51 protein-coding genes (1 of these 51 only partly in view) are annotated in these 57,477 nt (G+C 68.2%); 24 read left to right on the forward strand and 27 right to left on the reverse strand.

Annotated features, from left to right (window positions below; translation table 11 throughout):
- Positions 1–185: 185 nt before the first annotated feature.
- From GGR12_RS16180 to GGR12_RS16210, 7 genes are all read right to left on the reverse strand, one after another.
- The gene (locus tag GGR12_RS16180) at positions 186–1,001 is read right to left on the reverse strand and encodes a carbohydrate ABC transporter permease (protein WP_183205860.1); all 816 of its coding nucleotides are present in this window, start codon (positions 999–1,001) and stop codon (positions 186–188) included.
- Positions 998–1,939 (reverse strand): carbohydrate ABC transporter permease, encoded by a 942-nt coding sequence (locus GGR12_RS16185; protein WP_183205863.1) that lies wholly within the window; start codon positions 1,937–1,939, stop codon positions 998–1,000. The genes GGR12_RS16180 and GGR12_RS16185 overlap by 4 nt, the downstream gene beginning before the upstream one ends.
- Positions 1,936–3,207, reverse strand: coding sequence for an extracellular solute-binding protein (locus tag GGR12_RS16190; RefSeq protein WP_343053312.1), 1,272 nt, complete (start codon positions 3,205–3,207; stop codon positions 1,936–1,938). The genes GGR12_RS16185 and GGR12_RS16190 overlap by 4 nt, the downstream gene beginning before the upstream one ends.
- Positions 3,204–4,643 carry a glucoamylase family protein gene (locus GGR12_RS16195; RefSeq protein ID WP_183205866.1) on the reverse strand — a complete coding sequence of 480 codons (1,440 nt, stop codon included), beginning with the start codon at positions 4,641–4,643 and terminating at the stop codon, positions 3,204–3,206. Before GGR12_RS16195 ends, GGR12_RS16190 begins: the two co-directional genes overlap by 4 nt.
- 90 nt (positions 4,644–4,733) lie before the next feature.
- Positions 4,734–7,823, reverse strand: coding sequence for a TonB-dependent receptor domain-containing protein (locus GGR12_RS16200; RefSeq protein WP_183205868.1), 3,090 nt, complete (start codon positions 7,821–7,823; stop codon positions 4,734–4,736).
- A gap of 70 nt (positions 7,824–7,893) precedes the next feature.
- Entirely contained in the window at positions 7,894–10,902 is a 3,009-nt protein-coding gene (locus tag GGR12_RS16205) for a TonB-dependent receptor (RefSeq protein WP_183205870.1), read from the reverse strand.
- On the reverse strand, positions 10,902–11,987 hold the full coding sequence (locus tag GGR12_RS16210; protein ID WP_343053313.1) for a LacI family DNA-binding transcriptional regulator: 1,086 nt from the start codon (positions 11,985–11,987) through the stop codon (positions 10,902–10,904). The genes GGR12_RS16205 and GGR12_RS16210 overlap by 1 nt, the downstream gene beginning before the upstream one ends.
- Positions 11,988–12,566: 579 nt before the next feature.
- Between GGR12_RS16210 and GGR12_RS16215 the strand changes: the two genes are divergently transcribed.
- A complete protein-coding gene (locus GGR12_RS16215; protein ID WP_183205874.1) occupies positions 12,567–12,968 on the forward strand; it encodes a GFA family protein in 402 nt (133 codons plus the stop codon).
- On the opposite strand, the gene GGR12_RS16220 is transcribed toward GGR12_RS16215, so the two are convergent.
- Positions 12,965–14,482, reverse strand: a complete 1,518-nt coding sequence (locus tag GGR12_RS16220; protein WP_246328983.1) for a carboxylesterase/lipase family protein — start codon at positions 14,480–14,482, stop codon at positions 12,965–12,967. The genes GGR12_RS16215 and GGR12_RS16220 overlap by 4 nt on opposite strands.
- A gap of 152 nt (positions 14,483–14,634) precedes the next feature.
- Between GGR12_RS16220 and GGR12_RS16225 the strand changes: the two genes are divergently transcribed.
- The gene (locus GGR12_RS16225) at positions 14,635–16,152 is read left to right on the forward strand and encodes a sensor histidine kinase (protein WP_246328984.1); all 1,518 of its coding nucleotides are present in this window, start codon (positions 14,635–14,637) and stop codon (positions 16,150–16,152) included.
- A complete protein-coding gene (locus GGR12_RS16230) occupies positions 16,149–16,523 on the forward strand; it encodes a response regulator (protein ID WP_183205878.1) in 375 nt (124 codons plus the stop codon). The genes GGR12_RS16225 and GGR12_RS16230 overlap by 4 nt, the downstream gene beginning before the upstream one ends.
- Positions 16,524–16,613: 90 nt before the next feature.
- On the opposite strand, the gene GGR12_RS16235 is transcribed toward GGR12_RS16230, so the two are convergent.
- Together GGR12_RS16235 and GGR12_RS16240 are read right to left on the reverse strand one after the other, a co-directional pair.
- Positions 16,614–18,197, reverse strand: a complete 1,584-nt coding sequence (locus tag GGR12_RS16235) for a phytoene desaturase family protein (RefSeq protein ID WP_183205880.1) — start codon at positions 18,195–18,197, stop codon at positions 16,614–16,616.
- A gap of 18 nt (positions 18,198–18,215) precedes the next feature.
- Positions 18,216–19,142 carry a DUF817 domain-containing protein gene (locus GGR12_RS16240; RefSeq protein ID WP_183205882.1) on the reverse strand — a complete coding sequence of 309 codons (927 nt, stop codon included), beginning with the start codon at positions 19,140–19,142 and terminating at the stop codon, positions 18,216–18,218.
- 211 nt (positions 19,143–19,353) lie between these two features.
- On the opposite strand from GGR12_RS16240, the gene GGR12_RS16245 reads away from it, so the two are divergent.
- Positions 19,354–20,988 (forward strand): TldD/PmbA family protein, encoded by a 1,635-nt coding sequence (locus GGR12_RS16245; protein WP_183205884.1) that lies wholly within the window; start codon positions 19,354–19,356, stop codon positions 20,986–20,988.
- Here GGR12_RS16245 and GGR12_RS16250 read toward each other — a convergent pair whose 3' ends face one another.
- The 10 genes from GGR12_RS16250 to queF form a co-directional block, all read right to left on the reverse strand.
- A complete protein-coding gene (locus GGR12_RS16250; RefSeq protein ID WP_183205885.1) occupies positions 20,989–22,812 on the reverse strand; it encodes a carboxypeptidase regulatory-like domain-containing protein in 1,824 nt (607 codons plus the stop codon). It lies immediately after the preceding gene.
- Positions 22,812–24,929 (reverse strand): DUF4175 family protein, encoded by a 2,118-nt coding sequence (locus GGR12_RS16255; protein WP_183205887.1) that lies wholly within the window; start codon positions 24,927–24,929, stop codon positions 22,812–22,814. Before GGR12_RS16255 ends, GGR12_RS16250 begins: the two co-directional genes overlap by 1 nt.
- On the reverse strand, positions 24,926–26,092 hold the full coding sequence (locus GGR12_RS16260; protein WP_183205889.1) for a BatA domain-containing protein: 1,167 nt from the start codon (positions 26,090–26,092) through the stop codon (positions 24,926–24,928). Before GGR12_RS16260 ends, GGR12_RS16255 begins: the two co-directional genes overlap by 4 nt.
- Positions 26,089–26,982 (reverse strand): DUF58 domain-containing protein, encoded by an 894-nt coding sequence (locus tag GGR12_RS16780; RefSeq protein ID WP_183205891.1) that lies wholly within the window; start codon positions 26,980–26,982, stop codon positions 26,089–26,091. Before GGR12_RS16780 ends, GGR12_RS16260 begins: the two co-directional genes overlap by 4 nt.
- Positions 26,983–26,996: 14 nt before the next feature.
- A complete protein-coding gene (locus GGR12_RS16270; RefSeq protein WP_183205893.1) occupies positions 26,997–27,995 on the reverse strand; it encodes an AAA family ATPase in 999 nt (332 codons plus the stop codon).
- Positions 27,996–28,054: 59 nt separating this feature from the next.
- The gene (locus tag GGR12_RS16275; protein ID WP_183205895.1) at positions 28,055–28,756 is read right to left on the reverse strand and encodes a DUF4159 domain-containing protein; all 702 of its coding nucleotides are present in this window, start codon (positions 28,754–28,756) and stop codon (positions 28,055–28,057) included.
- Positions 28,757–28,778: 22 nt separating this feature from the next.
- On the reverse strand, positions 28,779–30,113 hold the full coding sequence (locus tag GGR12_RS16280) for a TldD/PmbA family protein (RefSeq protein WP_183205897.1): 1,335 nt from the start codon (positions 30,111–30,113) through the stop codon (positions 28,779–28,781).
- Positions 30,114–30,133: 20 nt separating this feature from the next.
- Complete coding sequence (locus GGR12_RS16285; RefSeq protein WP_183205899.1) at positions 30,134–31,771, reverse strand: metallopeptidase TldD-related protein; 1,638 nt, start codon at positions 31,769–31,771, stop codon at positions 30,134–30,136.
- Between the two features lie 193 nt (positions 31,772–31,964).
- Positions 31,965–32,534, reverse strand: a complete 570-nt coding sequence (locus GGR12_RS16290) for a hypothetical protein (protein ID WP_183205901.1) — start codon at positions 32,532–32,534, stop codon at positions 31,965–31,967.
- 11 nt (positions 32,535–32,545) lie between these two features.
- Entirely contained in the window at positions 32,546–33,007 is a 462-nt protein-coding gene (queF, locus tag GGR12_RS16295; RefSeq protein ID WP_183205903.1) for a preQ(1) synthase, read from the reverse strand.
- A gap of 196 nt (positions 33,008–33,203) precedes the next feature.
- On the opposite strand from queF, the gene GGR12_RS16300 reads away from it, so the two are divergent.
- On the forward strand, positions 33,204–34,709 hold the full coding sequence (locus tag GGR12_RS16300; protein ID WP_183205906.1) for an arylsulfatase: 1,506 nt from the start codon (positions 33,204–33,206) through the stop codon (positions 34,707–34,709).
- Between the two features lie 88 nt (positions 34,710–34,797).
- Here the strand turns inward: GGR12_RS16300 and GGR12_RS16305 are convergent, their stop codons facing one another.
- Entirely contained in the window at positions 34,798–35,946 is a 1,149-nt protein-coding gene (locus GGR12_RS16305) for a M24 family metallopeptidase (protein WP_183205907.1), read from the reverse strand.
- A 127-nt stretch (positions 35,947–36,073) separates the two neighbouring features.
- Between GGR12_RS16305 and GGR12_RS16310 the strand changes: the two genes are divergently transcribed.
- From GGR12_RS16310 to GGR12_RS16345, 8 genes are all read left to right on the forward strand, one after another.
- Positions 36,074–37,000, forward strand: a complete 927-nt coding sequence (locus tag GGR12_RS16310) for an NAD(P)H-dependent flavin oxidoreductase (RefSeq protein ID WP_183205909.1) — start codon at positions 36,074–36,076, stop codon at positions 36,998–37,000.
- 32 nt (positions 37,001–37,032) lie between these two features.
- A complete protein-coding gene (locus GGR12_RS16315; protein WP_183205910.1) occupies positions 37,033–37,734 on the forward strand; it encodes a TorF family putative porin in 702 nt (233 codons plus the stop codon).
- A gap of 48 nt (positions 37,735–37,782) precedes the next feature.
- Positions 37,783–37,995 (forward strand): hypothetical protein, encoded by a 213-nt coding sequence (locus GGR12_RS16320; protein WP_183205912.1) that lies wholly within the window; start codon positions 37,783–37,785, stop codon positions 37,993–37,995.
- Between the two features lie 164 nt (positions 37,996–38,159).
- Positions 38,160–38,372, forward strand: a complete 213-nt coding sequence (locus GGR12_RS16325) for a cold-shock protein (RefSeq protein ID WP_183205915.1) — start codon at positions 38,160–38,162, stop codon at positions 38,370–38,372.
- 254 nt (positions 38,373–38,626) lie between these two features.
- A complete protein-coding gene (locus GGR12_RS16330; RefSeq protein WP_183205917.1) occupies positions 38,627–38,839 on the forward strand; it encodes a cold-shock protein in 213 nt (70 codons plus the stop codon).
- A gap of 77 nt (positions 38,840–38,916) precedes the next feature.
- Entirely contained in the window at positions 38,917–39,177 is a 261-nt protein-coding gene (locus GGR12_RS16335; protein WP_183205919.1) for a hypothetical protein, read from the forward strand.
- A gap of 109 nt (positions 39,178–39,286) precedes the next feature.
- Complete coding sequence (locus GGR12_RS16340) at positions 39,287–41,227, forward strand: S9 family peptidase (RefSeq protein WP_183205920.1); 1,941 nt, start codon at positions 39,287–39,289, stop codon at positions 41,225–41,227.
- Positions 41,228–41,296: 69 nt separating this feature from the next.
- A complete protein-coding gene (locus GGR12_RS16345; RefSeq protein ID WP_183205922.1) occupies positions 41,297–41,812 on the forward strand; it encodes a hypothetical protein in 516 nt (171 codons plus the stop codon).
- On the opposite strand, the gene GGR12_RS16350 is transcribed toward GGR12_RS16345, so the two are convergent.
- From GGR12_RS16350 to GGR12_RS16360, 3 genes are read right to left on the reverse strand one after another with little or no spacing between them, the layout of a single operon-like run.
- Positions 41,813–42,973: a cystathionine gamma-synthase gene (locus tag GGR12_RS16350; RefSeq protein ID WP_183205924.1), complete on the reverse strand. Its 1,161-nt coding sequence runs from the start codon at positions 42,971–42,973 to the stop codon at positions 41,813–41,815.
- A 21-nt stretch (positions 42,974–42,994) separates the two neighbouring features.
- Positions 42,995–43,741, reverse strand: coding sequence for an alpha/beta fold hydrolase (locus tag GGR12_RS16355; RefSeq protein ID WP_183205926.1), 747 nt, complete (start codon positions 43,739–43,741; stop codon positions 42,995–42,997).
- A gap of 4 nt (positions 43,742–43,745) precedes the next feature.
- Positions 43,746–45,149 carry a pyridoxal-phosphate dependent enzyme gene (locus GGR12_RS16360; RefSeq protein WP_183205928.1) on the reverse strand — a complete coding sequence of 468 codons (1,404 nt, stop codon included), beginning with the start codon at positions 45,147–45,149 and terminating at the stop codon, positions 43,746–43,748.
- A gap of 117 nt (positions 45,150–45,266) precedes the next feature.
- On the opposite strand from GGR12_RS16360, the gene GGR12_RS16365 reads away from it, so the two are divergent.
- The 7 genes from GGR12_RS16365 (at position 45,267) to GGR12_RS16395 (ending at position 51,572) form a co-directional block, all read left to right on the forward strand.
- Positions 45,267–45,530 carry a type II toxin-antitoxin system Phd/YefM family antitoxin gene (locus GGR12_RS16365; protein WP_183205930.1) on the forward strand — a complete coding sequence of 88 codons (264 nt, stop codon included), beginning with the start codon at positions 45,267–45,269 and terminating at the stop codon, positions 45,528–45,530.
- Positions 45,527–45,976, forward strand: coding sequence for a PIN domain-containing protein (locus GGR12_RS16370; RefSeq protein ID WP_183205932.1), 450 nt, complete (start codon positions 45,527–45,529; stop codon positions 45,974–45,976). Before GGR12_RS16365 ends, GGR12_RS16370 begins: the two co-directional genes overlap by 4 nt.
- Entirely contained in the window at positions 45,973–48,285 is a 2,313-nt protein-coding gene (gene rnr, locus GGR12_RS16375) for a ribonuclease R (protein WP_183205934.1), read from the forward strand. Before GGR12_RS16370 ends, rnr begins: the two co-directional genes overlap by 4 nt.
- A gap of 240 nt (positions 48,286–48,525) precedes the next feature.
- The gene (locus GGR12_RS16380; RefSeq protein ID WP_183205937.1) at positions 48,526–49,539 is read left to right on the forward strand and encodes a DUF4424 family protein; all 1,014 of its coding nucleotides are present in this window, start codon (positions 48,526–48,528) and stop codon (positions 49,537–49,539) included.
- Positions 49,520–50,272, forward strand: coding sequence for an NUDIX hydrolase (locus GGR12_RS16385; RefSeq protein ID WP_183205939.1), 753 nt, complete (start codon positions 49,520–49,522; stop codon positions 50,270–50,272). Before GGR12_RS16380 ends, GGR12_RS16385 begins: the two co-directional genes overlap by 20 nt.
- Positions 50,273–50,275: 3 nt before the next feature.
- Positions 50,276–50,686: a DUF5990 family protein gene (locus GGR12_RS16390; protein WP_183205941.1), complete on the forward strand. Its 411-nt coding sequence runs from the start codon at positions 50,276–50,278 to the stop codon at positions 50,684–50,686.
- Between the two features lie 82 nt (positions 50,687–50,768).
- A complete protein-coding gene (locus tag GGR12_RS16395) occupies positions 50,769–51,572 on the forward strand; it encodes a hypothetical protein (RefSeq protein ID WP_183205943.1) in 804 nt (267 codons plus the stop codon).
- A gap of 4 nt (positions 51,573–51,576) precedes the next feature.
- Here the strand turns inward: GGR12_RS16395 and GGR12_RS16400 are convergent, their stop codons facing one another.
- Positions 51,577–52,149, reverse strand: a complete 573-nt coding sequence (locus GGR12_RS16400; RefSeq protein WP_183205945.1) for a hypothetical protein — start codon at positions 52,147–52,149, stop codon at positions 51,577–51,579.
- A 128-nt stretch (positions 52,150–52,277) separates the two neighbouring features.
- On the opposite strand from GGR12_RS16400, the gene rpmG reads away from it, so the two are divergent.
- The 3 genes from rpmG (at position 52,278) to GGR12_RS16415 (ending at position 54,402) form a co-directional block, all read left to right on the forward strand.
- Positions 52,278–52,445: a 50S ribosomal protein L33 gene (rpmG, locus tag GGR12_RS16405; protein WP_029417689.1), complete on the forward strand. Its 168-nt coding sequence runs from the start codon at positions 52,278–52,280 to the stop codon at positions 52,443–52,445.
- A 137-nt stretch (positions 52,446–52,582) separates the two neighbouring features.
- Positions 52,583–52,777, forward strand: a complete 195-nt coding sequence (locus tag GGR12_RS16410; RefSeq protein WP_183205946.1) for a hypothetical protein — start codon at positions 52,583–52,585, stop codon at positions 52,775–52,777.
- A 125-nt stretch (positions 52,778–52,902) separates the two neighbouring features.
- Positions 52,903–54,402, forward strand: a complete 1,500-nt coding sequence (locus tag GGR12_RS16415; protein ID WP_183205949.1) for an arylsulfatase — start codon at positions 52,903–52,905, stop codon at positions 54,400–54,402.
- A gap of 19 nt (positions 54,403–54,421) precedes the next feature.
- Here GGR12_RS16415 and GGR12_RS16420 read toward each other — a convergent pair whose 3' ends face one another.
- Together GGR12_RS16420 and GGR12_RS16425 are read right to left on the reverse strand one after the other, a co-directional pair.
- Entirely contained in the window at positions 54,422–55,786 is a 1,365-nt protein-coding gene (locus GGR12_RS16420) for a PleD family two-component system response regulator (RefSeq protein ID WP_183205951.1), read from the reverse strand.
- Between the two features lie 6 nt (positions 55,787–55,792).
- A complete protein-coding gene (locus GGR12_RS16425) occupies positions 55,793–56,158 on the reverse strand; it encodes a response regulator (protein ID WP_183205953.1) in 366 nt (121 codons plus the stop codon).
- Between the two features lie 432 nt (positions 56,159–56,590).
- On the opposite strand from GGR12_RS16425, the gene GGR12_RS16430 reads away from it, so the two are divergent.
- Positions 56,591–57,477, forward strand: the 5' portion of a protein-coding gene (locus GGR12_RS16430) for a DNA polymerase IV (RefSeq protein ID WP_183205954.1). 367 nt of this gene lie beyond the right edge of the window; only the first 887 of its 1,254 coding nucleotides appear in the window; its start codon is at positions 56,591–56,593; the stop codon falls past the right edge of the window.

Consider the following 57,477-nt stretch of genomic DNA (forward strand, 5'->3'; position numbering starts at 1 on the left):
CCCCCCCCCCCCCCCCCCCCCCCCCCCCCCCCCCCCCCCCCCCCCCCCCCCCCCCCCCCCCCCCCCCCCCCCCCCCCCCCCCCCCCCCCCCCCCGGCGCACCGCGCCGGCGCGAGGGTCGCCCCCTCCACCGTCTTTCAGACGGTCCCCCTCCCCCAGCGGGGGAGGATCACAGGACCGGGAGCCCTACCCCTTCACGCTCCCCGCGAGCATGCCGCGGATGTAGTAGCGTTGCAGGGCGAGGAAGAGGATCAGCACAGGGGCCACGGTGATGACGGCGCCCGCCATCATCATCTCGACGTCCTGCACGTGCTCGCGCGACAGCGCCGCCAGCGCCACCGGCAGGGTGTAGTTGGACTGGTCCGTCAGGATGATCAGGGGCCAGAGGAAGTCGTTCCAGCTGCCCAGGAAGACGAATAGCGCCAGGGTCACGATGATCGGCTGCAGCGTCGGCAACACCACCTTGCGGAAGATCTGGCCCTCCGTCGCGCCATCGATGCGGGCGGCCTCCAGCATCTCGTCCGGGATCGACAGCGAGTACTGCCGCACCAGGAACAGGCCGAAGATCGAGGCCAGCCACGGCACCAGGGCGCCGGCGTAGGTGTTCACCAGCCCCATGCCCTTCAGCATCAGGAACAGCGGCAGGGTGCCGATCTGCGCCGGCACCACCAGGGCGCCGACCAGCAGCTGGAAGATCCGCTCCCGCCCCCGGAAGCGCAGCTTGGCGAAGGCGTAGCCGGCCGGCACGGTGAACAGCAGCGCCAGCCCGGTCGCCAGCGTCGCCAGGGCGAAGCTGTTCCACAGATAGCGCCCCATGCCCTGGGTCACGAACAGGTCGCGGTAGTGCTCCAGCGTCCAGGTCTTCGGCAGCAGCGGCGGCGGGAAGCTGGCCGCCTCGCCCGTCGACATGAAGCTGACCGACAGCATCCACATCAGCGGAAACAGCACGACCAGGGCGATGAACGCCACGCCGAGGTTCAGCAGGAGGGTCTTCGCCTTCATTCGTAGGCCCCCACCCGCTTCGCCACCGCCAGCTGGACCAGGGTCACCGCCAGGATGCAGACGAACAGCACGAAGGCCACGGCGCTGGCGGAGCCGAGGTTCCACCATTTGAAGCCCTCTTCGTACATGAAGTAGAGCACCGTCACGGTCGACTGCGCGGGGCCGCCCTGGGTCATCACGTAGGGCTCGGCGAACAGCTGGAAGAAGCCCGCCACCGAGATGATCGACACCAGCAGCAGCGTCGGCGCGATGGCCGGCAGGGTCACGTGCACGAACCGCTTCCACGCCCCGGCCCCGTCGATCCGTGCGGCCTCGTACAGCTCGTCCGGCACGGTCTGAAGAACCGCGAGGAAGATCAGCATGTTGTAGCCGAAGATCTTCCACACCACGAACATCAGGATGGCCGGGATCGAGGTCTTCGGATCGCCCAGCCAGTCGACGGGCTGCAGGCCGATGCTCGAGATGGCCCAGTTGATAACGCCGTAGCGGGTGTGCAGCAGGTAGTTCCACAGCACTGCCGTGGCGACCAGGGTGGTGACGTAGGGGGCGAAGAACATCACCCGCCAGATCGGCCGCCATTTGATCACCCGCGCATTCAGGATCACCGCCGCGCCCAGCGACGCGGCGATCGACAGCGGCACGCCCAGCACGGCGAACAGGCCGGTGTTGCGCATCGCGCCCCAGAACAGCGGATTGGCGAACAGCCGCTCATAGTTCTGCAGGCCCACGAACCGGACGTTGCGGATATCGGCCAGGGCGTAGATGTCGAAATCGGTCAGGCTCAGCAGCAGGGCCGCGAAGACCGGAATGGCGAAGAAGACGCCGATGGCCAGCAGCGCCGGGGCGACGAAGCCCCAGGCCGCGCGCTCGCGCTTGCGCGTCGTCGGCGCGCCGCCGGCGTGCGGCACGACGGCCGGGGCGACAGGCTGAACGGTCATTCCGCCCTCCCCTGTTCGATCATCCAGCGGCGCTTCTCCAGCAGCCGGTCGGCGCGGCGGTCGATCTCGGGGCCCGCGGTTTCCGGCGTGAACTCACCCCGCACCATGCGCTCGGCGACGATCTGCATCTCGGTGACGATCCGCTCCCACTCCGGCACCTTGGGCACGGCCCGGGCGCGCGACAGCTGCCCCTTGAACGCAGCGACGTAGGGGTCGTTCGCCACGGCGGGCGCGTTCCAGGCGCTCTGCCGCGCCGGCAGGTTTCCGGTGATGACGTTGAAGCGCGCCTGTACGGCGGGATCCGACAGGAAGCGCACCAGTTTCCACGCCGCCTCCTGATGCGGCGACGACCGGTACACGACCAGCGACGAGCCGCCCGGCGCCGACGCGCCCGGCCCCTTCGGCCCCGGCACGCCCGAGGTCATCCACCGCGTCTCCGGCTTCAGCCGGTTGCGGAAGTCGCCGATGGTCCACGGGCCGGAGAAGTAGAAGCTGAACCAGCCGCGTTCGAACTCGGTCCAGACGTTGGATATCTGCGCCGCCGACGCCACCGGCGCCAGGCCCTCGTCGAACAGGCTCTTGTAGAAGGCCAGCGCCGCCACGAACGACGGGCTGGAGAAATTGCCCCGCGTATCCCGGTCGCGCAGCAGCGGCTCGTCGCCCTGAAGGCCGAACGTCAACAGTTGCTCGAACTCGTTCAGCGGCAGCAGCACGGCGTATTTGTCCGCCCCGGCGACGCGCTTCACCGCGTGCATGGCCTGCTTCCAGCCCGCCCAGGTCTGGGGCACGGCGTCGTAGCCCGCGTGCTCCAGCAGGTCCGAGCGATAGAAGATCAGCCGCGTATCGACATACCAGGGCGTGGCCACCGGCTGCCCGTTGATGCGGTTGGTCTCCAGCACCGCCGGGAACTGGTCGGTCAGCAGGTCCGAGGCGAACGCCGGCAGGGGCGAGATCGCCCCGATGGCCGCCATCTCGGACACCCAGGTGTTGCCCACCTGGCTGAGGTCCGGCAGCGACGACCCGGCATAGGCCGTCAGCAGCTTCTGGTGCGCCGCCGTCCACGGCAGGGCCTGAACCTCGACGCGGATGCCGGGGTTCAGCCGTTCGAACTCGGGCAGGATCTGCGGGACGTTGGTCGCCTCATTGCCCATCGCCCAGAAGCGCAGATGGACCGACCCGTCGTCACGCCGCCCGCAGCCGGCGAGCCCGGCCGCGGCCCCGGCCAGAAGGCCCAGCGTCGCCCGTCTGTCCGGCCGAAGTTCCGTCACGCGCGATCCAGCCAGCCGCCGCTGAAGCCGGACCGCTTCAGGCCCCGGACGATGTTCGGTTCATTGCGCATCAGACGCCACACGGCGTCCGAGCGATGGTTCTCGATCTGGATGACGATCGGCCCCTGGTCGATGCCCAGGTAGTCGCCGTCGACCCAGCCCACGCCGGGCACGATCTTGCCGTGCTGCAGCGTGCGCTGCGTCGCCTCCAGCGTCGGGTTGAACGAGTCCAGGAAGCCGAACTCGGTGTAGATCCCGGTCCCGTAGCGCGCCTTCATCGACTTCAGGCAATGCGTCACCTCGGCCGGCGCGAAGGGCATGGAGCCCATGGCCGCGGTCGGGGCGATGGTGCCGTCGTCCCGGTCGCCCGGGCCACGCGCCGAGTAGCTGAAGAACTCGCGCTCGCGCCCGCCGATGACTTCCTTGAAGTCGCCGGGCCCGTCGCAGGCCGTCAGACCCCAGACGTCCGCCGAATAGCCGGCCCAGCCCATCGGATTGTTGGTCGCGTACAGGCGCTGCGCCTCGACCGCGCGCACACTGTTCTGGAAATAGTCGAAGGCGCCGATCTCGGCCGATTTGTTGCGCATCCATGCGTCCTGGATGCCGCGGAAATCGACGTACATATGGCTGTACTGGTGCCCGAACATGGGCGGGAAATGCAGGTGCCAGGGACCCCATTTGTCGGTCCAGCTGCGGTCGTAGACCGAGCACCATTCGTCCCACACCGCGGCCGGAACCGGATGGGTCGGGCTGCCGATGGCCAGCAGCAGGACCAGCATGCCCTCGTTGTAGACGTGCCAGTCGGACGGGATGAAGCCGGTCTCCGGGTGCCAGCCCATCGAGATGCGGTTGGGTCGGACCATGACCCAGTCCCATTCCACCCGCTCATAGACGGCCTGGACCAGGCGGCGGATCTCGACCTCATCGGCGTGTTCGCCGTCGAACCACTGCGCCGCGTACAGCATGCCGCCCAGCAGCAGGGTCGTATCGACCGTCGACAGCTCGGTCCGCCCGAAGCGGTGACCGGTCTGCATGTCGAGGAAATGGTAGAAGAAGCCCTTGTAGCCGGCGTTGCCCGTCGGCTCGGGGCCCTGCGGCGCGTCGTGGAAGAAGCGCACGGTGGTCAGGGTGCGCTCGCGCGCCTCCTCGCGGCTCATCCAGCCGCGTTCGACGCCGATCGGCCAGCACGTCAGGGCGAAGCCCACGGCGGCGACCGACGAGAATGACGGGGTCGGCCATCGGTCCGGCGTCAGGCCGTTGGCGCGATTGGTCGTGTGGACGAACCAGCGGAACGTCCGCTCCTGAAGTTCATCGACCTCGGGATCGAGCGATGCGGGAACGCTGAACGGCGCGCCCGAAGGCATGGCGCTACAGGCGGACAGACCCAACGCGGCGAAGCCGGCGGTGGAGCCCATCAGAAAATGGCGACGGTCCATGGGGCGCATCCTCTTACTCTAACGCGTACAGGTCAAAAAAGTCGGCCGCCCCCGCCTTTGATCGGGGGCGGCCGTAGGCTCAGGAGACTCTTACCAGGCGTAGCGCAGGCCGACCTGGAAGCTCCGGGTCGGAAGGAACTGCGCAGTCGGCTCGCCGAACGTCGGGTTCAGCGGCGCGACGCCGGCGTTCGACGTGCGGTAGGTCTGGTTGAAGCTGCTGTAGTTTTCGTAGCCGAAGATGTTGATGGCATCGAAGGTAAGCTCGACTTCCTGGCCGCCCGGCAGATCGAACGCCTTCGTCAGTCGCAGATCGACCTGGCGGTAGGCCCAGGCGTTCGGGATGATGAAGTCGTACTTGCGCGGATAGGCCGAGAACCAGTCCGGCTTGGCGCCGTTGCCCACGTTATTGCGGGTGAACGGCAGGCCCGAGCCCAGCGTGATCAGCGACGACAGGCGGAAGTCGTACGGCAGCAGCACCGTGCCCGACATCACCAGGCGGTGACGATCCACGCCCGGCGTGTTGAACCACGGGCTGTAGCTCGCCGCCGGATAGTCGAAGTCGAAATTGCCGAGGCCCTGATCGCGGCTGCCGTTCTGGCTGGCGTCCGTATAGGTGTAGGCGAGGTTGAAGCCCCATCCGCTGTCCGTCGTGAACGGCTTGTCGGCGGTCAGGAAGACCGCGCGATAATCGCGTTCGCGATCATGCGTCGAGATGAAGACGCCGTCATTGAACTGGAACGGCAGGCCCGTCGACGGGTCGATCAGGTTGAGCGGCTTCACCGCGTTCGGGACAGTGTTGGTCGCCGGGTCGATATTGACGCGGTACCAGCCGAACTCGTTCTTCGTCTTGGCGAACGAGAAGGTCAGCGCCGTCTGCCAGTTCCCGAACTTCTGGCGGACGCCGAAGTTGAACTGGTCGGTCACCGGCGGCGGCGCGTTCTCGTTGATCAGGAACACCTCGCCCCGGCCGACGGTGCCGGCCAGCAGGGTGTCGAGACCTTCGGCCGTCGCATAGATCGGGTTCCAGGCGACGGTGTTCTGACCGCCGTGGTTCCCGCCCGCCTGCGAGAAGTAGATCGTCTTGGAGCGCTGATAGAGCTTGAAGCGCTCGTCGAAGGCGAAGTTGAAGCCGATCCGGTCGTAGTAGCGACCGGCGCCGCCGAAGAGCACGGTCCGCTCGTCGTCGAAGACGTCATAGCTGAAGCCGAAACGCGGCTGCCAGGCGTCGGCGAAGGCGTCGCGTTTGCCGTCCGAGATGTAGTCGTTGATGTCGACGTAGGACGGGAAATTGAAGGTGCCGTTGGCGCCCGAGCCCGGTGCGTTGTCGATGGCCGTCAGGAGGCGACGGACGACGTCCGGCGTGCGCCAGTCGTTGTTGACCGCGTTGGTCTCGTAGTCCCAGCGGATGCCGAGATTCAGTTCCAGCTGGCTGGTGATCTGCCAGTCGTCCTGGAGGTACAGGCCGACGACCTCGTTCTGCGCGTCCGTCGGATCGACCGGCAGGTTCAGCGTCACCTGGGTCGGGATCGTGCTTGAGCCGATGACGTCCGGGCGGCCCTGGATGTCATAGGTGAAGAACGGATTCCGGTTGAACTGCTTGAAGACGTGCATGTCCTGAAGCGAGTATTTGGCGCCCATCTTGATGGTGTGCGCGCCCATAAACTCGACGTCGTTGAACGTCAGATCGTCGCGGAAGGTGACCGATTCCTGCGTCAGGTCCTGGTTGTTGGTGCCGCCGCCGCCGGTGAAGATCGTCGAGGCGATAGTGCCGTAGTTGAACTGGAAGCCCGCCACCACCGGGCAAGCCGCCGTCGGAACCGCCATCGTGCAGGCGTCGCCGTATTCAACGAACCGCGCGCCCGACTGGTCGAAGTTCAGGGCTTGCGGGTTGTAGGTGTACAGGAAGTAGTCGACCGAGGCCTCGTTGACGAAGCCGTCGCCCTGGAACTGGTGGCGCAGGTTCAGGGACTCGGTCTTGCCGTTCACCGCGATGGCGCGGTCGTACGAGGTCGGGCCGCCGCCGAAGTCACGGATGTCCTGCTCGTTGCGATAGGTCGCGCTCAGGTCCAGGCGTTGGCGGTCGTCGATCGACCACGACAGCTTGCCGAAGAACAGGTCCTGTTCGAACGGAGCCTCGAAGGTGCCGAGCTCGTCCGCGAACTGCGGCGTATATTCGCTGCGGTTCAGGAACACCGAACGCTCGCGCGTCTCGTCCTTGCGCTCATAGGCGGCGAAGAAGTGCAGGCGGTCCTCGATGATCGGGCCGCCGACCGAGGCGCCGTACTGCAGACGGTCCAGACGCGTCCGCGGATCGCCGCGGCGACGCGCGAAGCCGTTCTGATCGACCCAGTCCGACGGCTGGTAGGTGACGAAGGCGTCGCCGTGGAACTCGTTGGTGCCCGAACGGGTGATCGAGGTGATGATCGCCGACGAGGCCTGCTCGTACTCGGCCTTGAAGTTCTGGGTCAGCACCCGGAACTCCTGCACCGCGACCTGCGGGAACGGGTTGCCGCGGCTATCGTCCTGGCCGGCCACGCCGCCGTCGGTGATCAGCGACTTCTGGTTCTGGCCGTCGATGAAGACGTTGATCGCGGTCGAGGGCTGGCCGCCGGCCGTGATGGTTCGCTCGGTGTCGCCTTCGGTGACGCGCACGCCGGGCGCCAGGGCGGCGAAGTTCAGGAAGTTGCGGTTGATCTGAGGCAGGTCGTTGATCTGCTGCTGGCTCACGTTCGTGGCCACCTCCGAGGTGCGCACCTCGAAGATGCGGCGGCCGGTCACGACGATCTCGCCGAGCTCCGTGGAGTCAGCGTCCACGGCTGTGGAACCGGTTACATTTTCGGCCACATCAAGGTCGAGCGTGGCGACTTGCCCCAACGACAGGGTGACGACTTCCTCAGCCGACTGACCGTCCGTAGTCGACACGACGACGCGGTAGGTGCCCGGGCGCAGGCCCGAGATCACGTATTCGCCGTCGGCGCCGACGCGGCCGCGGGTGACGTAGCCGGTGGCCACTTCGGTGGCGACGATCGAGGCATTGGCTTCGACAGCCGAACCTTCATGGATGGTGCCGCGCAGCGTGGTGGTGGTGGCCTGTGCGGCCGCTCCGCCAGCGCAGGCAAGCGAAAGAACGAGGGCGAGCGCAGAGGCTCGCCCCAGATAGTTTCTGGTGACTTTGGACACGAAATTTTCCCCGACTCGTCTCGAGACGCTTGGCTGGTTGTTGTTGGTTTTGGTTACAGATTAACGACGACTAGAACTGGTAGCGCATGCCCACCTGGAAGCTACGCGTGGGCAGGTACTGGTTGAACGGCCGTCCGAAGTTCGGGTTGTTGTAGTCACCCTCGAAGTCCGGGCCGTAATTCCGGTAGTTGAAGATATTGATGGCATCGACGATCAGCTCGATCGTCTGACCGTGACCCATGTCGAACTCCTTCGTCAGACGCAGGTCGACCTGGCGGTAGGCCCAGGCGTTCGGGATGATGAAGTCGTACTTCTGGGGCCGGCCGCCGTTCCAGCAGATGTTGGGATTGGTGGCGTCCGGGCAGTTGAAGACGTTGAAGGGCAGACCCGATCCGAGGGTGATGATGCCCGACAGCATGAAGTCGTACGGCAGGCCGACCATGCCCGAGGCGACGATGCGGTGACGTTCGTCCTGCTTGGTCGGGAAGGTCGGTGACAGCGCCGGGACGTTGTAGTCGAAGTCGAAGCCGCCGACGCCGACGTCCCGGGAGCCGTTACGCTCGGATTCCGACAGGGTGTAGGTGAAGGTCATCCCCCACCGGTCTTCCTCGTTGTAGGGCTTGTCGACGGTCAGATAGAGCGCCTTGAACGTCATCTCGGCGTCGTGGTTCGAGAAGAAGATCAGGTTCCTGAATTCGGGGAACCCGACCGACGCCGGCGTCGGACCGCTGAAGCGATCCCCCGTCTCGGAGCCCGCGTTGGCGATGTACCAGGCGTACAGATTTCTGGACTTGCCGTAGGCCAGGGTCACGGCCGTCTGGAAGTCGCCGAACTTCTGACGGACGCCCAGGTTGAACTGGTCGGTCAGCGGCGGTTCGGGATCGTTGTTGACCAGGAACACCTCGCCGGCGCCCGGCGTGGCGGCCAGCAGCGGATCGAGGCCTTCCGGGGTCAGGTAGATCGGATCCCAGGCGATGGTCTCATTGCCGTTCTGGAAGCCGCCCGGAATCGAGAAGAAGATGTCCTTGATGAACTGCGTCGGCTTGAAGCGCTCGTCGAAGGCGAAGTTGAAGCCGATCCGGTCGTAGTAACGGCCCGCGCCGCCGAAGACGACCGTCCGCTCGTCGCCGAACACGTCGTAGCTGAAGCCGATCCGCGGCTGGAACGCGCCCATGAAAGCGTCGCGACCGTTGGTGATGTAGTCGTTCGGATTGAAGTAGGACGGGAAGTCGTAGCCCGGCAGGGCCTGGATCGCCGCCAGCATGTCGCGGATGTTCTGCGGCGTGCGGTACTCGTTGTTGACCGCGTTGTCCTCGTAGTCCCAGCGGATGCCGAGGTTCAGCTCCAGCTTGTCGTTCAGTTGCCAGTCGTCCTGAATGTACAGGCCGATGACGTTGTTGGTCACATCCGCCGGAGGGACCTCGACGCCGAACGTGACCGCCACGGGAATGTCGATGCTGCCGTTCAGGGCCGGGTTGGCTGTGACGTCGTAGTAGAACTGCGGATTACGACCGAGTTGCTTGTTCACATAGTAGTTCTGGTTCGACCACTTGAAGCCCGCCTTGACCGTGTGGAGACCGTTCCACTCCAGGTCGTTGAAGGTCAGGTCGTCCCGGAAGGTCCAGTTCCGCTGACGGATGTCCTGGTTGTCGCTGCGGCCACCGGCGTTGAAGACCGTGTCCACACGGTTGTTCAGGTTCAGTTGGAAGCCGATGGTCTCCGGAATCAGCGGATCGTCCACCCGGTTGTCCCGGAAGATGATGTACTGCCGGCCGAAATCGGTGAAGTTCAGCCCGGTCGGATTGTAGTTGTATTCGAAGAAGTCCAGCTGCGCTTCGTTCAGGAAGCCGTCACCCTGGAACTGGTGTCGGGCGACGAACGACAGGGTGTCGGTGTTGACCTGGCTGGCGCGGCTGTAAGCGTTGATCCCACCGAAGTCCCGGATGTCGTTCTCGGTCCGGTAGGTCATGCTGAAATCGAAACGTTGACGATCGTCGATCGACCACGACAGCTTGCCGAAGAACAGGTCTTCCTCGAACGGCGCATCGAAGGTGCCGGTGTCGCCGGCGAACAGCGGCGCGTACTCGGACCGGTTCAGGACCACGGTGTTTCGCCGGGTCTCGTCCTTGCGCTCATAGGCGCCGAAGAAGTGCAGCCGGTCGCGGATGATCGGCCCGCCCAGCGAGGCGCCGTACTGCAGGCGCTCGACGCCGACCGCGCGGCCGAAGCCGTCTTCCTCGGTCCAGTCGGACGGCTGGTAGCTGATGAAGAAGTCGCCGTGGTAGTCGTTGGTGCCCGACCGCGTCACCGAGGTGATGATCGAGGACGAGGCCTGTTCGTACTCAGCCTTGAAGTTCTGGCTGATGACCCGGAACTCCTGCACCGCCACCTGCGGGAAGGGGTTGCCGCGGCTGTCGTCCTGACCGGCCACGCCGCCGTCGATGATGGTCGACTTCTGGTTCTGGCCGTCGATGAAGACGTTGATCGAGGCGGCGCCCTGCCCGCCCGCCGAGATCGTCCGCTCGGTGTCGCCCTCGGTCACCCGCACGCCCGGCGCCAGGGCGGCGAAGTTCAGGAAGTTGCGGTTGATCTGCGGGAGGTTGTTGATCTGGTCCTGGCTGACGTTGGTCGCCACTTCCGAGGTCCGCACCTCGAAGATCCGCCGGCCCGTCACGACGATCTCGCCCAGTTCCGTCGCGCCTGTCTCCGGCGTGGCGGTGATCTCCTCGCCGGTGCGATCGGCGACGTCGAGGTTCAGCGTGGCGACCTGACCCAGCGACAGGGTCACCGTGTCGTCCATCGTCTGGCCGTCGACCGTCGTCACCGTGATGCGATAGGTGCCGGGGCGCAGGCCCGACAGCACATAGCCGCCGTCCGAACCGATCCGCGCGCGGGATACGTAGCCCGTGGAGATTTCGGTCGCCGTGACCGTCCCGCCAGTCTCGGCCGTCGTTGCGTCGGAGATCGTCCCGCGCAGGGTGGAGGTTGACGCCTGGGCGACCGCGACATCCGCGATGGCCAGTGAGGCGACGAGAGCGAGAGCCGAGGCCCCCAGGTAAATCTTGGCCTTACGAATCATCACAGTTTCTCCCCTTCAAGAGACGGTGTCTGGACGTCGGTTCGGTTGAGATCGGCAGCCCCCCCATAAGGCCGCTCAAGGTTGGACGAGGCACGCACGACGAGTTCAGGCCGCACCACTTCACAGGCGGTGTCGACCTCGGATCCGGCCATTCTCACGACGCGCTCAAGCGCCTTGCGGCCGGTTTCCGCGATATTGATCTTCAGGGTGGTCAGGCCCGGCCGGACCAGGCTGGCCAGCGGGATGTCGTCGAAGCCGACCAGGGCCACGTCCTCGGGCACGCGCAGCCCGGCCTCCTGGAAGGCCAGCATCGCGCCGACGGCCATGTTGTCGTTGCCGGCGAAGACCGCGTCTGGCTGTACCGCCAGTCCGGCGAGCCGCAGGCCTGCGTCATGGCCCGAAGCCTTGGTGAAGGCGCCCTCGATCACCGTCGTCGGCAGGCCGGCGGCGGCCATGGCCTCGACATAGCCGGCCATGCGGGCCTCGGCGTCTAGGTTGCCGGTCGGTCCGGAGATGTGAACGATCCGGCGCCGTCCGACGGCGACCAGATGCTCCACCGCGGCGACGGCGCCGCCATGGTTGTCGACCACGATCGAGGCGCGCTCCTCATCGGCGCCCCCGTTCATCACCAGGATCGGGGTACGGCCCGCCAGGCCCGAGGCCAGGTTGGCTGCGCCGAGGTGGGGCGACAGAACGATCAGCCCGTCGACGCGGCCCCGCATCGAACGGATCGCCGCCGAGGCCTCGTCGGCGTCATCGTGCGAAGACGAGACGATCAGGTGATAGCCCTGAGCCCGGGCCGCGACGTCCATGCCGCGGATCAGCTCGGAGAAGTATTCGCCGTACAGATCCGGCAGGATCACGCCGATGGTGTTGGTCTTGCTGGTCGACAGGCTGCGGGCGCCGGAATGCGGGACGTACTGCAGGGCGTCGACGGCCTCGAGCACCCGACGGCGGGTCGCTTCGGTGACCGGGCCTGCGCCGGTGAGGACGCGTGAAACCGAGGCGACGGATACATCCGCGCGCAAGGCCACATCCCGAATGGTGGCCGGCTTCAAGCCTGACCGTCCGCGCCTTGCGGCCACGTGAGTCGAACCACGGAATCCTCCCAGAGATGGACTTCCGATTCCGGTCCGCTTTCCGCGGATCCGTCCGGTGAATCCATGTAACCGATTACATGACACACTAGTCACGCGCCCCGCAAGTGCCCCACTTTGGCCACATGCGGGGGCCGCCCGACATTCTGCAGGCGACTCCGGTTAACCCTGAATCCGGGCCCTCAGTTCCGTGGGCTGGCGGCTACAGCGCGGCTGCATGATCGCAGATAATATAGTTATCTGTTTGTTTTAGGAGCAATTTTCGTCAGTGGCGCCCAGAGCACATCCGGCGACGGATTTCCCGCGCTAGTGACGACAAGAGCCATCCGACGCCGCCAGGCGATTTCCGCCACACTCCGGGCGGGATGAAGGCGACGCGCGACGCGCGACCGACTCAGGCCGCGAAGCTCCGCCCCGACTCACGTGTCGAGACGCCCTGTGGCGACGCTTCCGAAGCGCTCCAGCGTCGCCGGCGCCAATTTCCTGACGCAAGAGCGGACCATCAATTGCCCTTGCCTTACCCTGGGCCGGGGTCATCGGGATCCACGGCGCCGTACTGGACACGTCATGACCGAGGTTCGCGAAGCCCGTTGCCGTTGTGGTCAGCTGAGCGCCGCCTGCCTTGGCGAGCCCGTCCGCGTCTCCGTCTGCCACTGCCTCGCCTGCCAGCAACGCAGCGGCAGCGCCTTCGCCGCCCAGGCCCGCTATCCCGCCGACCGGGTGACGATCACCGGCGAGCACCGCACCTGGACCCGCGTCGCCGACAGCGGCCGCGAGGTCGACTACGGCTTCTGCCCCAACTGTGGCTCGACCGTCTTCTACACGGGCGGCAATTTCGAGAATTTCATGGCCATCCCGGTGGGCGCCTTCGCCGACCCGGCCTTCCCTCCCCCGCATTTCTCGGTCTGGGAAAGGCGCAAGCACGCCTGGACCGAAGTCCTCGGCGACGAGGTCGATCACTCCAGCTAACGAGGTGGATCGAGCCGCCCGTAGTACGCCTCGATCAGGTCCAGCCGATTGGCGAACGGCACCGGCTTCGCCACCGGCCCGTCGTTGGTGAACTCCAGCAGCCGGTCGCGCTCCGCCCCGAACTCGGGCCAGGCCTGCCGCCCCCCGCCGTTCGGATCGCCCTTCGCCGCGAAAGTGGTCCAGTAGCCGGCCATCGCATCCGCCGCCCGCTGATCCAGCGCCGCCGTCGGCCAGGGCGAAGCGGACAGGTTGTCGAACACATACTGCCGCTCCGACGCATGGGTCGCCCCGTCATGCGGCTCGGGCATCGCCGCCGACACCACGTCGAACCGGTACAGATACGTCGGATGCCCGTTGCGGGCGTGCAGCCGCGCCAGATGCCGCGCCGGCTCGTTAAACACCAGGTCGCTCAGCACGAACTGATCGTAGCCGTCCTGCCCGCCATAGGCCGCCAGGAAGGCCGGCCGCTCCTCCTCGCTCATGCCGTCGTCCAGCGCGCCATAGGGGCTGAGGTCCGACGGCTTCATCCACCAGAACTCGGCGCTGTTCGTGCCGATGATCAGCGGCACAGGCGCCTCGCGCCCATCCGCAAACATGGTCTCGACGTTCTCGTCGATAAGTCCGCCGTTGTCGTATCCGTCGATCACCAGCAAATCGCCGCCGTAGAAGCTGGGGGCCGGAGTCAGCAGCCGTTCCGCGGGCAGCGCGCGAAGCTGATCCACCGTCGCGTCGGCGGGCAGACCGGCCTCGATGGCGAACGCCTCGCCCCGCACCTCCAGCGAGGGCGATCCATCTCCCGTCCGGAAGGTAGCGGTCCCCTTGTCCCGCCCCAGTCCCGACTGCACCACCGCGCGATGAAACAGCCCCCTCGCCCGCTCTGCGATCATCAGACGGGTGACCAGCGCCCCGCCGGCGGACTCGCCGAACACGGTGACATTGCCAGGATCGCCGCCGAATGCAGCCGCATTGTCCCGCACCCACTCCAGCGACGCGATGACGTCGGCTAGCCCGTAGTTACCGACCAGCCCTCCGTCACCCGCCTCGGCCGTCAGGGCCGGGTGTCCGAAGAACCCCAGCCGCCCGAGTCTATAGTTGATCGTCACCACCACGACGCCGCGCTTCGCCAGGTTCGCCCCGTCGTACAGCGCCGCCGTGCCCGAGCCGTTGTTCAACCCGCCGCCGTGGATCCACACCATCACCGGACGTCGATCGCCTGCGGAGCCCTGCGTCCACACGTTCAGCGTCAGGCAGTCCTCGCTCATCGGCAGGGGCCCGACGCCGTTGTCGCCGTTGGCGGGCGGCTGGATGCAGATGGCGCCCGCCTGCCCCGCATCGCGCTCGCCCTCCCAGGTCGCCGCCGGCTGCGGCGCCCGCCAGCGCAGGTCGCCGACGGGCGGCGCGGCGTAGGGCAAGCCCTTGAAACTGATCACGCCGTCGGCTTCCCGCCCGACCACGACGCCCTGCTGAACCTCCGCACGCGGGCGGTTGTCGGGTGCGGCGTTCGGTGTCGTCATCAGAAGCGCCGCGGCGAGAAGTGAAGGCAGGAACATAGGTCACACTAGCCGCGCCTCCTCCGATGGCCCAAATAGCAATGTGCAACGGCCAGTGTTCCTTAAGGAACCGGTTCCGGGTCAAAGCGTTACCGTGCGCGCAATCGGGGGTTTGATTGAAGGTTCTGGCGAAATCAGGCGGCCTGTCGGTCGATCTGGCGAGCGCGTTCGACGCCTCGCCGAATCCCTATGTGCTGATCACGCCCGACCTGCACATCGCGGGCGTCAACCAGGCGTACCTTGACGTCACCAACAGCGACCGCGACGCCATCATCGGCCAGCCCCTGTTCGCCGCCTTCGATTCCGGTCCGGGCGAGGAGGCGCCGGAGAACGTCCGCCAGGTCCGCGCCTCGCTGGAAAAGGCCCGCGACACCCGCCAGCGCGACCACCTCGCCCTCGTCAAATACTCCATCTCCCACCGCGACGCCGACGGCCGGGAAGTGTTCGAGGACCGCTACTGGAGCGCCACCCACACGCCGATGCTCGATGACCAGGGCGAGGTCGTCTTCCTGCTCCAGCACACCACCGACATCACCGAACTGCAGCACCTGCGTGAGCGCGGCTCCCCGCGGCAGAGCGCCAGCGCCCTCGACTCCATGCTCGGCGGCGCCGTCCTGGGCCGCGCCGCCCAGGTGCAGGAGGACAACCGCCGTCTCGAGACCGAGCGCCGCCGCCTGGTCGAGATGTTCATGCAGGCGCCCGGCTTCGTCGCCGTGCTGGACGGCCCCGACCATGTCTTCCAGATGCACAACCCGGCCTACGCCCAGCTGATCGGCCACCGCGACCTGACCGGCAAGCCGATCCGCGACGCCCTGCCCGAGCTGGCGGGTCAGGGCTACTACGAGTTCCTCGACACCGTCTTCGTCACCGGCGAACCGCATGAGGGCCGGGGCAGCCTGGTCCAGCTTCAGCGCACCCCCGGCGCCCCGCTGGAGAACGTCTTCCTCAACTTCATCTACCAGCCCATCCGTGACGCCGACGGCCAGGTCGCCGGCATCTTCGTCCAGGGCCACGACGTCACCGAGACCGTCGTCTCGGCCGAGCGTCAGAAGCTGATGATCGACGAGCTGAACCACCGGGTGAAGAACACCCTCGCGACGGTCCAGTCGATCGCCATGCAGACGGCGCGCTCGCACGCCGACCCGGGCACCTTCGCCGCCGGCTTTCAGGCCCGGCTGATGGCGCTGTCGCACACCCACGACCTGCTGACCCGCAGTCACTGGGAAGGCGCCGACCTGCGCGCCATTCTCGAGCACGAGACCGAGGCCCACGGCCCCCACCGCATCAGCCTGAACGGCCCGCCGGTCGCGCTGGAGCCGGCCGCGGCCCTGTCGTTCGGCATGATCTTCCACGAGCTGGCCACCAACGCCGCCAAGTACGGCGCGCTGTCGGCGCCCGACGGCCGCATCCTGGTGGACTGGGGCGTCGCCGATCAAAGCAGCCCGGTGCTGCATCTGACCTGGCGCGAGATCGGCGGGCCGCCCGCCACGCCGCCGACCCGCCGCGGCTTCGGCAGCCGATTGATCGAACGCAATATTCGCCACGATCTGGCGGGTGAAGTGAAACTCGAATACGCAGAAACCGGTTTGTGCGCGGAGCTTTCTGTTCCGCTTGGCGCTGAGAGGGCATCATGAGCGAAACGTTGTCGGGTCGCCGCATCCTTGTGGTCGAGGATGAATCCCTGGTCGCCATGCTGCTGGAGACGATCCTCGAGGACATGGGCTGCACGCCCGTCGGACCGGCATCGACCGTGGACGAGGGCCTGGCCCTGTTGAACGGCGAGTCCATCGACGGCGCCCTGCTGGACGTCAACGTCGCCGGCCGTCAGATTTTCCCGGTCGCCCAGGCCCTGAAGGAGCGCGGCGTGCCGTTCGTCTTCTCGACCGGCTACGGCGAGGGCGGCCTGCCCGACGAATGGCGCGGCCAGCCGACCATCCAGAAGCCCTTCACCGAGGCCGCCGTCCGCGACGCCCTGATGAAGGCGCTGGGCGTCGCTACCGTCTGAAACAGGGTCGAGGGTCCAGGGTCGCGGGTCGAGGGCGTGAAAAGCTGCGCCGACCCGTCCCTCCAGACCCTGGCCCCTCGCCCCTCGACCCTACCGCTTCATATCCTTCAGTACCGCCTTCGCGGCGTTGTGCCCCGGCGCGCCGGTGACGCCCCCGCCCGGATGCGCCCCTGATCCGCACAGATACAGACCCGGCACGGGCATGCGGTGATCCGCATGGCCCAGCACCGGCCGCGCGCTGAACAATTGGTCCAGCGTCAGCCGGCCGTGGAAGATGTCGCCGCCGACCAGGCCGAAGCGCCGCTCCAGGTCGCGCGGCCCCAGCGCCAGCCGTCCCACCACCGACGCCTTGAAGCCCGGCGCGTGCGCATCGACCGTGTCGATCATCAGATCGGCCACCGTATCGCGATGCTCGTCGGCCAGAGTCGGATCGACGTGCTGGCAGAACAGGCTCGCCACATGCTGCCCGGCAGGCGCCAGACTGTCGTCCAGGGTCGAGGGGATCAGCATCTCGACGATCGGCTTCGACGACCAGCCGTTCAGCCGCGCCTCGGCATGAGCCCGGTCCATGTAGTCCAGCGTCGGCGCGATGATGATGCCCGCCGTCAGATGGTCCCCCTGCCCCGGCAGGCAGGTGAAGTTCGGCAGCTCCGACAGCGCCACATTCATCCGGAAGGTGCCCGAGCCGGACTGGTAGTTGCCGATCCGCTCGCGGAAGTCGGCCGGAACCACCGCGTCGTCGACGAAATTCTCGAACAGCAGCCGCGGGTGCAGGTTCGACACCACCGCCTTCGCCCGCACCACGTCGCCGGCCTCGGTCACCGCGCCCACGGCCCGGCCCTTCTCGGTCAGCACCGATGCGATCGGCGTCTCCAGACGGACCTCGACGCCCTTTTCGGCGCAGGCCTTCGCCATCGCCTGGGTGATGGCGCCCATGCCGCCCAGCGCGTGGCCCCACACGCCCTTGCGCCCGTTCACCTCGCCAAACACGTGGTGCAGCAGCACATAGGCCGACCCCGGCGTGTACGGACTTCCGTAGTTGCCGACGATGCTGTCGAAGCCGAACAGCGCCTTGATCGGATCGCTCTCGAACCAGCCGTCCAGCCAGTCGCCCGCCGACTTGGCGAACAGGTCCAGCAGATCGCGCCGCCCCTGGACGTCCAGCGACGCCGCCTGTTTGCCCAGCCCGCCGGCCTTCAGCAGTTCGGGCAGCATCGCCGGCCAACCGCCGTCCACCATGTTCGGCGGCGCCTTCAGGATCCAGTCGCGCAGGATCGCCGCCACCACCTCCAGCCGCCGCTCGTATTCCGGCAGCCGCTCGGCGTCCTTCGTCGAGAATTTCGCCAGTTCGCCCTGGGTCCGTCCCTCGCCGGCCAGCAGATAGCGGCCGTCGTCGAAGGGCAGGAAGTTCGACACCTTGCGCTCGACCACGGTCAGCCCGTGCCGGGCCAGGTCCATGTCGGCGATGACCTTCGGATTCAGCAGGCTGACCGTGTAACTGGCGGTCGAGTTGCGGAAGCCTGGATGGAATTCCTCCGTCACCGCCGCCCCGCCAACCACATGCCGGCGCTCCAGCACCGTCACCTTCAGCCCGGCCTTCGCCAGGTAGAAGGCGCAGACGAGGCCGTTGTGGCCCCCGCCCAGGATGACGACGTCGGTGTTGGTGGTGGTCATGCTGGTTGGTTCTAGGTTCTAGGGGCCAGGGTCTAGGGAAGGATGCCGTCGGCTGCTTCGTCCTCTCCCTAGCACCTGGCCCCTGAAACCTAGAACCTCCTCCTCCGGCCTACGCACCAGCGACACCAGCACCACGCTGATCATCATCAGCAGGAACCAGCTGCCCAGCTTGGCCAGCGACACCGGATGCCAGCCGCCGCTCTGGGACGGATAGACCCAGGCGTTGGCCCAGGTGCCGAGGTTCTCGGCGAACCAGATGAAGGTCGCCACCAGGAAGAAGCCGAGCAGGAACGGCATCGACCGGCGGTGCCGGTCCGGCGTGAAATAGAACCAGCCGCGCCCGTACAGCACCGCCGTCGCCGCGAAGAGGCCCAGCCGGATGTCCGGCAGCCAATGGTGGGCGAAGAAATTCACATAGATCGCCGCCGCCAGCAGCCACGTCGTCCACAGCGGCGGATAGTGGCGGAAGCGGATGTCGAAGATGCGCTGGATGCGCGCGATATAGCTGCCCACCGCCGCGTACATGAAGCCCGAGAACAGCGGCACCATGCCGATCCGCAGCAGGCTGTCCTCCGGATAGATCCACGACCCCGCCTGGGTCTTGAACAGCTCCATGATCGTGCCGACGACGTGGAAGACGAAGATCACCCTCGCCTCCTCCCAGCTCTCCAGCTTCAGCGCCAGCATCGCCGCCTGGATCGCCAGGGCGCCGATCACCAGGAAGTCGTAGCGCGCCACCGGCGCCGCGTCCGGCCACCACAGGTGCGTCGCCAGCAGCAGCGCCAGCATCAGCCCGCCGAACAGGCAGGCCCACGCCTGCTTGATCCCGAACATCAGGAACTCGAACCCGTACCGGCTCCACGCGCGCCGGTCGGCCCAGTGCTGCAGCCGGCCCAGCCAGTGACGGCCCCAGGTTTCGAGAGGAAGGCGCGAGGAATCAACCATGCCGCCAGCCTATGCCGGAAGCCCGTGCACCCGGCGTGGAGAAGCGGTGCAGGCGCCGGGATTGTTCGGGGCGAAACGTTGCAGCGACGTCATTTGACCCCGGTGACGACTGCGGCGAAGGTGCGGCCGCCACGCTCGCGACTCTACGGCGCGATGGGCATCGTGCGCAGTTCCAGTCCTTGTCGAGACAGGACTTCCCCGGGAGTAAGCCTTGGATAGACGTCAGTTTCTCGCCGCCTGCGGCATCGGCGCCGGCGGCCTGCTTCTCCCCGGCTTCGGCGGACGCGCCATCGCCGCCGAGCAACTGGTCGAAACCATCGACGTGGCCGTGAAGAAGCGGCTCGCCGATGCGGGCCTCAGCGCCGCGACGAATGCGGGCGCCAGCTACTGCGACGTCCGGGTCGGCCGCTACATGCGCCAGTTCATCATGACCCGAGAGGCGAACGTCGAGAACGTCGTCAACACCGAGTCCAGCGGCGCCGGCGTCCGCGTCATCGCCGACGGCGCCTGGGGCTTCGCCGCCACCAACATCCTGACCGCCGAGGCCGTGGCCGACGCCGCCCGCCTCGCGACGGCCATCGCCAAGGCCAACGCCGCCAACCAGACCACCCCGGTTCAGCTGGCCCCCGCCGCCGCCATGGGCGAGCAGAGCTGGCGCACGCCGATCCAGCGCAACGGCATGACCGTGCCCATCGAGGAGAAGATCGGCCTGCTGATGGGCGTCAACGCCGCGGCCATCGAGGCCGGCGCCAGCTTCGTCGCCTCGCGCCTGTTCCTGGTCAACGAGCAGAAATATTTCGCCAGCACCGACGGCTCCTACATCGACCAGGACGTGCACCGCATCTGGGCGCCGTTCACCGTCACGGCGATCGACCAGGCGTCGGGCAAGTTCCGCACCCGCGACGGCCTCTCCTCGCCGATGGGCCTCGGCTACGAATATCTGGACGGCCGTCCGCAGGACCGCATCACCATGCCCAACGGCGTGGTAGTCTACGGCAAGTCCTACGACATGCGCGCCGACGCCGTCGCCGCCACCGGCCAGGCCCGCGAGAAGCTGACCGCCGCCTCGGTGCAGCCGGGCAAGTACGACCTCGTCCTCGACCCCAGCCACCTCGGCCTGACCATCCACGAGTCTGTCGGCCATCCGCTCGAGCTGGACCGGGTGCTGGGCTACGAGGCCAACTATGCGGGCACCAGCTTCGCCACCCTGGACAAGCGCCAGGCCGGGTTCAAATACGGCAGCGACATCGTCAACATCGTCGCCGACCGCACCCAGGCGGGCAGCCTCGGCGCGGTCGCCTATGACGACGAGGGCGTCGCCAGCAAGAGTTGGCCGCTGATCCGCGACGGCGTGCTGGTCGACTACCAGGCCACCCGCGACCAGGCCCACATCCTCGGCGACACCCAGGCGGCCGGCTGCTCCTATGCCGACTCCTGGTCGACCATCCAGTTCCAGCGCATGCCCAACGTCTCGCTGCGTCCGGGCGCGACGCCGATGACCGCCGCCGACATGATCGGCAACGTCGAGAACGGCATCTACATCCTCGGCCGCGGCTCCTATTCCATCGATCAGCAGCGCTACAACGCCCAGTTCGGCGGCCAGCTGTTCTACGAGATCAAGGACGGCCAGATCACCCGTCCGCTGGCCGACGTCGCCTACCAGATGCGCACGCCGGAGTTCTGGAACGCCTGCAGCGCCACCTGCGACGAGAGCGACTACCGCCTGTTCGGCTCGTTCTTCGACGGCAAGGGCCAGCCCAGCCAGGTCTCGGCGGTCAGCCATGGCTCGTCGACCACCCGGTTCGACGGCATCAACGTCATCAATACGGCGCGCTCGCTCGGCTGATCAGGGACGTGCGGTCAGCCGTCCGAGGCCCGAACGTTCGAACCACCACAGCCCGCCGGCGGCGGCCAGCCAGGCGAAGAACCACGGCCACGGCGATCCCGGAACCTCCGGGCTCCGCACGGCTGCGTCCGACCGGGCGGGTCCAGCGTTGCGCAGCATCAGCGTCGCATCCCGGTCGCGCGCGGCCCGCACGCCGGCGAGGCGGTCGGCCGGCTGCACGTAAAACGGCCAGACCTGTTCCCCGGCGCCGGCCGAGGTCGTGCGCAGCAGATGCCATCCGGACGCGGTCGGCCAGAAGCCGGCGCAACGTCCGGCGCCCGGGCCGACCCGCACCGTCGTCAGGGTTCCGTCCGGCTTTTCGACGCGGGCGTCCGTGGCCAGGCCGCACAGGGCGACCCGGTCGCCGACCCAGGCCGGTCCGGCGAAGGCCAGCGCCGCACCCGCGGCGGGCCGTGCGACGGTCGACAGCATCGTCCCCCACCAGTCGCCATAGAGATCGTTCCGGCCGGTCAGGGTCAGGCCGAAGCTGTCGATGCCGGTGAACACCGCCACCCGGCCCCGGCCAAGCGCCCGCCAGGCGGCCAGGGTCGCCCCGCCCGCATCGCGCACCACAGGAACCGCACCGTCGCCCCCCGGCGTCGCGGCCAGGCGGCGGATCTCGGGCAGGAATTCCTCGTCGATATCCAGGTCCGAAGACGCATCCGGCGCCGGGATGCCACGCCGCGTCCTTGCGATGTCGGCGTCCGTCGCCGCCGGCAGGGCGATCGCCACGGGCTCGCCGCTTCCGCTCACCGTGAATCCAAGCGACCGCCACTGGGCCGGAGCCCCGTCTTCCGGCACGCCGCCGGACCGCAGCACCAGACCCATGCCGCCCCGCACCGCCGCCAGCACCTCGGCGCGACCGGCCCCCAGGCCCGCCCAGCTGCGGTCGTCGATGATGGCGGCGTCGAACCCGCGCAGGGTGCCGCTGTTGACCGCCACCGGCGCGTCGCCGATCTCGACCCCGCCCCCGGCGGTGGTGCGGACCGTGACGGCGAAGCCCGCGTCGGTCGCCCAACGGCGCAGATATTTGACCTCCGGCCCCGGCGCGCCGGCCATGATCAGCAGCCGCGGCGCGGCCCCGTCGTCGACCTGCACCGGAACATCCGCCTGCTCGACCACGCGCCCGCCGCTGCGGACGCGAACGACGAAGGTCGTCAGGCCCGCCGACCGCGTCGTTCCGGACAGGATGAAGCGGCCGTCAGCGTCCGCCTTCTGCGTATCGGTCACTCGCCCGGCGGGGTCGATCAGATCGACCGTCGCGCCCGAAAGCCGCGACAGCCCGCCGCCGATCTCGAAGCGCGCGCCCGGCGCGACCCGCTGCGGCCCGTTCAGCGCTGCCAGCCCACGCGGCAACGGCGCCGGCTCGAAATCGATGGCGATCCCCTTCGCCGCGTCCCGGTCGCGCGCCGTCAGGCCCCGCCCCAGCACGGTGATGCGACGCGTGTCCGGATGACGCCGCAGGGCGGTCCCCAGGTCCGGGGCCGGTTCCGCTCCGGCGATGGCGGGGGCTTCAGGCAGGGTGATGACACGCGCGCCGGTCGCCGACGCCGGCGCCCCCGCGGTCGCGATCGTCAGGGCTCCGGAGGCGAGCCGAACGCCCGGCGGGAACAGACAGAAGAACAACAGCGCCGCGCACACCGGCTGCAGCGCCAGCAGCACGGCGACGCGCCACGGCGCGCCCCTCGCCTCGCGCGCCGCAGACCGGCTCCACAGGATCAGGCGCACCCATGCGGCCAGCACCCCGCAGGTCAGGACGACGGCCAGGATCAGCTTCGGCGTCATCACCCGCCCCCCTCCAGCGCGCCGAGATAGCGGGCTCCGGCGTCATCGGCGGGACGGCGGCGGACGAGATCGCCCGTCGGCCGCTCCATCGCCGTCCACAGCAGGGCGCGCAGTCTTTGACGGCAGGAGGCGCAGTCCGGATCACGGCGCACGGCGTCCACAGCGCCCGACAGCGCCAGCGCGTCCGGCAAGCGATCGCCGTTGGCGCCGATCCACCGCTCGAGGGCGTCCAGAACGACCGGTCCCCGCACCGCCTCCGGCCCCTGCCCCAGCGCCCGCCACGCGGCGGCCACGGGTCCGTCGCCAGCCTCGACCGGGGCCAACGGCAGACGACGGCTGGCGATGCCCTCGCGTTCACCGGTCATGCGGCGCGTCGGATCGATCGGCGGCAGTTTCGGGCCGACCCGCTGCAGGAAGATCCGCGTCGCGCGCTGCACCTCCTTGATGAAGTTAAGGGCCCGGTTGGCGTGCGGCAGGGCGAGGTCCGGCCGCCCCTGTTTCAGCTGCACCTCCGACTGCCACATCTCGTCGACCGCCTGCCGCAGCAGCTCGCGGGTCTCGGGATCGAGGCTGGCGGCGGGCGAGTCGTCGTGCGGATGGCCGAACTCGGCCAGCACGTCTTCCACCACCCCGAACGTCGGCGCCGCCTGACGCGGCCCGTGGTCGTGACCGTCGTCGTCCGTATGCTGCGCGCCGGCCTCGCTGGTCGGCAGTTGAGGCTCGCCTTCGGTTTCGCCGCCGAGGAACTGGCTGTAGCGGGCGCGCAGAAGCGCCTGATCGCCGCCGATGACGAAGGAACGCTGCGAATAGTCGTCGGCGGACAGGCGGCCCTGCCGGGCGACCAGGGCCTCGGCGTCGATGATGATCTGACGCTGGCTGCGGAAATAGGCGGGCAGCGTGGTGGTGACCATGCCCTCCAGGCCCGAGCCCTCGGCCTGGTTCGCCGACGGCCAGCGCAGGATCAGGCTCGGCCCGCGGACTTCCTGCGGACCGGGCGAGCGGTTGTCCCGGGCGATCAGCTGAACGACCAGGTCGCCGCCCGGCCCGAAGCCCAGGGCCGCGAAATCCAGCCGCTGCGAGAAGCGCCGGTCGCGCGCGGAGCCGCTGCCGGTCAGGGCGATCTCGCGCTCGGTGAAGGTGATGTTCTCACCCTCGCCCATCGCCAGGGTGATGCGCAGCCGGGCGTTGGCGGCGACGCCGTAGTCGTCGGTGACGGCGAAGACCGGCGTCCACGTCCGCTGGCCTTCCGTCACATGGCTCAGGCTTTCGGTCGGCGACACGACCCTGATCGAGGGCGGCGCATCCGGGATCGCATCGACCCGGTGCAACGGCGGGACCGGGCCTCGCCCGGCGGCGGCGTCGACGCGGTACAGGAACGAGGCGTCCAGCACCCGGCTGGCGACCCAGACGTCGCCGGAGCGCCGCAACGCCATCTTCGCCCCGCCCAGGGTCACCAGCGCCGGAACCGTCGCTTCGGGCTCGAAGCGCAGGGTCCATTCCAGCCGCGATCCCTGCGGCGCGCGCACGTCCAGCCGCGGTTCGTCCCTCATCGGCAGGCCGGTGTAGGCCGGCGGAATGATGCGCAGGTTCTGCCCGACCAGACGCGGCACGCCCGCGACCGCCGGAAGGCTCTCGGCCGCCGGCGACAGCACCACCGGCCGATCCTCGCCGCGCGGCCACAGAAGAGCGCCCGCGATCACGACCAGGGCCACGGCCCATGCCGCGATGATCGGACGGCGCCGCCAGTCGGCCGCCAGGGCGTCCGGGCTGCCCGTCTCCAGACGGTCGAACAAGCGTTGGCGCTGCAGCGTCTGCAGGTCGCCCAGCGTCCCGGGATCGGCGAACAACAGCTCGCTGCTGTCCTCCATGTCGCGCCGCGATCCGTCGAGCTTACCGACCAGCCACGGACGATCGAAGCGCGCCGCCCGCCGCCAGGCCACGATCAGGCCCACCAGGACGCCGACGGCCAACACCGCGGCTCCCACAGGCAGGCCCGCGAGCCGCCATGCCAGCACCGACAGCGCCAGGACGATCGGCGCGAACAACAGGGCGTCGTTCAGCAGCCCGCGCCGGCGCGCCGGACCGGTCCATCTGGAGATCAGGGCCGCAGCGGTCATGGGCTCACCGCCCGTCTGCGACGCGTCGCCAGCCACCGCTCGACCAGCACCACCAGGCCGATCAGCACCGCCAGCCAGGGACGCAGGTCCATCGGCGGCGGCTCGAAATGCCGCGCCCCGGTCGCGGGCGCATAATCCGCCGCGCTCACCCGCGCGGGCGCCGTCGCCGCCGGTTCCAGCACGGCCCGCAGATGTACCGGGAAGTCGGCCTCCAGCAGTTCCGGCATCTCCGCCGGCGCCAGCCGCCGCGTGAACCGCATCAGCCGCCCCGTCCCTATCGGCGCCGCCTCGACCAGCGGACGGCCCAGCGCATCACGCCAGACCACCACCCGGTCAGCGTCGGCCGGGAACACGGCGTCCGACGCCGCCAGCGCCGTCCCGCCCTTCTCCACCCAGTCCAGCAGCCCGGCCGGCAGCGTGCCGCCATCCAGCCTGACCAGCTTTCGCGTCACCGGCGGCAGGGCGGCGTCCACGCCGCCGATCTCCACATCCGCAGCCCGTCCCGCCGGCTGCCAGGCCAGCGCCGCCGCGCGCAGATAGCGCACCCCGGCCGCCTGATCGCCCTGACGGATAGACAGGCCCGGAACGGCGACCGGCGTCGCCCGCATGGCCGGCGCAGCCCCGGGCGTGACCCGCCAGTCCACGCGGCGCGACAGGCGCGGCCGCTCGGCGTCGGCGCCCTCGATGACCGCCGGCACGACGACGACCAGCGGCGTCCCCGCCGGCAGGTCCGCATCCAGCTGCCGGATCAGGCTGGCGATCGGCGCGCCGCCTGAGGGCACCGGCTCCTTCAGCGCCGGGAAGCCGGGCGCCAGCCAGTGCGACCGCCCATAGTCGGCCACCGCCTCTTCCCCGACGTGCCCCGCCTGCGCCACGTCCGCGCCCGGCGCCACGGCGACATAGGCCGCCTTGCCCGCCGCGCCGGACAGCACCGGATGCGCCAGCCACAGCGCCAGCAAGGCCAGCAACAGGATGCGCGCCGCCAGCAGCAGTTTCTCGTCGAACCGCAGACGCGACTTCGGCCGCGGCTTCTGCCGCAGCCAGCGCAGGGCGGCGAACACGACCGGCCGCTCCTCGCTGCGCCGCGCGATGTGGATCGCCAGCGGCACGAGGATCGCGGCGAGCGCCGCCAGGGCGGCAGGCAGCAACAGGCCCGGCGTCATGCGTATTCCGCCGCGTCATGGGCGCCGAACAGGCGGCGCAGCGGCTGATCCAGCGGCTGGTCCAGCACATGCTCCGCATGGCGCACGCCCGCCCGCGCCAGCCGCGCATGCAGCGCCGCCCGGGCCTCGGTGAACCGGCGCAGAAACTCCGCCCGCAGCGCCGGCGCGTCGCCGACCAGCTCCTCGCCCGTCTCCGGATCGCGGAAGCGATGACCGCCGCTGAAGGCGAAATCACGCTCGCCCACGGTCAGCATCTCGACCGCCAGCACCTCGCGTCCGGCGGCGGACAGCCGTTCCATCAGGTCGATCACGCCCGGCTCGAAACAGTCGCTCAGCACCACGATCAGATCGCGGGCGCCGATCCGCTCCCACAGCGGCGCCAGCTGCTCGTCCCGCGCAAAGCCGCCCCCCGCCCGCAACGGCGCCAGCTCCAGCAGCAGCCGGTCGCGCTGACGCGCCCCGGTCGCCGGCGCCAGCAGCTTCAGCCCCTGATCACTCAGCGCCGCCCAGCCGAACCGGTCGCCCTGTCGCAGGGCCAGCTCGGCCATGCCTTGGGTCAGCGCCTTGGCCGCATCCAGCCGCGACCACTCCGGACGCACCGGGTCCGCCTGGCTCATGGAGGCGCTGGCGTCGATCAGGATCCAGACCGCCACCGGGCTCTCGCGCTCCGCCTCGCGCACGAAGAATTTGTCCGACCGGGCGTAGAGCTTCCAGTCGATCTGGCGCGGTTCGTCGCCGCGCTCGTAGGCCCGGTACTGGGCGAACTCGAGTCCGGCGCCGCGGCTGTGGCTCTGGTGCAGGCCGATCCCCTGCCCTCCCACCGCCCGGCGCGTGACGAGGCGCAGGCCTTTCAGCCGGCTTCGTACGTCAGGAGGGAGGAAGTCGATCATGCGGAAAGGAGCCCTCAGGCGTCCCGCATCGGCGTGGCGCGCACCAGGGCGGCGATGATCTGGTCGGCGCTGCGGCCCTCGGCCTCGGCGGCGAACGACAGCAGCAGGCGGTGGCGCATCACCGGCGCGGCGAGCGCCATGACGTCCTCGCGCGTGGCGGCCAGGCGGCCGTTCAGCAGCGCGCGGGCCTTGGCCGCCAGGATCAGCGCCTGACCGGCGCGCGGCCCGGCGCCCCACTTCACATATTTGCGGATGTCCTCGGGCGAGCCCTCGCCCGGGCGGCTGGCCCGCACCAGCGTCGTCACCCAGGTCAGCAGCGCCTCGCTGAAATGCACTTCACGCACCCGCGCCTGCAGCGCCAGGACCTCCTCGCCGTGCATCACCTCGGGCACCACGCCGGAGCGCGAGCCTGTGGTCTGGGCGAGGATGTCCCGCTCCTCCTGCTCGGTCGGATAGTCCACGCGGATGTGCAGCAGGAAACGGTCCAGCTGCGCCTCCGGCAGCGGATAGGTGCCCGCCTGCTCCAGCGGGTTCTGCGTCGCCAGCACGAAGAACGGCGACGGCAGCACGTGGGTCACGCCGCCATAGCTGACGGTCCGTTCCTGCATCGCCTCCAGCAGCGCGGCCTGGGTCTTCGGCGGCGTCCGGTTCAGTTCGTCGGCCAGCAGCAAGTTGGTGAACACCGGACCGGGCTGGAAGCGGAAATGCCGGTGGCCCGTGCCGTGATCCTCTTCCAGCAGCTCGGTGCCCAGAATGTCGCTGGGCATCAGGTCGGGCGTGAACTGCACCCGGCGGAACTCCAGCTTCAGCGCCTCGCCCAGCGAGCGCACCAGCAGGGTCTTGCCCAGGCCGGGCACGCCTTCCAGCAGGCAATGCCCGCCGGCCAGCAGGCCGATCAACAGTTGCTCGACCACGTCCTCCTGCCCGACGATCGCCTGGCCGATGGCGGCGCGCAGTTGGCCCAGACGCGCGAACTGCGCCTGGATATCAGCTTCGGAGACGGCTTTGGTCATGGGAGTTCCCGGGGAGGGGTACGAAGTGGGAGGCGAAGGGCGGAGGCTGTTTCAGGCGGTCACGAGGACAGGGCGTACATCACGACATTGACCCCGAACCGCGTGTTGTCTTCGGCCAGGAAACGCTTGTTCCGCCAGTCGTAGTCCCACTCGCAGCCGTAATCCTTGTTGCTGTACAGCACGCCCAGACGGCCGTTGATCTCGATGCCCTTCAGGTAGTCGTGCACCAGATCGTCGCCCCAGCCGTTCAGCTCCAGGCCCGTGTTCGGCGGCCCGTCGAAGGTGAAGAAGCTGCGATAGATCGGGTGCTCGTCGGGCAGGGTCTTCAGCGCATCGGGCCCGAAGATCGAGCGCATCTGCGCCTCGAACGAACGGGCGAACAGGCCGTCGATGTCGTGGTTGCAATCGTCGACGAAGACGAAGCCGCCGTTCCGCACATAGCGTTCGAAATTGCGCCGCTCGGCCGCCGAGAACTCCACCAGCTTGTGCCCCGCCAGATAGCAGAACGGCGCCGTCAGCATGCGCGGGTCCGACAGGGCGATCACCCGCTCCGTCGGATCCACGCGCAGCGTCGTGTAGTCGATCAGCGAGGTGATCAGGTTCGACGGCATGCGCTGATCCACGTCCCAGTCGCCCGAGTCGTAGCGCAGCCGCGTGAACCAGAAATCGTAGCCGGTCCGGGCGAGAGCCCGCGAGGGCCCCGCCAGGGCCAGACCGGCCAGACCACCCAAACCCAGCCGAAGGAACTGCGATCGATTCATGCCGACGGCCGGGCAGACACCGTCAGACGGCGTCCGAGAGCGAGGTGAAGGTGAAGTCGCGCAGCTTCATCGCCGGCAGGACCATGACATAGCCGCCCTCGTCGCTCTGCACGCGCACCGGCCGGCCCAGCTCCTCGACGTTGTTGAGCATGATCACCGGCGACTCGTTGAACCGGAAGTTCTTGATCGGGTGCTTGATCTGGCCGTTCTCGATGTAGAACGTCCCGTCGCGGGTCAGGCCGGTCAGCAGCACCGTCTGCGGGTCCACCATGCGGATGTACCAGGTGCGGGTGACCAGGATGCCGCGGTCGGTCGAGCGGATCAGGTCGGCCGTCGACTTGTCGCCGCCGGCCATGATCAGGTTGCCCGTGCCGGCCAGCGCCGTCTTGCCCTGCTTCTGGGCCCAGTAGCGCGAGTATTCCAGGTTCACGATCCGGCCGTTCTCGACGATCGGCATCGGCGCGCGCGGCATGCCTTCGTTGTCCCACGGATAGACCGCCGCGTCCGGATAGGCCGGGTCGGTGTGGAAGCTGACCTCGGGGCCGAAGACCTGTTCGCCGATCTTGTTGCCGCCGCCCGGCTTGGACAGGAAGCTGCGGCCTTCGTCGGCGGAACGCGCGTCGAAGAAGTTCATCATGAAGCCGATCAGGCCGGCGGCCGCAGCGGGCTCCAGGATCACGGTGTACTTGCCCGGCTCCAGCGCCATGGCGTCGGCCGAGGCGCTGGCCTTGCGCATGGCGATGCGCACGTCGGCGTCGGCGTCGAAGGCGGCCATGTCCTGGACGTTGTGCCCGACCCAGCCCGAACCGCGGCCGTCCTCGGTGCGGACGGTGCAGGTGTAGTCGACGCTGGTCGACGTCTGGTAGCCGTAGTTGCCCTTGCTGTTCAGGAAGCAGACGAACCCGGTCACGTCCTCCAGATAGCCGGCGGCGGTCAGACCCGACGCCTTGCAGGGCGCGATCGAGGCGGTGGCCGCTCTGGCGCGATCGGCCGGCGTGATCGCCGCGGTCGCGGGGCTGAAGGTCGCGGTCGGGGTGAAGGTCTGGGCCTCGATCGCCGGCATGAACTCGGGGTTCTCCGGGGCCAGGCGCGCCAGCTCCTCGGCCCGGCGCACGACCCGCTCCAGCGACGCGTCGTCGAACTGGTTGATCGTGGCGATGCCCACGCGCTTGCCGAACGCGACCTGCACGGCCAGTTCGATGTCGTCGACGATCCCGCTGGTCGAAACGTTGTTCAGGGCGAAGCGGATGTTGCCCCGCGTCCCGCCGTTCAGCTGCGCGACGCACTCGTCGGCCGTGGAGAGTCCCACGACCTTGGTCAGGATGGCCTTGGCCTGTGCTTCAGGAAGAATGCTCATGGGTCGGTCTCCTTGCGCGATCAGCCGAGCGAACGAGCGGTGTTGATGACATTGATGCCGTCGAAGCGCGCGGTGCTGGACCCGTGCGAGACAGCGGAAGACTGGGAAGGCTGGCCCTTGCCGTCGAAGAACGATCCGCCCAGGCGGTAGTCGCGCTCGTCGCAGATCGCCGAGCAGGCGTTCCAGAACTCCGGCGTGCGGATCTGGTAGGCGACGTCCTCGATCTGGTGGGTGATCGCGCCGTTCTTGATTTCGAAGAACAGCTGGCCGCCGAACTGGGCGTTGTAGCGCTGCTGGTCGATCGAGAACGAGCCGTCGCCGACGATGTAGATGCCGTCCTCGACGTTCGAGATCATCTCGGCGACGCTCAGCGGCGTCTTGCCGGCTTCCAGCGACACGTTGGCCATGCGCTGGAACTGAACGCTGGCCCAGCTGTCGGCGTAGCAGCAGCCGTCCGAGGCCGCCTTGCCCTCGATATGGGCCTGGTCGCGGATCGCCTGGTAGCCGACCAATTTGCCGTCGCGGACCAGGTCCCACTTCTTGGTCGCCACGCCCTCGTCGTCATAGGGCACGGCGCCGAGGCTGCCCGGCTGCACCTTGTCGGCGAACAGATTGACCTTGTCGCTGCCGTACTGGAAGCGGTCGCGCATCTTGTCCATCGTGGCGAAGCTGGTGCCGGCGAAATTCGCCTCGTAGCCCAGCACGCGATCCAGCTCGAGCGGGTGGCCGACCGACTCGTGGATCGTCAGCCAGGTGTGCGACGGGTCCAGCACCAGGTCGTACTTGCCCGGCTTGACCGACGGCGCCGTCAGCTTGGCGCGCGCCTGGCGGGCCGCCGCGATGGCGTCCTCCTTCATGTCGTACGAGTTGCCGTAGACGACCACGCCGTTCGGCAGGGTCGTCTTGCCCGACGGCGAACCGTTCAGATATTCGAAGCCGAGGCCCATCGGGGCCGACAGGCCCTCGCGGTTGCGGAACTTGCCGCTCGCCTGGTCGATGACGGTGACGTCCATCGGAGCCCAGATGCGGTGCACGTCCTGGTCGATGTACGAGCCGTCGGTGCTGGCGAAATATTTCTGCTCGTTGACGAGGAACAGCATCGACTGGACGAAGTTGGCGCCCGCCTCCATGGCGGCCGAGTTGACCCCCATCAGCAGTTCGACCTTCTCCTCGATCGGCACTTCCATCGAATTCTTGACGATCGGCGTCTTCCACGACACCTCGCCCACCCCGGTCACCGGCGCGAGCTGCACGCGCGAGGTCAGCGTCCCGGCGTTGGCCTTGGCGATGGCGACGGCGTCACGCGCGGTCTGGGCCACGGCCTCGGGCGTCATCGCGTTCGTCGCCGCGAAGCCCCAGGCGCCGTCCGCGATCACGCGGACGCCGACGCCGGTCGACTCGGTGTTGACGATGTTCTCGACGTTGGCTTCGCGGGTGATCACGAACTGGCGCAGGTACCGGCCGACGCGCACGTCGCAGTAGCTGGCCCCGGCTTGCGTCGCCGCGTTCATCCCCGCGTCGGCCAGGCTCTTCTTGAGTCGGACGTCGAGCGTCGACACCAGGTCCTGGGCGGCGATGGCGGTGCCGGCGAACATCGAGGGCAGGACCAGCCCCCCCATTCCCACAGCGCCGAGAGACAGGAAGTCACGTCTATGCACGATCGCCTCCATCTGCGGATATCCGCAGGGCAAGATGGGGGAAGGTTTTGAAGGTCTCGCCGGGCCCCCTCGAACCCGGACGGCCGGGACATTGGCATACCCGCGCGCGAGGTCAAACGCCGTCCGGATTACATCGCCGTCATGTTTCCGGCGGGTCTTCCGGGGGGCGTGGGAACCGCTTGCGAAGCCTCGGCTATTCGGCCGCCCGGGCCAGCGCCTGCCGTCGTTGCAACTCCTCGACCAGGTCGCCCAGGCCCACGTCGAAGACGTTGTTGAGGCCGATATCGAAACCGCTCAGACCGCGGCGCGCCGCCACCATGCCGGACTGTTCCCCCGGCAGGGGCGTCAATCGCAGACCCAGCGCCGGCGGAATGTTGGGCGGGGTCCGGAAACCGGTCAGCACCCGCACCACCGGCTTATCGTAGCCCTCGAAATTCTTGTCCGTGCGGATGCCGATCTCCTCGACCCGCGCCCACGGGAAGGTCCGGCGCCAGAATATCTGCCGCCAGTGAATCCCGACGTCATCCGCCCACAGCTCGACCGGGTGCAGGCCTAGCGCCGCAAACAGCGTGCCTGAGGCCAGGAAGACTCCGATCCCCAGGCCCGCCATCCACGACACGGGCTCGCCGCTCCAGAGCACGAGCCCCAGCTTCACGATCCCCACGCCGAGCAAACAGAGGCCCATCAGCCACCCCTGCCGGTTGAACGACCGCAGATGCAGCGGTCCCGGACCGCCGAACCCGGCCTCCTCCCTCCCGGCCATATGCGCCGCTCTCAGCCCCGGCCGCGATACGTCGGCACGCCCTGGTCGGGCAGCCACAGCCCCTCCGGCGCGACGCCCGTCTGCCAGAAGACGTCGATCGGGATGCCGCCGCGCGGATACCAGTAGCCGCCGATGCGCAGCCATTTCGGCTGCAGCAGGTCGGCCAGCCGCTTGCCGATGGCCACGGTGCAGTCCTCGTGGAAGGCGCCGTGGTTGCGGAAGCTGGTCAGGTACAGCTTCAGCGACTTGCTCTCGACCAGCCACGGGCCGGGCGCATAGTCGATGACGATGTGGGCGAAGTCCGGCTGGCCCGTCACCGGGCACAGGCTGGTGAACTCCGGCGCCGTGAAGCGCGCCAGGTACAGGGTGTCCGGATGCGGGTTCGGCACGCGCTCCAGCACCGCCTCTTCGGGCGAGGTCGGCGCGGCGATCATTTGGCCCAGCTGGTGCAGGCCGGAGGTGTCTGTGGTCATGGGGGCGCTTATCGCAGCCCGCGCGCATTCACGGAAGCGGGAGCGCCACCCGAATTCATGCAGCCGCTGGGTCGCCACGGATTCGACTGGGGAATCGACCCGATATCCCCACCCGCCCCTGTCGCTAGTGTTGCGACACGGCCGGCGGCGCAATCACCGGTCGCTCCGGCGCTGTTGCTTGCGAGAGGGATTTCACATGCCGAGTTCAAAGCCCAATATCCTCATCCTGTGGGGTGACGACATCGGTCAGCACAACCTCAGCTGTTATTCTCACGGGGTGATGGGCTACGAGACGCCCAATATCGACCGCATCGCCCACGAAGGCGCGATGTTCACCGACTACTATGCGGAGCAGAGCTGCACCGCCGGTCGGGCCTCCTTCATCACCGGCCAGGCCGGCATGCGCACCGGCCTGACCAAGGTCGGCCTGCCGGGCGCCGCGCTCGGCATGAAGAAGGAGATCCCGACCATCGCGCGGATGCTCAAGAACCAGGGCTACCGCACCGGCCAGTTCGGCAAGAACCACCTCGGCGACCGCGACGAACACCTGCCGACCATGCACGGCTTCGACGAGTTCTTCGGCAACCTCTACCACCTGAACGCCGAGGAAGAGCCCGAACTGCGCGACTATCCGCCGGCCAAGGACTTCCCCGACTTCCGCAAGAACTACGGCCCCCGCGGCGTTCTGCACTGCTGGGCCGACGGCAAGGGCGGGCAGAAGATCGACAACACCGGCCCGCTGACCAAAGAGCGAATGAAGACCGTCGACGAGGAATTTCTCGCCGCCGCCAAGAAATTCATCAAGGCTTCGGTCGAGGCCGACGAGCCGTTCTTCGTGTGGTTCAACACGACCCACATGCACTTCCGCACCCACGCCAAGGACTCGAGCATCGGTCAGTCCGGCCGCTGGCAGTCCGAGTATCATGACGTGATGATCGATCACGACCTGAACATCGGCGAGATGGTCGACCTGCTCGATGAACTGGGCATCGCCGACAACACCTTCCTGATGTACTCGACCGACAACGGCCCGCACCAGAACTCCTGGCCGGACGCCGGCACGACGCCGTTCCGCAGCGAGAAGAACAGCAACTGGGAAGGCGCCTATCGCGTGCCGTGCCTGGTGCGCTTCCCGGGGCAGATCGAGGCCGGCTCGAAGCTGAGGGGCATCGCCTCGCACCTCGACTGGTTCCCGACCTTCGCCAACATCGCCGGCGCCCCGTCGGTCAAGGAAGACCTCAAGAAGGGCGCCACCCTCGACGGCCACAAGTTCAAGTCGCACCTCGACGGCTACGACCTGACGCCCTACCTGACCGGCAAGGAGAAGGAGAGCCCGCGACCCGGGTTCATCTACTTCAACGATGACGGCGACGTCGTGTGCCTGCGCTACGACAACTGGAAGATGGTCTTCCTGGAACAGCGCTGCAAAGGCACTCTGCAGATCTGGGCCGAGCCGTTCACCGCGCTGCGCCTGCCCAAGATCTTCAACCTGCGCACGGACCCGTACGAGCGGGCCGACCGGACGTCGAACACCTACTACGACTGGCTGCTCGATCACGCCTACCTGCTCGTCCCGGCGCAGGCGCTTGTCGGCGAGTTCATCGCCACCTTCGCCGAGTTCCCGCCGGCCCAGAAGGCCGCGAGCTTCTCGATCGACCAGGCTATGGAAAAACTGACCACCGGCGCCACCGGCCAGGCCTGACCCGGTCCGGGACTGCGTCGAAAGCCGGCCGGCGACGGCCGGCTTTCTTCGCGCCCGGGCCCCGCCCGTCGACAGTCGGCGGGTCGGATCAGGCCAGCGCCCCCACGCCCCGGAACGGCTCGTCCAGGCTCGGCTGCGGCTGGGTGAACCACTTCGGCCCGGCCGCGGTCATGTGGAAATGGTCCTCCAGCCGGATGCCGAACTTCCCGGGCACGACGATCATCGGCTCGTTCGAGAAGCACATGCCGACGTCCAGCAGCGTGCCGTCGCCGCGCACCAGGTTCGGCGCCTCATGGATGTCCAGGCCGATGCCGTGGCCCGTCCGGTGCGGCGTGCCCGGCAGCTGGTAGTCCGGCCCCAGCCCCTCGGCCTTCAGGAAGACCCGCACGGCCGCATCGACCGCCTCGCACGGCTCGCCCAGCTTCGCCGCGTCGAACGCCACGGCCTGGGCCGCGTGCTCCAGTTCCCAGATGCGCCGCACCTCGGCCGTCGGCTCGCCGAACACGTATGTCCGGGTGATGTCGGCGTTGTAGCCGTCCAGGGCGCAGCCGGTGTCGATCAGCACCACGTCGCCCTCCTTCAGCTCCGGATCGCCCTCCCCGCCGTGGGGCAGCGAGGTGTCCTGGCCGAACGAGACGATGCAGAAGGTATTGCCCCCGTCCGCGCCCAGCGCCCGATGCTGTTTGTCGATGAAGGCCGCCACCTCCGACCCGCGCACCCCGGCTTCCAGGCTCGCATGCGCCCGCCGGTGCGCCTCCAGCGTCAGCGCCTTGGCCCGCGTCATCAGGGCGATCTCGGCCTCGGACTTCCGCGCCCGCAGCGGCGTGATCAGCGCCCCCGCGCCACGCAGCCGCTCCACCCCCAACGCATCCGCCAGCCCCAGCCAGGCGAACACCGGCGCCTGCTCGTCCACGGCCAGCACGCCCGTCGGCACCGCATCGGCCACCAGCGCATAGGGGCTCTCATGCTCCTCCCAGGTCAGGAACTCGCCGGGCACGCCGACCGAGCCGCCGACCTTGTCCAGCTCGAACCGCGGACAGATGTAGGTCAGCGGCTTTCCGGGCCGCACCAGCGCCGCGATCATCCGCTCGGACCGCCACCACACGAGGCCGGTGAAATAGCGCAGGCTCGACGTCGCATCGATCAGCACCGCCGCCAGCCCCTGCGCCTCCATCGCCGCCTCCAGCCGCTGCAGCCGCTGACGGCGTTCCTGGAGCGTGATCGGCGGCGGGTTCATGGGGGGTCTCCGGATTGATCGCCCTGCGTACCGCTCTCTCCGGTGCTCCGCCACCGGGATGAAGGACCATTTGCCTTCCCCCACGACACCCCGCTATCCGTAGCGAAAGACAACTTGGGGAAACCTCATGGCCATTCCGGCTTCGCTGCAAAAGGGACTCAAGCTGCCGGTCATCGCGGCGCCCATGTTCCTCGTCTCCGGCCCGGACCTGGTGGTCGAGGCGTGCAACGCCGGCGTCATCGGCACCTTCCCGTCGCTGAACCAGCGCACCACCGAGGGCTATCGGGAGTGGCTGCATGAGATCAAAAGCCGGCTGACCCCCGACGCCGCGCCGTTCGGCGTCAATCACATCGTCCACCCGACCAACCCGCGCCTGATGGCCGACATGATGGTCTCGGTGGAGGAGAAGGTGCCGCTGATCATCACCTCGCTGGGCGCCGTCCGCGACGTGGTCGATGCGGTGCACGGCTACGGCGGCGTGGTCTTCCACGACATCGCCAACGTCCGCCACGCCCGCAAGGCGGCCGAGGCCGGCGTCGACGGCCTGATCCTCGTGGCCAACGGCGCGGGCGGTCACGCCGGGGTGGTGAATCCCTTCGCCCTCGTCGACGAGGTCCGCAGCTTCTACGAGGGCACGATCATCCTGTCCGGCTGCCTGTCGACCGGCTCCGACGTCGCCGCCGCCCTGATGATGGGCGCCGACTTCGCCTACATGGGCACCCGCTTCATCGCCACGGCCGAGAGCCAGGCCCAGATCCACTACAAGGACATGATCGTCGAATCGGGCTCGGCGGACATCACCTACACGGCCGCTGTTTCGGGGATTCCGGCCAACTTTTTGACACCTTCCCTGAAGGAAAACGGCATCGATCCGAAATCCCTGCCCGAGCACAAACTCGACATGGGCGAGGAGGCGAAGGCCTGGAAAACCGTGTGGTCCGCTGGACAGGGAGCCGCCGCGGTGAAGGACATCCCGACTACGGCAGAGCTTATATGTCGGTTGGCGGACGAATTCTCGGAAGCCTGTAACATTTTCGACAGAAAACGCCGATAGACCGCGCCTCGAATCAAACCGAGGCCCCCCAAATGATCCTCCGCACCCTGACGACCGTCGCTATCGCGGCGACCGCCCTGTTCACCTGCGCCACGGCCGCCGCCGCACAGGAAGCCGCCGACAACTGGAGCTTCGCCTTCGGGGCCTACAGCGACAACCGCTCGAAGGGCGTGTCGAAGACCAACGGCGACCCGTACGGCTATGCCGATGTCGAATGGCAGAGCGACGACGGTCTCTTCTACGTGTCGCCGCAGCTGCAATCGATCGACAGCTCGGGCGGTTCGAACCTCGAAGCGCAGTTCGCCGCCGGCGCCCGTCCGGAATGGGCCGGCTTCAAGTTCGACCTCAGCGCGACCTACAAGATCCAGGTCGACTCGGTCGAAGGTTACGACGACGACACCTGGGAGTTCGGCGTCGACGCCAAACGCGCCATCGGCCCGGCCAAGACCCGCCTGCGCTTCCAGTATTCGCCGGACAGCACCGGCACGACCGAGCAGTGGACCTGGGTCGAGGGCCAGGTGGGTTGGGAGTTCACCGACAAGCTCGAAGTCTCGGCCGCCCTCGGCTACCGCGACCAGGAAAACAGCATCGACTACACCGCCTACAACATCGGCGCGGTCTACGCCCTGACCGACCACATGGACGCCGAGGTCCGCTGGTACGGCACCGACGTCGACAACCCCAGCCCGACCTACGCCGACCAACTGGTCGCGGGCATCAGCTTCGCCTTCTGATTTCAGCGTGGAACTCGCGTTTCCGCGGCGGTGCGCCCATATAGGGCGATGAGCACACTTCGACCCACGACCCTCGAGCGCGCCTATCAACTCGCGCGCGAGGGTCGTTGCCGCACTGTCGGCGACATCAAACAGGCCCTCGCCTCCGAGGGATTCGACCGCATCCAGGACACCCTGTACGGCCCCACCCTCGGCGCGGATCTGCGTCGTTTGTGCCAGCAGCACTACGGCGGTGCGAAGTCCGATCCCGCCGACGACTGACCACGACGCCTTGCTTTGGACGCCGCAACAGTCCACAAGGCCCAACGTCGATCTCTCTGCGAAACGCCACCCTCTGCTTTCGCACTGAGGTCCAGCCGCTCCATTCAGACCCGACAGGCCGATCAGGGGCGTTCCCTGCGGCCAACGCCAACAGGAGGTCTCTAATGGCTACCGGCACCGTTAAGTGGTTCAACTCGACCAAGGGCTACGGCTTCATCCAGCCGGACGACGGCGGCAAGGACGTCTTCGTCCACATCTCGGCCGTTGAAGGCGCTGGCCTGCGCGGCCTGGACGAGAACCAGAAGGTTTCCTACGAAATCGAGCGCGACCGTCGCTCGGGCAAGGAATCGGCTGGTCAGCTGAAGGTCGAAGGCTAAAGCCTTTCGCGTCGAAGCTTTTCGACGCAACGATTTTCCGAACGGCGGCGATGGCGAAAGCCCTCGCCGCCGTTTTTATTTCCGGTTCCCCTTGCGGAACGCAATTGGCGACCCCATCTGGGTTGCGTCGATCTCTCTGCGAAACGCTGCTGCCCTTTGCATCGCGCACCGAGGTCCAAAGCCGATCCCATTCAGACCCGACAGACCGCCCCGGAAACTCTTCCGGCGGTCAACTGCTAGCGGAGGTCCTGAAAATGGCTACCGGCACTGTTAAATGGTACAACTCCACCAAGGGCTACGGCTTCATCCAACCGGATGACGGCGGCAAGGACGTCTTCGTCCACGCCTCGGCCGTTGAAACGTCCGACCTGGGCATCCTCAGCGAAAACCAGAAGATCTCGTACGAGATCGAGCGCGACGCTCGCTCGGGCAAGGAATCCGCCGGCCGCCTGAAGGCCGCCGAGTAGGTCTGAATCCTGACGGAGGGGCCGGCCGCCGATCCGGCGCCGGCCCCTTTGCTTTTCTGCAGTTCAAGGAGACGCCTATGACCCCGCTCGCCGACATGATCCCGACCATGAGCGATCCCGACCTGAAGGCCCTGCGCGCCAACGCCGAGCGTCTTTCCTCGTCCGGCTCGCCCGTCCAGGCCGCCACCGCCACCGATCTGCTGCCGCTGATCGATGCCGAGACCGCTCGTCGCGCCGCCCTTCCCGCCGCCGCGCCCAAGAAGCGCGCCCCGGCCAAGAAGAAGGTCGTGCCGGCCACCGGCCACCAGACCGCCCTGCCGACCAAGACCGCGGCCTGATACAGCCCTACGGGAGCGCCCTGCCCGGCCCTCCCGGATGGACTTCGGTCCGCATTCAATGACAACCTCCACGCGTCGGCGGACCCATTCCGCCTGAACCGGGGGTTTCATGCGCATTCATCCGCTCGCCGTCGTCGCCGTCGCCTGCGCCCTGGCGCCCACGGCTGTCCTGGCCCAGGCCCCGGACGTGGTCGAAAAGCCCGCCGCCCTGGTCGCCGACGGCGTTCCCGCCATTCCTGCGGCGCTGGCCGCCGAGACCCGACCCTATATGGAGTTCCGCACCGCGGGCTTCGCCGGCTGGAACGCCCGCGACCGGTCGATGCTGATCTCGACCCGCTTCGGCAATACCGCCCAGATCCACCGCGTCGCCATGCCCATGGGCGCCCGCGAGCAGCTCAGCTTCGAGGTCGAGCCGACCGGCGGCCGCTGGTCCCCCGACGGCGGCGTACTGGTCGTCAGCAAGGACAAGGGCGGTGACGAATTCTACCAGCTGTACACCCTGTCCGAGGGGCGCCTGACCCTGCTGACCGACGGCGGACGCAGCCGCAACAGCTTCGGGGCGTGGAGCGCCGACAGCCGCCTGATCGGCTACTCCTCGACCCGTCGCAACGGCCGGGACAGCGACCTCTACGTCATGGATCCGCGCGATCCTTCGACCGCCCGCATGGTGGCCCAGGTCGACGGCGGCGGCTGGAGCATCGCCGACTTCTCGCCTGACGGCCGCACCGCGGTCGTGGTTCAGGGGCTGCAGGTCACCAAGTCCAACCTCTTCGCCCTGGATCTCGCCAGCGGACGCCTGACCCCGATCGGCGACCACAGCCTGCCCATAGCCTATGACGGCGCCCGGTTCGCGCCGGACGGGACGCTCTGGGTCACCTCCGACCAGGACAGCGACTTCCAGCGCCTGGGCCGCATGGACATCGCGACCGGCGTCTTCACGCCCGTCTCGACCGAACCGCGCTGGGACGTCGATGACTTCGACATCGCCGGGGACGGCTCCTTCATCGCCTATACGATCAACGAGGCCGGCAGCACCCGTCTGCGCCTGATGGACGTCGCCTCAGGCCAGGTCCGCACCGTCGACAGCCTCCCGGCCGGCATCGCCGGCGGGCTCGACATCGCCCCGTGGGGCGACATCGGCCTGACCTTCTCCTCGGCCCGCAGCGCGTCCGACGCCTTCTCGGTCGATCCGCGCACCCTGGCGGTCACCCGCTGGACCCGCAGCGAGACCGGAGGCCTGGACGTCACGCGCAACGTCGAGCCTGAACTGATCGAGGTGTCCAGCTTCGACGGAGAGCGCGTCTCGGGCTTCCTCTACCGGCCCGACCCCGCCCGTTTCCCGGGACCGCGTCCGCTGATCGTCAACATCCATGGCGGGCCGGAGGGCCAGAGCCGCCCCGGCTTCATGGGCCGCAACAACTACCTGATCAACGAACTGGGCGTCGCCATCTTCTTCCCGAACGTCCGCGGCTCCACCGGCTACGGCAAACGGTTCGTCAGCCTCGATAACGGGCCGGACCTGCGCGAAAATTCGGTGCGCGACATCGGCGCCTATCTCGATCGCCTCGGAACGGACCCGGCCATCGACGCCGACCGCATCGCCGTCACCGGCGGCTCCTACGGCGGATACATGTGCTATGCGGGGGCGATCCACTATGCGGACCGCCTGCGCGGCGCCAACTGCGTGGTCGCCATCTCCAACTTCGTGACCTTCCTCGAGAACACCGAGGCCTATCGGCGCGATCTTCGCCGGGTCGAGTACGGCGACGAGCGCGACGCCGCGCAGCGGGCCCGCCTGATCGAAATTTCGCCCATGACCCGGGTGGACGAAATCACCATCCCCCTGATGGTGGTCACGGGCGGCAACGACCCCCGCGTCCCGGCCTCGGAGGCCGATCAGATGATCGCCGCCGTCCGCGCCAACGGCCGCACCGCCTGGCACCTGCTCGGTCAGGACGAGGGCCACGGCTTCGCGAAGAAGGTCAACCAGGACTACCAGTTCTGGGCCGGCCTCCTCTTCTGGCGCGAGACCCTGCTGAACGAGGACTGATCGTCCCGCCCGGGGCTGGTCCGGGCTGTCGGCGGCGTGCATCCTGCGCCATCCTGAACGGAGCACGCCATGCTGATCGCCGCCCTCGCCCTCCTGCTCGCCCAGGACGCCGGACCGCTTGAGCCTGGCCGAAGCGGCCAGGTGCAGTGCTACGGCCCGGATGTCGCGGCGCGAACATGCACCGCGATCGGCGCCTACCGCTTCGCTGAAGACGGCACGATCTGGAATGACGCGCAGAACCTGATCAACGCCGCGCCCCGCATCGTCCTGCACGCCACCGCCAAGGTCTATGTCCGCAACGACGCCGAATGCGCCCGGCAGGAAAACCGCGGCGACGACATCACCGCCATCGAGGTCGACGGCGTCCCCCTTGAGGGTCAGGCGCTCGAAACCGCGCGCAAACAGATCGCCGACAACATGCAGACCGTCCTCGGCGACGGCGAGTTCTGCACCACCTATCATCCGAACCCGGACGGCAGCCTCCGCGCCGCCGTCACCATCGACGGCGTCGACCGGCCCGAGTTCGAAAGCACCGTCCTCTGGATCGACCCCGCCCAGGGCTGGACCCTGGCGCTGCCGCAGTAATCAGGCCAGCGCGCGGTCCAGATCGGCGATCAGGTCGTCCAGGTCCTCGACCCCGACCGACAGGCGGATCAGGTTGTCGGTCACGCCGCCCGCCTCGCGCACCTCTTTCGGCACGCTGGCGTGGGTCATGATCGCGGGGTGGTTCACCAGGCTTTCGACGCCGCCCAGCGACTCCGCCAGGGTGAAGACCTGCACCCGCTCCAGCACCTGTTTCGTCCGCGACAGGTCGCCGTCGATGATCGCCGTCACCATGCCGCCGAAGCGGCCGTTCATCTGACGCGCCGCCAGCTCGTGCTGCGGGTGGCTGATCAGGCCCGGATAGACCACCTTCGCGATCCCCTTGCGGTCCTCCAGCCAGCGCGCCACGGCCATGGCGTTCTCATTGTGCGCCTTCATGCGCAGGCCCAGCGTCTTCAGCCCCCGGTTGGCCAGGAAGGCGTCGAACGGACCCATCACGCCGCCGATGGAATTCTGAAGGAACTTCAGATCCTTCGCCAGCTCAGCATCACCCGTTACGAGAGCGCCGCCGATGATGTCCGAGTGGCCGTTCAGATACTTGGTCGCCGAGTGCATGACGATGTCGGCGCCCAGCTTCAGCGGCTGCTGGCTCCACGGCGTGGCGAAGGTGTTGTCCACCACCAGCTTCAGCCCGTGCGCCTTGGCGATCCGCGACAGGCCGGCGATGTCGGCCAGCTTCATCAGCGGATTGGTCGGCGTCTCCGCCCAGATCATCTTCGTCTTCGGCGTGATCGCGGCCTCGACCGCCTTCAGGTCGCTGAAGTCGACGTACGAGAAATCCAGCCCCATCGAACGCCGACGAACGCGCTCGAACAGCCGCCACGAACCGCCGTACAGGTCGTCGCCGGTGACGATGTGCGAGCCCGCGTCCAGCAGTTCCAGCGCCGTCGAGGTCGCCGCCATGCCGCTGGCGAAGCCGAAGCCGTGCGTGCCGCCCTCCAGGTCCGCCAGACAGGCCTCGAACGCCTCGCGCGTCGGGTTCTTGCCCCGCGCATACTCATACCCCTTGTTCACGCCCGGGCTTTCCTGGGCATAGGTCGAGGTGGCGTAGATCGGCGTCATCACGGCGCCGGTGGTCGGGTCCGGTCTCTGTCCCGCATGGATGGCGCGGGTCGAGAATCCCTGGCTGTTTTTCAGGCTCATGGACGGTCCTTACCTCAGGTCTCAGGGGGCGGCGACAGAAAGGGTGCGATCCAGAAACGACCGCGTCGTCGCAAAGATGGTGCACCAGGCGTCCGGATCGAAGGTGTGGCCCTCGACGTCGAGTTCAAGCGTTTCGACCGTCGCCCCACGCTCTTCCAGGTTCATGGCCCAGCGCTTGGTCGAGCCGGCGGAAATCACCGGATCCCGCCGCGAATGCATCAGCAACAGCGGAACCGCCCGGCGCGTCCGCCCGGGCCGTCCGACATCCGTCCCGCCCGCCAGCGACACGCCCGCGGCCACGGCGTCGGACTCCATCGTCGCCTCCCCGGCCAGGAAGCCGCCCAGCGAATAGCCCCACAGCGCGATCCTCGACGGCTCCGCCCCCGGCTGCCCGCCCAGGAACCGCGCCCCGTCGGCGGCGACCAGCCGCCACGCCTGCATGTCGCGCCAGTCGCGCTGCGACCGCGCCGGGCGCATGTCGTAATAGGCCGGGGCCAGCACCTGATAGCCGCGCGAAGCCAGCTGGAACGCGTGCGGATCATAGATCGGCGCGTCGTACTGCAGCCCGCCCGCGCCGTGCAGCAGAACCACCCCCGCCCCGTTCGGCCGGGCGGGGCGATACAGATAGCCGCGCACGATCACGCCGCCGCTCTCATATTCGACGATCTCCCGCACCGCCGCGACCGCGACGTCGTCGGGACACGCCGCCCGGGTCCCGTCCGCGCACGCCAGGACGCCGGCGACCGCGATGGCGATCCCGGCGCGCACCGGCCTACCGGTTCAGGCTCAGGTGATTGATCAGGTCGGTGCGCGTGATCAGGCCGACGAATTTCTCACCGTCCAGCACGATCGCCACCCGGTCGCGGTCGAACAGCGGGATCAGCGCGTCCAGCGGCTCGGCCACCTGCACCGTGTCCAGATCGCGCGTCATCGCCGACGACACCGGCTTGGCGAAGCGCTCCTTCCGGGTGATCTCGTCGGTGTTCATGATGTGGACGATGTCGCTCTCGTCCAGAATGCCGACAAGCCGCCCGTCCTGGATCACCGGCAGCTGCGAGACGTCGGCGCTCTTCATCCGCTTGAAGGCGGTGTCCAGCGTATCGCCCGGCCCGGCCGTGACCACGTCGCCGTTCTCGTATTTGCGGGTGATCAGGTCCGACAGATCGCCGTGCAGCGGCCGGTCCGTCAGCCCCTGCTCCGCCAGCCAGGCGTCGTTGTAGACCTTGGACAGATATTTCGCCCCGGTGTCGCACACGAAGGTCACCACCCGCTTCGGCTCGGTCTGCTCGCGGCACCAGCGCAGGGCGGCGGCGATCAGCGTCCCCGACGACGACCCGGCCAGCACGCCTTCCTTCAGCAGCAGCTCACGCACCGTCCCGATCGCCTCGGCGTCGGGGATCGAATAGGCCTTGTCGATCAGGGTGATGTCGGCCGTGTCCGGCACGAAATTCTGGCCGATGCCCTCGACCGTATAGCTGCCCTCCGGCCCCGGCACGCCCTCGTTGACGATCCCCGCCAGGGTCGAGCCGACCGGATCGGCCAGGATGATCTGCGCGTCCGAGCCCACGCTCTTCAGATAGCGGGCGATGCCGGTGATCGTCCCGCCCGAGCCGATGCCGGCCACCAGGGCGTCGACCTTGTGATCCATCTGCTCCCAGATCTCTGGACCGGTGGTCCGGAAGTGGGCGGCGGAGTTGGCGTCATTGGCGAACTGGTTGACGTAGAATCCGCCCGGAATCTGCTGCGCCAGTCGCTCGGCCATGTCGGTGTAATATTCCGGATGCCCGTGCGGCACATCCGAACGCGTCAGGCGAACATCGGCGCCCATCGCCCTGAGATGCTGGATTTTTTCCTTGGACATCTTGTCCGGGATGACCAGCAACACCTTATATCCCTTGGCCTGGCCCACCAGCGTGAGCGCCAGCCCCGTATTCCCGGCCGTCGCCTCGACGATGGTGCCGCCGGGCTTCAGAAACCCCTCCTGCTCCGCCGCGTCGATCATCGACAGGGCGATGCGGTCCTTGATCGACCCGCCCGGGTTCTGCGCCTCCAGCTTCAGGAACAGCCGGCATTTCCCGGTGTCGATCTTCGTCACCTCCACCATCGGCGTCTTGCCGATCAGATCCAGCAGCGAGCCGGTGGGTCCGGACAGGACCGGGGTGGCGGACAGGGACATTCAGAAACTCCAGGGACGTTCGCGCCGGAAGCTAGGCGCGGCGACCAGCCGGAACAACCCGGACTGGCGACGCAGAGGATTTATGGCTATATTTATGGCCAGAATGGAGATCGAACCATGGCCAGCTACGGCGTCGCCGAAGCCAAGAACAACTTCACGCACCTGCTGGATCGCGTGGAGGAAGGCGAGCGCGTGGTGATCACACGTCACGGCAAGCCGGTGGCCGAACTGCGGGCCGTCGCTCCCGAGCGGCCCCTGCCGACCGAGGCGGAACGGCGCGCGGCCTTCGACCGTCTTCGCAAGGTGCGCGAATCCCTGCCCCCTGCCACCCAGACCTCGGTGGAGCTGATCCGCGACATGTACGGCGACAAGGCCTGGTGATCGTCTATCTCGACACCAGCATCCTCGTTTCGATTCTTCTGGAAGAGCCGTCGAGCGCTCCGGTCATCGAGACGCTCGCGCGCCGCTCCGACGCCGCCCTGGTCGTCAGCGACCTTGCGGCCGCCGAGGTTTCCTCCGCCGTCTCCCTCCGGGTGCGACGGGGCGAGGACACCGCGGCTGTCGCCAGCGCGCGGCTGGAGTCCTTCGACCGCTGGCGCGACGATCTCTCGCGATCCGTCGAGGTGCTGCCGGACGACATCCGGTCCGCGGACCAGATCGTTCGCATGTTCGATCTCGGCCTGAGAGCGCCTGACGCAACCCACGCCGCCGTCGCACGACGGCTCGGCGCCTCCCTTTTCACACTCGACCGGCAACTGGCGCGCGCAGCCGTCGCCCTGGACATCACACTGATGCAGCCGGTCTCCGATATTCAGGAAAACCCATGACCAAACCCCCTTCCAAAAGGCCGCCCGCCGGCCTCCCCGACCGCGAAACCCTCCTCGCCTTCCTGCGCGAGGCCGGCGCCGCCGAAAAAACCGACATCGCGCGCCACTTCGGCCTCAAGGGCGGCGACCGCCGCGCCCTGCGCGAAATGATCCGCGAGCTTGAGGCCGAAGGCGCTCTCGGCAAACGCGGCCGCAAGGGCTTCTCCGAAGCCGGCGCCCTGCCCCCCGTCGGCGTCGCCGACGTGGTCGAGCGCGACATCGACGGCGAGATGTACGTCCGCCTCGTCGAGGCCTCCGCCGACGCCCCGCGCGCCCTCCTCGTTCCCGACAACTCCGGCAAGACCGGCCCCGCCCCCGGCATGGGCGACCGCCTGCTGGTCAAATTCGTGCGCGGCGCGGACGGCTGGGAAGCCCGTCTGGTCAAGAAGCTGGACGGCGAGCGCAACCGCGTCCTCGGCGTCATCCGCAAGTCCAACCGCGAGGTCCGGGTCGAGCCCGTCGACCGCCGCTCGAAGGACGTCCTGCTGGTCCCCCACGCCCAGGCCGAGGGCCTGAAGGACGGCGACCTCGTCCTCGCCGCTATCGAAAAGGGCGACCAGCGCTATGGGCCCAAGCGCGGCAAGATCCTCGAGACTATCGGCCACGAGGGCGACGCCCGCGCCGCCTCCCTGATCGCCATCCACGCCCACGGCGTCCCGACCGGCTTCTCCGAAGCGGTCGAGCAGGAGGCCGAACACCAGGAGCTCCCGTCGCTCAAGGGCCGCGAAGACCTGCGCGACATCCCGCTGATCACCATCGACCCGCAGGACGCCCGCGACCACGACGACGCCGTCTACGCCCAGCGTGACGAGGACCCGAAGAACCCCGGCGGCTGGATCGTCTGGGTCGCCATCGCCGACGTCGCCGCCTACGTCCGCCCGGGCACGGCCCTGGACCGCGAGGCCCGCGACAAGGGCAACTCCACCTATTTCCCCGACCGCGTCGAGCCCATGCTGCCCGAGCGCCTGTCGAACGGCCTGTGCAGCCTCAAGGAAGGCGAGAACCGCGCCACGATGGCCGTGCGCATGGTCTTCGACAAGGATGGCCGGAAGACCGGGCACAAATTCGTGCGCGGCCTCATGCGCTCGCACGCCAAGCTCTCGTACGAGCAGGCCCAGGCCGCCATCGACGGCAATCCCGACGACACCACCGGCCCGATCATGGAGGCCATCCTCTATCCGCTGTGGAACGCCTACCACTGCATGCTCAAGGGCCGCCTGAAGCGCAGCCCGCTGCAGATCGAGTCCGCCGAGCGCCGCATCCGCATGACCCCGGACGGCCACATCGGCTCCATCGAGAAGCGCGTCTCCCTCGAAGCCCACCGGCTGATCGAGGAGATGATGATCCAGGCCAACGTCTGCGCCGCCGAGACGCTGGAGCAGAAGAAGACGCCCCTGCTGTACCGCGTCCACGACGCCCCCAGCCAGGAGAAGCTCTTCAACCTCGGCGACTTCCTGCAGACCATCGGCAAGCCGTGGAACAAGGGCGAACCGGCCACGACCAAACGCTTCAACAAGCTGCTGGACGAGACCCGCGAGGGCGAACACGCCGAGGTCGTCAACGAGGTCATCCTGCGCACCCAGATGCAGGCCATCTACTCGGCCGAGAACGTCGGCCACTTCGGCCTCAACCTCGACCGCTACGCCCACTTCACCTCGCCGATCCGCCGCTACTCCGACCTGATCGTCCACCGCGGCCTGATCCGCGCGCTGGGCCTGGGCAAGGACGGGCTGACGGATCGCGAGATCGCCGAACTGCCGTCCATCGCCGAACACGTCGTCCTGACCGAGCGCCGCTCCATGGCCGCCGAGCGTGACGCCATGGACCGCTACATCGCCGCCTTCCTCGAGGACCGCGTCGGCGCCACCTTCACCGGCCGCATCACCGGCGTCACCCGTTTCGGCCTGTTCGTCCGCCTCGACGAAACGGGCGCGGACGGCCTGGTGCCCGTGTCCTCGCTGGGCAACGAGTATTTCACCCATGACGACCGCTCCCACGCCCTCGTCGGGGAACGCTCCGGCCTGCGCTGGACCCTCGGCCGCACCGTCGAGGTCCGGCTGCGCGAAGCCACCCCTGTCACCGGCGGCCTGCTGTTCGAAATGCTCTCCGAGCCGGGCCCGCGCGATCCCAACGCCCCCTCCGCCCGCCTCGGCATGCGCGCCCGCGGCGACAAGGCCGGCGGCTACCCCAAACGCGGCGGCCCCCGCCCCCGCGACGGCGGCAAACCCTCCGGCGGCCTGAAGGGCGTGCGCAAGGGCAAGCGGCGCTGACTGTTCACCTCTCCATCGCCCTTCAAGGCGATGGGGAGGACAGACCGCGCAGCGGTCAGGACGGGGCGACGCCGGCGGCGACCGTCGTGCTCCGATCACCCCCGCCCGCGTCGCCTCACCTGATCGTCGCTCGCGCGCGATCTGTCCTCTCCATTCGCTCGGGGCGAATGGAGAGGTGAGCGTCACCGTATGCGCGCGACCGGTTTTCGGTTAACCTTCCTCCATCGGGAGGGCGGCCTTATGAACCGCGCGACGTTCCTGGCGGCAACGACCGCCCTGTGTCTCTTCGTCCTGGCGCCCGGGGCTCCCGCGGCGGCCAATGACAGCGTCGCCGTCATGGGCACGGGCGGCCTGATCCTGCAACGCACCGACGGCATCGTCATGCGGTCCGAAGATCTGTACGTCTCCGCCGAGGAGATCCGGGTCCGCTACCGCTTCTTCAACCGCACCGACCGCGACATCACCACCATGGTCGCCTTCCCCATGCCCGACGTCGTCGGCCGGCCCGAAGGCGACCTCGGCATCTCGCAGGCCGACCCCTTACGGCCCACGCCCTTCACCACCGCCGTCGACGGCCGCGTCATCACCACCAACGCCGAGCAGAAGGCGGTCCTGAACGGCGTCGACTACACCGAGATGCTGCGCGGCCTCGGCGTCCCCATCGCCCCCCATCTCCAGGAAGCGACCGAGGCCCTGGCCGCCCTGCCCCATCCGCAGCTGGAAATGCTGATCGAGATGGGCCTGATCGAGGACCGGTCGTTTAGCCACGACGGCGTCGTCACCGTGGACTTCGCCCCGCTCTGGACCCTCAAGACCACCCACTACTGGACCCAGGTCTTCCCGGCGGCGCGCGAGATGCGCATCGACCACCGCTACACCCCCGCCGTCGGCGGCTCGGCCGGCAGCAGCATCGCCCAGGCCGACATGCCCTACAGCGGCGTCACCTCCGACTACGCGGCCCGCTTCTGCCCCGACCAGGCCTTCGTCCGCGGCGCCACGCGTCTGCGCCGCCGGGGGCAGGTCCTGACCGAGACCTGGGTCGACTACGTCCTGACCACCGGCGCCAACTGGGCCGAGCCGATCGGCGAGTTCCGGCTGGTCATCGACAAGGGCTCGTCGCGCAATCTCCTCACCTTCTGCGGCGAGGGCGTGCGCCGCCTCGACGCCCGGCGCTTCGAAATCCGGCGGGAGAATTTCACCCCAACGGAAGACCTGTCGGTGCTAATCCTGACCGGTGTCCGCCCCTCCACCTGATCCCTTCGACGCCCGCCAGGACCTGGCCGACGCCCCGCGCGTCGGCGGCCGCCAGCGGCCGAAGGACGCCGCCACCCTGATCCTGACCCGCGCCGGCCCGTCCGGTCCGGAAGTGCTCATGGGCCGTCGCGCCCCCGGCCACGTCTTCATGGCCTCCAAATGGGTCTTCCCCGGCGGCCGCGTCGACCGGGCGGACTTCGCCGCCGCCTCGATCAACGAACTCCGCGGCCCCGAAGCCCTGCGCCTGCATCGCGAGGTTCCGGCCCGCCGCGCCCGCGCCCTGGCCCTGGCCGCCGTGCGCGAGACCTTCGAGGAGACAGGCCTGCTGCTCGCCGAGCCGGCTCCCACCGCCTCCGTCGCCGGCCCGTGGCGAGAGTTCCGGGCCGAGGGCGCCCTGCCCGACCTCGCCGCCCTGTCCTACGTCGCCCGCGCCATCACCCCGCCCGGCCGCACCCGCCGCTTCGACGCCCGCTTCTTCATGGCCGACGCCTCCGCCCTGCTGCACCCGGAGCCCACCGCCGGCTCCGGCGAACTGGACGAGATCGCCTGGCTGCCGCTCGCCGACGCCCGCAACCTCGACCTCCCCGCCATCACCCGTTTCGTGCTGGGCGAGATCAACGAGCGCCTGAGCCTTGTCATCCCGGAAGGCGCGGAGCGGCTATCCGGGACGAACCGCCCCCTGCCCTTCGTCCGCATGGTCCGCGGCAAGCATGTGGTCGAGCATCAGGACTGAGCCATGGCCGACACGCCCATCACCCTGCGCCTGACCATCGCCGACCCCGTCCCGGGCGTCCGCTACAGCCTGCAGCAGGACGACATGCCGTTCGAACCGGTCACCGCCTCTGACGCGCCCCTGTCCTTCGACGTTCCGGTCCGCCTGTCCGACGACAACCGCTTCCTCGGCCCCTTCGTCCGTCGCGAGGGCCCGGCGCGCCGCTTCGTCTACATCCGCATCGGCCAGTCGGCGGGCCAGCACGACAGCCTGTGGACCCGCCGCGCCAAGATCGACATCCACGACATCCCGCCCGCCCTGCTGGACCAGGCCCGCGCCGGGCGCATCCTCGAGATCATCCTCCCCGGCAAGGGCAAGGACGGCTCCCCCGCCTGCGCCACGGTGCGCTCCGCCACCGGCTGGAAGGCGCTCTGACCGTCCCTGATCCCTTGGGCGAACACGGTTGAGTTTCCCGCCGCGACGGGCTGAACTGCGTTCTTCGGATGGGGGAACTGCAATGCGCACGCTCGGGCCCGGACTCACGGCGTTGATCGCCGCCTGCCTCATCGCTTCGGCGTCCCGCGCCCAGGCGACGCCGGACGCCATCGAGGCCGTCTACCACCCCGACGTCATGTTCTGGTCGATCGAGGACGGCGGCGTCGGCCGCTTCAGGCTCAGCGCGCGCGAAGACTACACCTTCCCCGTCAGCCACGATGACTACGTCGCCATCCGCGACCTGATGGAGCCCCTGCGTGACACCGGCGTTCCCTGCGCGACGTCGAAGGCGCCGCCGACGGGCTACATCGTCTGGCGCGCCGAGGGCGCCGAACGGCGGCAGGGCATGCAGACCGCCTGCTATTCCGACCCGGCGCACCAGAACTACATTCGCCACACGAACGCGGCCTACTACGCCATGCGCGACATGGCCGAGGCCCGCCAGGTGGCCCCGCCGGGCCTGCCCGAGCCGACGCAGATGACGCTGGTCTGGCGCTCATGGGGGAACCGGCTGGTGGAGTGGACGATCCCCCGGGGCGGAGAGGCCGCCTACGTCAATCGCGACGCGCCGCCTGTGACCTTCAGCGTTTCGGCGGCCGAGTTCGATCGTTTTCGCGACCTCTTCCGTCCCTGGGAAGGCGTCCGCTTCGAATGCGAGCGCGTCATCACCGACGGCGCCTACGGCAGCGTCGTCTGGTCCCAGCCCGGGCATGAGGATCAGTCGCTGAATTTCGACGCCGGATGCGTCACCGGTGATGCGGCCGACGTCTTCGAACGGCTCGAACGGGCCGAAAAGATGCTGGAAGCCCTGCGCGACGGGTCCTGACCGCTTACGGCGTCACCGGCCGTGTCAGGTCGAACTCCACCCGGAAATGCCGTCCGGGACGGCGCAGTTCGTAGGCGAACATCTCACCGGGCCGAATCTCCATCGCCCAGACGTTGGTGTTGGACACCGTCCGCCCCTCGCGGGTGAACAGGTCCTTCGAGAACTGATCCACCGGAAACTCCTGCCGCTCGGGCGTGCCCGGGCTGACCGTTTCGCCGCCGTACTGGCTCAGCACGTCCTCGGTGCCGTCCTCATGGCGATGGTCGTGCTTCAGCTGCAGGCTGCGGGGCCCATGGGTCACCACCCAGGTCCGCGACCGGTCCTCGCCGACGGAGAAGGGGATTCGCACCTCGTCGGCCGTGCAGTGGCTGACGGTCATGAGCAAGCGTTTGCCGCGGAAGTCGGCGTCGGCGGCGTCATTGGTGACCACCCGCCCCTCGTAGGTCTTGCGGCACATGGAGTTCAGGCCGCCCATGAACAGCTCCTGCGGGTCCGTCGGCTCGTGCGGCTCCTCGAAGGTCGCGGCGCAACCGGCCAGAAACAGGGCCGCTGCGGCGGCGAACAGGGACGTTTTCATAGCTTCACCCTGCCTTTCGCAACGGACCTGCTCAATGCGTCGTCACGCCCGTTGACTTCCCGACGCGCCTGAGTATGTTCCGCGCCTCTCATTTAGCGGCTTTCGCCGTCCGCATAGGTAATTGTCCGATGGCCAAGCCGGCTTCAATCAAGATCCGCCTGAACTCGACCGCCGACACCGGCTTCTTCTACGTCACCAAGAAGAACGCCCGTACGATGACCGAAAAGATGGTCGTCAAGAAGTACGACCCGGTCGTGAAGAAGCACGTCGAATTCAAGGAAGGCAAGATCAAGTAAGATCGCCTTTCAACCTCGTCTTCCTCGGACAACGAGAGAAGCGAGGCCGATCCGAGGATCCAGAACGCCCGGTCGCAAGATCGGGCGTTTTTCGTTGTCCGGCGTCCATGGCGTCACCGGCGTGCTAGGGTGCCCGAATGACCGACCGCAACGACGACCAGCCTGATCCCGCCGCCGCCGAGGTCCCGGGCGAAACCTCCGTCCAGCGGGCCCTCCGCCTGAAGAACGCGAAGATCGACGCCCGCCCCAAACCGCCCCGCGGCGGCAAATTCCAGCGCGAACAGGCCGCCCGCATCGCGACCGGCAAGTCCAAGCCCTGGATGTCTCGCTGACAACTGCGTCTCACTTCCGCGACGGTCGTCGGGACTCCCCTCTCCCCGTCTCGGGTGAAACCCGGATATCGGGACAGTCGCCGCCCGCCTAGCGTCCGCGCCTCATCCAGGTAGCGGAGGCGATCATGCCCGACAGCAAGCCGAACATCCTGTTCATCATGGGCGACGACATCGGCTGGTTTAATCCCAGCTGCTACAACAGCGGGATCATGGGCTACAAAACGCCCAACATCGATCGCATCGCCGAGGAGGGCGCGCGCTTCACGGACTGGTATGCGCAGCAAAGCTGCACCGCCGGCCGCGCCGCCTTCCTGACCGGCCAGTCGCCGATCCGCACCGGCCTGACCAAGGTCGGTCTGCCGGGCGCCGACCTGGGCCTTGGCCCGGATGACCCCTGCATCGCCCAGGTGCTGAAAGCCCAGGGCTACGCCACCGGCCAGTTCGGCAAGAACCACCTCGGCGACCGCGACGAACACCTGCCGACCATGCACGGCTTCGACGAGTTCTTCGGCAACCTCTATCACCTCAACGCCGAGGAAGAGCCCGAGAACGAGGACTATCCGAAGGATCCCAAGTTCAAGGAGAAGTTCGGCCCGCGCGGCGTCCTCAAGTGCAAGTCGGACGGCAAGGGCGGGCAAACCATCGAGAACACCGGCCCAATGGGCAGCAAACGGATGGAGACCGTCGACGAGGAATTCCTCGGCGCCGCCAAGGACTTCATCAAGCGCAATCACGAGGCGGGCGGTCCGTGGTTCTGCTATTTCAACTCAACCCGGATGCACGTCTTCACCCACCTGAAGGCGGCCTCCAAGGGCAAGACCGGGCTCGGCCTCTATCCGGACGGCATGGTCGAGCATGACGGTCATGTCGGCGAACTGCTTGACCTCGTCGACAAGCTCGGCGTCGCCGAAAACACCATCGTCGTCTACACCACCGACAACGGCGCCGAGACCTTCACCTGGCCCGATGGCGGCACGACCCCGTTCAAGGGCGAGAAGGCGACCAATTGGGAAGGCGGCTTCCGCGTCCCCTGCGTCATCCGCTGGCCGGGCGTGATCGAACCCCGAACCATCATCAATGAAATCTGCGCGCACGAGGACTTCCTGCCGACCTTCGCCGCCGCGGCGGGCGACAGCGACGTGGTCGACCGCGTCAGGAAGGGCGGAAAGATCGGCGACAAGAGCTTCAAGGTGCATCTGGACGGCAACAACCTCATCCCCGCCTTCAAGGGCGAGGCGAAGGAATGGCCACGACAGGGCTTCGCCTACTGGAGCGACGACGGCGAGCTGATGGCCGTGCGGGTCACCCACTGGAAGGTCGCCTTCATGGAGCAGAACGCCGAGGTCTCGCACAAGACGCCCCTCGGCGTCTGGCAGGGCGCCTTCACCGGACTACGCGCGCCGATGCTGTACAATTTGCGATCAGACCCGTTCGAACGCGGGCCGGAGAGCATCTACTACGGCGACTACTCCGCGCACCGGATGTTCCTGTTCGTCCCCGCCCAGGCCATCGTCGCCAAGCTGCTTGAGACCTTCAAGGAGTTCCCGCCCCGCGCCAAGGCGGCGAGCTTCACGGTCGGCGACGCGATGGAGAAGATCGCCACCGCCAGCCCGAACCAGAACTGAGCGCGCAGCCGGCCGGAGCCTAGGCCGCCCTTGCGATCACCTGGTTCCGGCCACGCGCCTTGGCCTCATAGACGCCCTCGTCGGCCCGCTTCAGCAGGGCGTCGGGGGTGTCGCCGGTGCCCAGGCTGGCGGCCACGCCCACCGAGACGGTGATCGTCAGGCTCTCGGCCCCGCCCATGATCGGGAAGGGCTGCTGCGCCACGTCACGACGGATGCGGTCGGCCACGCGCGTGGCGGCCTCCAGGGTCGCGCCCGGCATCACCACCACGAACTCCTCGCCGCCCAGCCGGCACGGCAGGTCGATGGCCCGCACGTTCGTCGCCAGCCGCACCGCGAACTCGCGCAGCACCTCGTCGCCGGCGTCGTGGCCGAAGCCGTCGTTGACCGCCTTGAAGTGGTCGATGTCCATGACCAGCACCGCGACCTCGTCGCCGCCCTGCCCCGCCCGTCCCACCAGCGCCTGCAGCTGCCCGGCCATGTAGCGGCGGTTATGCAGCCCGGTCAGCGCGTCGGTGACCGCCATCTCCAGGCTGTAGTCCAGCTTCTGCTTCAGGAAGTCGGCATAGCGTTTGCGCTTGATCTGGCTGCGCGCCCGCGCGTCCAGCTCGTCCGGATCCACCGGCTTGGGCAGGATGTCGTTGACGCCCAGCTCCAGCGCCTTGACCAGCCGCGGCCGGTCGTGCGGATCGACCACCGCCAGGATCGGCGTGCGCCGCGACGCCTCGGTCGAGCGCGCCTGCGCCACGAACCGCAGCCCGTCGAAGCTTTCGCTGGTGATGTTGACGATCATCAGATCGACCGGCCCGCGCGCCGCGATCAGCGCCGCCGCCGGATCGGCCTCGTGCACCGGCCGGTGCTCGCCAGACAGCTGCTCGACCATCTTGCCGGCCTGCAGCGCATTGTCGTCGACGACCAGCACGCGGCCGCCCGAGCCGCGCAGCCGCCCGGCCCCGTCGGTGTCCACGCCGAACCGCCGCCCGCTCTCCTCGCGCTCGCGTAGTTCGTCCATCACCGACTTCAGCCGCACCAGCGACTTCACGCGGGCGAACAGGATCACGTCGTCGATCGGCTTGGTGACGAAGTCGTCGGCCCCGGATTCCAGGCCGCGCATCTTGTCCTCGCGCCCGTCCAGGGCGGTGACCAGAATGACCGGAATGTGCCGCGTCACCGGGTCGGACTTCAGCCGCCGGCAGGTCTCGAACCCGTCCATGCCGGGCATCATCACGTCCAGCAGGATGATGTCGGGGCGTTCCTCGCCCGCGATATCCAGCGCCGACTGCCCGTCGTAGGCGGTCAGCACGTCGTAATACTCAAGCGTCAGCTTCGCCTCGAGCAGGCGGACGTTCGCTTCAACGTCATCGACGACAAGGACGCGCGCCGTCATCCCGGCCTACCCCAGGTGTTTCCGGACGACTTCGAGGAAATGCATCACCGAGATCGGCTTGGAGATATAGGCCTCGCAGCCCCCCTGCCGGATCCGTTCCTCGTCGCCCTTCATGGCGAAGGCGGTCACCGCCACCACCGGAATATGGTTCAGCTCCTCGTCGTCCTTCAGCCACTTGGTGACCTCAAGGCCGCTGATCTCGGGCAGCTGGATATCCATCAGGATCAGGTCGGGGCGATACTGGCGCGCCAGGGCCAGCGCCTGCAGCCCCTCGCGGGTCTGCAGCGTCTCGTAGCCCTGCGAGTCGAGCAGATCATGAAATAGCTTCATGTTCAGCTCGTTATCCTCGACGATGAGGACTTTCTTCTGCATCACCACCCGGCCTGTCTCGACTCTCGATTTGCGCCGTTGCGCGGAGGCTTGTCGCCTTCTTCGGATGCAGTCTTGCCAGCCTTCTCTTAAGTTGACGTGAAGCTGCATTTTCACCCGCTTTCGTCATCCCGGCGAAGGCCGGGACCCAGCGGCGCGCGAGAGCGCGAACCTGTCACGGACGCGGCTCGCTGAACCATCGCCTTCGCTGCGCTCCGGCGCCGCTGGGTCCTCCGGTTCCGCGCTCCGCGCGGCCCGCAGGATGACGAAAGAGAGAAAATCAGTTCCTCCCACCGTCATCCTCGGGCTTGTCCCGAGGACCCATTCGTCCGTCGCACCGCAGGCCGAATTCGGCGATGATCCGGACCGCATGCTCCACCGTCCACGCCACCGTCAGCCATGGGTCCCCGGGACAAGCCCGGGGATGACGGCCGGATGAGCATCAAATCCATCTGCCGCGATTGCCTCTGGACCAGCGACCGCCTCGTCGCCCGCTGCCCCGCGTGCGACTCCCGCCGCGTCATCGCCCATGACGAGCTCGACAGCCTGACCATCGCCCACCTCGACTGCGACGCCTTCTACGCCTCGGTGGAGAAGCGCGACCGGCCCGAGCTGCGCGACCTCCCGGTCATCGTCGGCGGCGGCACGCGCGGCGTGGTCTCGACCTGCTGCTACGTCGCCCGCATGTATGGCGTCCACTCGGCCATGCCGATGTTCAAGGCCCTCAAGGCCTGCCCCGAGGCGGTCGTCATCAAGCCCGACTTCCGCAAATACGTCGCCGCCAACGAGCACATCTTCGGCGCCGTCCGGGCGCTCACCCCGCTGGTCCAGACCCTGTCGCTGGACGAGGCCTGGATCGACCTCGCCGGCACCGAACGCCTCAACGGCGGCCCGCCGGCCTTCCAGCTGGTCCGACTGCAGAAACAGATCGAGGAGGAGACCGGCCTCACCGTCTCCATCGGCCTGGCGACCAACCGCTTCCTCGCCAAGATCGCGTCGGAACTCGACAAGCCGCGCGGCTTCTCCGTCATCGGCTCCGAAGCCCAGGCCCTGCTGGCCCCCAAATCCGTCCGCGTCCTGCCCGGCGTCGGCCCGGTCTTCGGCAAGACCCTGCAAAGCGACGGCTACGCCACCATCGGCGCCCTCGCCGCCGCCGACGTCCGCGACCTCGTCAAACGCTACGGCGAAACCGGTCTGCGCCTGCACGACCTCGCCCACGGCCGCGACGCCCGCGCCGTCCGGCCCGAGCACGACCGCAAGGGCATGAGCGCCGAGACCACCTTCAATGAGGACCTGACCGCCGCCGAGGACCTCGAGAACGA

Origin of the sequence: Brevundimonas lenta, assembly GCF_014196335.1 — a bacterium.
Taxonomy (GTDB): Bacteria; Pseudomonadota; Alphaproteobacteria; order Caulobacterales; family Caulobacteraceae; genus Brevundimonas; species Brevundimonas lenta.

Coding starts and splice junctions, on each gene's coding strand:
- GGR12_RS16180 (WP_183205860.1), bottom strand. CDS start 1,001: ATGAAGGCGAAGACCCTCCTGCTGAACCTCGGCGTGGCGTTCATCGCC.
- GGR12_RS16185 (WP_183205863.1), bottom strand. CDS start 1,939: ATGACCGTTCAGCCTGTCGCCCCGGCCGTCGTGCCGCACGCCGGCGGC.
- GGR12_RS16195 (WP_183205866.1), bottom strand. CDS start 4,643: ATGGACCGTCGCCATTTTCTGATGGGCTCCACCGCCGGCTTCGCCGCG.
- GGR12_RS16205 (WP_183205870.1), bottom strand. CDS start 10,902: ATGATTCGTAAGGCCAAGATTTACCTGGGGGCCTCGGCTCTCGCTCTC.
- GGR12_RS16215 (WP_183205874.1), top strand. CDS start 12,567: ATGACCGAGGTTCGCGAAGCCCGTTGCCGTTGTGGTCAGCTGAGCGCC.
- GGR12_RS16220 (WP_246328983.1), bottom strand. CDS start 14,482: ATGACGACACCGAACGCCGCACCCGACAACCGCCCGCGTGCGGAGGTT.
- GGR12_RS16230 (WP_183205878.1), top strand. CDS start 16,149: ATGAGCGAAACGTTGTCGGGTCGCCGCATCCTTGTGGTCGAGGATGAA.
- GGR12_RS16235 (WP_183205880.1), bottom strand. CDS start 18,197: ATGACCACCACCAACACCGACGTCGTCATCCTGGGCGGGGGCCACAAC.
- GGR12_RS16240 (WP_183205882.1), bottom strand. CDS start 19,142: ATGGTTGATTCCTCGCGCCTTCCTCTCGAAACCTGGGGCCGTCACTGG.
- GGR12_RS16250 (WP_183205885.1), bottom strand. CDS start 22,812: ATGACGCCGAAGCTGATCCTGGCCGTCGTCCTGACCTGCGGGGTGCTG.
- GGR12_RS16255 (WP_183205887.1), bottom strand. CDS start 24,929: ATGACCGCTGCGGCCCTGATCTCCAGATGGACCGGTCCGGCGCGCCGG.
- GGR12_RS16260 (WP_183205889.1), bottom strand. CDS start 26,092: ATGACGCCGGGCCTGTTGCTGCCTGCCGCCCTGGCGGCGCTCGCCGCG.
- GGR12_RS16780 (WP_183205891.1), bottom strand. CDS start 26,982: ATGATCGACTTCCTCCCTCCTGACGTACGAAGCCGGCTGAAAGGCCTG.
- GGR12_RS16270 (WP_183205893.1), bottom strand. CDS start 27,995: ATGACCAAAGCCGTCTCCGAAGCTGATATCCAGGCGCAGTTCGCGCGT.
- GGR12_RS16275 (WP_183205895.1), bottom strand. CDS start 28,756: ATGAATCGATCGCAGTTCCTTCGGCTGGGTTTGGGTGGTCTGGCCGGT.
- GGR12_RS16280 (WP_183205897.1), bottom strand. CDS start 30,113: ATGAGCATTCTTCCTGAAGCACAGGCCAAGGCCATCCTGACCAAGGTC.
- GGR12_RS16290 (WP_183205901.1), bottom strand. CDS start 32,534: ATGGCCGGGAGGGAGGAGGCCGGGTTCGGCGGTCCGGGACCGCTGCAT.
- queF (WP_183205903.1), bottom strand. CDS start 33,007: ATGACCACAGACACCTCCGGCCTGCACCAGCTGGGCCAAATGATCGCC.
- GGR12_RS16300 (WP_183205906.1), top strand. CDS start 33,204: ATGCCGAGTTCAAAGCCCAATATCCTCATCCTGTGGGGTGACGACATC.
- GGR12_RS16305 (WP_183205907.1), bottom strand. CDS start 35,946: ATGAACCCGCCGCCGATCACGCTCCAGGAACGCCGTCAGCGGCTGCAG.
- GGR12_RS16310 (WP_183205909.1), top strand. CDS start 36,074: ATGGCCATTCCGGCTTCGCTGCAAAAGGGACTCAAGCTGCCGGTCATC.
- GGR12_RS16315 (WP_183205910.1), top strand. CDS start 37,033: ATGATCCTCCGCACCCTGACGACCGTCGCTATCGCGGCGACCGCCCTG.
- GGR12_RS16320 (WP_183205912.1), top strand. CDS start 37,783: ATGAGCACACTTCGACCCACGACCCTCGAGCGCGCCTATCAACTCGCG.
- GGR12_RS16325 (WP_183205915.1), top strand. CDS start 38,160: ATGGCTACCGGCACCGTTAAGTGGTTCAACTCGACCAAGGGCTACGGC.
- GGR12_RS16330 (WP_183205917.1), top strand. CDS start 38,627: ATGGCTACCGGCACTGTTAAATGGTACAACTCCACCAAGGGCTACGGC.
- GGR12_RS16335 (WP_183205919.1), top strand. CDS start 38,917: ATGACCCCGCTCGCCGACATGATCCCGACCATGAGCGATCCCGACCTG.
- GGR12_RS16340 (WP_183205920.1), top strand. CDS start 39,287: ATGCGCATTCATCCGCTCGCCGTCGTCGCCGTCGCCTGCGCCCTGGCG.
- GGR12_RS16345 (WP_183205922.1), top strand. CDS start 41,297: ATGCTGATCGCCGCCCTCGCCCTCCTGCTCGCCCAGGACGCCGGACCG.
- GGR12_RS16350 (WP_183205924.1), bottom strand. CDS start 42,973: ATGAGCCTGAAAAACAGCCAGGGATTCTCGACCCGCGCCATCCATGCG.
- GGR12_RS16360 (WP_183205928.1), bottom strand. CDS start 45,149: ATGTCCCTGTCCGCCACCCCGGTCCTGTCCGGACCCACCGGCTCGCTG.
- GGR12_RS16365 (WP_183205930.1), top strand. CDS start 45,267: ATGGCCAGCTACGGCGTCGCCGAAGCCAAGAACAACTTCACGCACCTG.
- rnr (WP_183205934.1), top strand. CDS start 45,973: ATGACCAAACCCCCTTCCAAAAGGCCGCCCGCCGGCCTCCCCGACCGC.
- GGR12_RS16380 (WP_183205937.1), top strand. CDS start 48,526: ATGAACCGCGCGACGTTCCTGGCGGCAACGACCGCCCTGTGTCTCTTC.
- GGR12_RS16390 (WP_183205941.1), top strand. CDS start 50,276: ATGGCCGACACGCCCATCACCCTGCGCCTGACCATCGCCGACCCCGTC.
- GGR12_RS16395 (WP_183205943.1), top strand. CDS start 50,769: ATGCGCACGCTCGGGCCCGGACTCACGGCGTTGATCGCCGCCTGCCTC.
- GGR12_RS16400 (WP_183205945.1), bottom strand. CDS start 52,149: ATGAAAACGTCCCTGTTCGCCGCCGCAGCGGCCCTGTTTCTGGCCGGT.
- rpmG (WP_029417689.1), top strand. CDS start 52,278: ATGGCCAAGCCGGCTTCAATCAAGATCCGCCTGAACTCGACCGCCGAC.
- GGR12_RS16410 (WP_183205946.1), top strand. CDS start 52,583: ATGACCGACCGCAACGACGACCAGCCTGATCCCGCCGCCGCCGAGGTC.
- GGR12_RS16415 (WP_183205949.1), top strand. CDS start 52,903: ATGCCCGACAGCAAGCCGAACATCCTGTTCATCATGGGCGACGACATC.
- GGR12_RS16420 (WP_183205951.1), bottom strand. CDS start 55,786: ATGACGGCGCGCGTCCTTGTCGTCGATGACGTTGAAGCGAACGTCCGC.
- GGR12_RS16425 (WP_183205953.1), bottom strand. CDS start 56,158: ATGCAGAAGAAAGTCCTCATCGTCGAGGATAACGAGCTGAACATGAAG.